The 57671-nt window shown below is 44.8% G+C and carries 47 protein-coding genes (2 of these 47 only partly in view); 31 read left to right on the top strand and 16 right to left on the bottom strand.

Features of this window, described 5'->3' with window-relative positions; translation table 11 throughout:
• From ACYTPF_RS12980 to ACYTPF_RS12945, 8 genes are all read left to right on the top strand, one after another.
• Positions 1-924, top strand: partial view of a glycosyltransferase family 4 protein gene (locus tag ACYTPF_RS12980; RefSeq protein WP_461852502.1) — the 3' portion only. It extends 165 nt beyond the left edge of the window; only the last 924 of its 1089 coding nucleotides appear in the window; the start codon falls outside the window, past its left edge; the stop codon is at positions 922-924.
• Between the two features lie 174 nt (positions 925-1098).
• Positions 1099-1695, top strand: a complete 597-nt coding sequence (locus ACYTPF_RS12975; protein WP_179984354.1) for a phosphoheptose isomerase — start codon at positions 1099-1101, stop codon at positions 1693-1695.
• 23 nt (positions 1696-1718) lie between these two features.
• Positions 1719-2294 (top strand): BON domain-containing protein, encoded by a 576-nt coding sequence (locus tag ACYTPF_RS12970; protein ID WP_179985253.1) that lies wholly within the window; start codon positions 1719-1721, stop codon positions 2292-2294.
• Positions 2278-3696: an MFS transporter gene (locus ACYTPF_RS12965; RefSeq protein ID WP_461852501.1), complete on the top strand. Its 1419-nt coding sequence runs from the start codon at positions 2278-2280 to the stop codon at positions 3694-3696. The genes ACYTPF_RS12970 and ACYTPF_RS12965 overlap by 17 nt, the downstream gene beginning before the upstream one ends.
• Before the next feature lie 125 nt (positions 3697-3821).
• The gene (locus ACYTPF_RS12960) at positions 3822-4418 is read left to right on the top strand and encodes a DUF7010 family protein (protein WP_179984355.1); all 597 of its coding nucleotides are present in this window, start codon (positions 3822-3824) and stop codon (positions 4416-4418) included.
• A gap of 27 nt (positions 4419-4445) precedes the next feature.
• Positions 4446-4775, top strand: coding sequence for a DMT family transporter (locus tag ACYTPF_RS12955; protein ID WP_179984356.1), 330 nt, complete (start codon positions 4446-4448; stop codon positions 4773-4775).
• 34 nt (positions 4776-4809) lie between these two features.
• Positions 4810-6030: a sensor histidine kinase gene (locus ACYTPF_RS12950; protein WP_461852500.1), complete on the top strand. Its 1221-nt coding sequence runs from the start codon at positions 4810-4812 to the stop codon at positions 6028-6030.
• Positions 6027-6647 (top strand): response regulator transcription factor, encoded by a 621-nt coding sequence (locus tag ACYTPF_RS12945; protein WP_461852499.1) that lies wholly within the window; start codon positions 6027-6029, stop codon positions 6645-6647. The genes ACYTPF_RS12950 and ACYTPF_RS12945 overlap by 4 nt, the downstream gene beginning before the upstream one ends.
• 7 nt (positions 6648-6654) lie before the next feature.
• On the opposite strand, the gene ACYTPF_RS12940 is transcribed toward ACYTPF_RS12945, so the two are convergent.
• From ACYTPF_RS12940 to ACYTPF_RS12930, 3 genes are all read right to left on the bottom strand, one after another.
• On the bottom strand, positions 6655-6987 hold the full coding sequence (locus tag ACYTPF_RS12940) for a hypothetical protein (RefSeq protein ID WP_461852498.1): 333 nt from the start codon (positions 6985-6987) through the stop codon (positions 6655-6657).
• 45 nt (positions 6988-7032) lie between these two features.
• Positions 7033-7308: a hypothetical protein gene (locus tag ACYTPF_RS12935; protein WP_461852497.1), complete on the bottom strand. Its 276-nt coding sequence runs from the start codon at positions 7306-7308 to the stop codon at positions 7033-7035.
• A gap of 126 nt (positions 7309-7434) precedes the next feature.
• Positions 7435-9714 (bottom strand): TonB-dependent receptor, encoded by a 2280-nt coding sequence (locus ACYTPF_RS12930; RefSeq protein ID WP_461852496.1) that lies wholly within the window; start codon positions 9712-9714, stop codon positions 7435-7437.
• 793 nt (positions 9715-10507) lie between these two features.
• On the opposite strand from ACYTPF_RS12930, the gene ACYTPF_RS12925 reads away from it, so the two are divergent.
• The 6 genes from ACYTPF_RS12925 (at position 10508) to ACYTPF_RS12900 (ending at position 19234) form a co-directional block, all read left to right on the top strand.
• Positions 10508-11170: a GntR family transcriptional regulator gene (locus tag ACYTPF_RS12925; protein ID WP_269916742.1), complete on the top strand. Its 663-nt coding sequence runs from the start codon at positions 10508-10510 to the stop codon at positions 11168-11170.
• Positions 11171-11235: 65 nt separating this feature from the next.
• Positions 11236-12111 (top strand): methylisocitrate lyase, encoded by an 876-nt coding sequence (gene prpB, locus ACYTPF_RS12920; protein WP_014950533.1) that lies wholly within the window; start codon positions 11236-11238, stop codon positions 12109-12111.
• A gap of 283 nt (positions 12112-12394) precedes the next feature.
• Entirely contained in the window at positions 12395-13519 is a 1125-nt protein-coding gene (gene prpC, locus ACYTPF_RS12915) for a bifunctional 2-methylcitrate synthase/citrate synthase (protein ID WP_461852495.1), read from the top strand.
• A gap of 18 nt (positions 13520-13537) precedes the next feature.
• Positions 13538-16129, top strand: a complete 2592-nt coding sequence (acnD, locus tag ACYTPF_RS12910; RefSeq protein ID WP_461852494.1) for a Fe/S-dependent 2-methylisocitrate dehydratase AcnD — start codon at positions 13538-13540, stop codon at positions 16127-16129.
• A gap of 546 nt (positions 16130-16675) precedes the next feature.
• The gene (gene prpF / locus ACYTPF_RS12905) at positions 16676-17857 is read left to right on the top strand and encodes a 2-methylaconitate cis-trans isomerase PrpF (protein ID WP_461852493.1); all 1182 of its coding nucleotides are present in this window, start codon (positions 16676-16678) and stop codon (positions 17855-17857) included.
• 120 nt (positions 17858-17977) lie between these two features.
• On the top strand, positions 17978-19234 hold the full coding sequence (locus tag ACYTPF_RS12900) for a response regulator (protein ID WP_461852492.1): 1257 nt from the start codon (positions 17978-17980) through the stop codon (positions 19232-19234).
• A 10-nt stretch (positions 19235-19244) separates the two neighbouring features.
• On the opposite strand, the gene ACYTPF_RS12895 is transcribed toward ACYTPF_RS12900, so the two are convergent.
• From ACYTPF_RS12895 to ACYTPF_RS12875, 5 genes are all read right to left on the bottom strand, one after another.
• Positions 19245-20822 carry a sodium:solute symporter family transporter gene (locus ACYTPF_RS12895; RefSeq protein ID WP_461852491.1) on the bottom strand — a complete coding sequence of 526 codons (1578 nt, stop codon included), beginning with the start codon at positions 20820-20822 and terminating at the stop codon, positions 19245-19247.
• A gap of 116 nt (positions 20823-20938) precedes the next feature.
• Positions 20939-22663, bottom strand: coding sequence for a PH domain-containing protein (locus ACYTPF_RS12890; protein WP_461852490.1), 1725 nt, complete (start codon positions 22661-22663; stop codon positions 20939-20941).
• Positions 22663-23217, bottom strand: a complete 555-nt coding sequence (locus ACYTPF_RS12885; RefSeq protein WP_461852548.1) for a PH domain-containing protein — start codon at positions 23215-23217, stop codon at positions 22663-22665. The genes ACYTPF_RS12890 and ACYTPF_RS12885 overlap by 1 nt, the downstream gene beginning before the upstream one ends.
• A 171-nt stretch (positions 23218-23388) precedes the next feature.
• Positions 23389-25743: an aerobic respiration two-component sensor histidine kinase ArcB gene (gene arcB / locus ACYTPF_RS12880; RefSeq protein WP_179984373.1), complete on the bottom strand. Its 2355-nt coding sequence runs from the start codon at positions 25741-25743 to the stop codon at positions 23389-23391.
• A gap of 98 nt (positions 25744-25841) precedes the next feature.
• Complete coding sequence (locus ACYTPF_RS12875; RefSeq protein ID WP_461852489.1) at positions 25842-26777, bottom strand: N-acetylmuramoyl-L-alanine amidase; 936 nt, start codon at positions 26775-26777, stop codon at positions 25842-25844.
• Positions 26778-27424: 647 nt separating this feature from the next.
• Between ACYTPF_RS12875 and gltB the strand changes: the two genes are divergently transcribed.
• From gltB to ACYTPF_RS12815, 12 genes are all read left to right on the top strand, one after another.
• Positions 27425-31891 carry a glutamate synthase large subunit gene (gene gltB, locus ACYTPF_RS12870; protein ID WP_461852488.1) on the top strand — a complete coding sequence of 1489 codons (4467 nt, stop codon included), beginning with the start codon at positions 27425-27427 and terminating at the stop codon, positions 31889-31891.
• A 13-nt stretch (positions 31892-31904) separates the two neighbouring features.
• Positions 31905-33320: an FAD-dependent oxidoreductase gene (locus ACYTPF_RS12865; RefSeq protein WP_461852487.1), complete on the top strand. Its 1416-nt coding sequence runs from the start codon at positions 31905-31907 to the stop codon at positions 33318-33320.
• Positions 33321-33516: 196 nt separating this feature from the next.
• Positions 33517-33966 carry a hypothetical protein gene (locus ACYTPF_RS12860; protein WP_461852486.1) on the top strand — a complete coding sequence of 150 codons (450 nt, stop codon included), beginning with the start codon at positions 33517-33519 and terminating at the stop codon, positions 33964-33966.
• A 207-nt stretch (positions 33967-34173) separates the two neighbouring features.
• Positions 34174-34761 carry a DUF2726 domain-containing protein gene (locus ACYTPF_RS12855; protein ID WP_461852485.1) on the top strand — a complete coding sequence of 196 codons (588 nt, stop codon included), beginning with the start codon at positions 34174-34176 and terminating at the stop codon, positions 34759-34761.
• 167 nt (positions 34762-34928) lie between these two features.
• Positions 34929-35630 (top strand): 5'-methylthioadenosine/adenosylhomocysteine nucleosidase, encoded by a 702-nt coding sequence (locus ACYTPF_RS12850; RefSeq protein WP_179984378.1) that lies wholly within the window; start codon positions 34929-34931, stop codon positions 35628-35630.
• A gap of 1 nt (position 35631) precedes the next feature.
• Positions 35632-36579: a cobalamin biosynthesis protein CobD/CbiB gene (locus ACYTPF_RS12845; RefSeq protein ID WP_461852484.1), complete on the top strand. Its 948-nt coding sequence runs from the start codon at positions 35632-35634 to the stop codon at positions 36577-36579.
• Positions 36576-37484: a cobalamin-binding protein gene (locus ACYTPF_RS12840; protein ID WP_461852483.1), complete on the top strand. Its 909-nt coding sequence runs from the start codon at positions 36576-36578 to the stop codon at positions 37482-37484. Before ACYTPF_RS12845 ends, ACYTPF_RS12840 begins: the two co-directional genes overlap by 4 nt.
• Before the next feature lie 59 nt (positions 37485-37543).
• Positions 37544-37948, top strand: coding sequence for a rhodanese-like domain-containing protein (locus ACYTPF_RS12835; RefSeq protein ID WP_179984381.1), 405 nt, complete (start codon positions 37544-37546; stop codon positions 37946-37948).
• A 120-nt stretch (positions 37949-38068) separates the two neighbouring features.
• The gene (locus tag ACYTPF_RS12830) at positions 38069-38470 is read left to right on the top strand and encodes a DUF2721 domain-containing protein (protein ID WP_071952535.1); all 402 of its coding nucleotides are present in this window, start codon (positions 38069-38071) and stop codon (positions 38468-38470) included.
• Positions 38467-39063: a GNAT family N-acetyltransferase gene (locus ACYTPF_RS12825; protein ID WP_461852482.1), complete on the top strand. Its 597-nt coding sequence runs from the start codon at positions 38467-38469 to the stop codon at positions 39061-39063. The genes ACYTPF_RS12830 and ACYTPF_RS12825 overlap by 4 nt, the downstream gene beginning before the upstream one ends.
• Positions 39064-39102: 39 nt before the next feature.
• Complete coding sequence (locus ACYTPF_RS12820; protein WP_461852481.1) at positions 39103-40461, top strand: NAD(P)/FAD-dependent oxidoreductase; 1359 nt, start codon at positions 39103-39105, stop codon at positions 40459-40461.
• A 97-nt stretch (positions 40462-40558) separates the two neighbouring features.
• The gene (locus ACYTPF_RS12815) at positions 40559-40912 is read left to right on the top strand and encodes a DUF1428 domain-containing protein (protein WP_071969533.1); all 354 of its coding nucleotides are present in this window, start codon (positions 40559-40561) and stop codon (positions 40910-40912) included.
• A 55-nt stretch (positions 40913-40967) separates the two neighbouring features.
• Here the strand turns inward: ACYTPF_RS12815 and tyrS are convergent, their stop codons facing one another.
• Entirely contained in the window at positions 40968-42167 is a 1200-nt protein-coding gene (gene tyrS / locus ACYTPF_RS12810) for a tyrosine--tRNA ligase (RefSeq protein ID WP_461852480.1), read from the bottom strand.
• 427 nt (positions 42168-42594) lie between these two features.
• Here tyrS and ACYTPF_RS12805 point away from each other — a divergent pair, with 427 nt between their 5' ends.
• Both ACYTPF_RS12805 and ACYTPF_RS12800 read left to right on the top strand, forming a co-directional pair.
• Positions 42595-43920 carry an OapA family protein gene (locus ACYTPF_RS12805; RefSeq protein WP_461852479.1) on the top strand — a complete coding sequence of 442 codons (1326 nt, stop codon included), beginning with the start codon at positions 42595-42597 and terminating at the stop codon, positions 43918-43920.
• A gap of 7 nt (positions 43921-43927) precedes the next feature.
• Positions 43928-45130, top strand: a complete 1203-nt coding sequence (locus tag ACYTPF_RS12800) for an anhydro-N-acetylmuramic acid kinase (RefSeq protein ID WP_461852478.1) — start codon at positions 43928-43930, stop codon at positions 45128-45130.
• A 52-nt stretch (positions 45131-45182) separates the two neighbouring features.
• Here the strand turns inward: ACYTPF_RS12800 and fucP are convergent, their stop codons facing one another.
• Positions 45183-46520, bottom strand: coding sequence for an L-fucose:H+ symporter permease (fucP, locus tag ACYTPF_RS12795; RefSeq protein WP_461852477.1), 1338 nt, complete (start codon positions 46518-46520; stop codon positions 45183-45185).
• Between the two features lie 502 nt (positions 46521-47022).
• Between fucP and ACYTPF_RS12790 the strand changes: the two genes are divergently transcribed.
• Both ACYTPF_RS12790 and ACYTPF_RS12785 read left to right on the top strand, forming a co-directional pair.
• On the top strand, positions 47023-48339 hold the full coding sequence (locus tag ACYTPF_RS12790; protein WP_461852547.1) for a carbohydrate porin: 1317 nt from the start codon (positions 47023-47025) through the stop codon (positions 48337-48339).
• A 211-nt stretch (positions 48340-48550) separates the two neighbouring features.
• Complete coding sequence (locus ACYTPF_RS12785) at positions 48551-49672, top strand: alkene reductase (RefSeq protein ID WP_461852476.1); 1122 nt, start codon at positions 48551-48553, stop codon at positions 49670-49672.
• Between the two features lie 222 nt (positions 49673-49894).
• Here the strand turns inward: ACYTPF_RS12785 and ACYTPF_RS12780 are convergent, their stop codons facing one another.
• Positions 49895-50341, bottom strand: a complete 447-nt coding sequence (locus ACYTPF_RS12780) for an SRPBCC family protein (RefSeq protein ID WP_461852475.1) — start codon at positions 50339-50341, stop codon at positions 49895-49897.
• Between the two features lie 201 nt (positions 50342-50542).
• Complete coding sequence (locus ACYTPF_RS12775) at positions 50543-52354, bottom strand: trans-sulfuration enzyme family protein (RefSeq protein WP_461852474.1); 1812 nt, start codon at positions 52352-52354, stop codon at positions 50543-50545.
• 155 nt (positions 52355-52509) lie between these two features.
• Between ACYTPF_RS12775 and ACYTPF_RS12770 the strand changes: the two genes are divergently transcribed.
• Positions 52510-53502 (top strand): D-2-hydroxyacid dehydrogenase, encoded by a 993-nt coding sequence (locus ACYTPF_RS12770; RefSeq protein WP_461852473.1) that lies wholly within the window; start codon positions 52510-52512, stop codon positions 53500-53502.
• Positions 53503-53670: 168 nt separating this feature from the next.
• Here ACYTPF_RS12770 and ACYTPF_RS12765 read toward each other — a convergent pair whose 3' ends face one another.
• From ACYTPF_RS12765 to ACYTPF_RS12750, 4 genes are all read right to left on the bottom strand, one after another.
• A complete protein-coding gene (locus ACYTPF_RS12765) occupies positions 53671-54243 on the bottom strand; it encodes a glutathione S-transferase family protein (protein ID WP_179984392.1) in 573 nt (190 codons plus the stop codon).
• A 201-nt stretch (positions 54244-54444) separates the two neighbouring features.
• Positions 54445-54789 (bottom strand): iron-sulfur cluster insertion protein ErpA, encoded by a 345-nt coding sequence (gene erpA, locus ACYTPF_RS12760; protein WP_025256292.1) that lies wholly within the window; start codon positions 54787-54789, stop codon positions 54445-54447.
• A 242-nt stretch (positions 54790-55031) separates the two neighbouring features.
• On the bottom strand, positions 55032-56909 hold the full coding sequence (locus ACYTPF_RS12755; protein WP_461852472.1) for a methyl-accepting chemotaxis protein: 1878 nt from the start codon (positions 56907-56909) through the stop codon (positions 55032-55034).
• A gap of 48 nt (positions 56910-56957) precedes the next feature.
• Positions 56958-57671: the 3' portion of a hypothetical protein gene (locus ACYTPF_RS12750; RefSeq protein WP_179984394.1), read on the bottom strand. It continues 69 nt past the right edge of the window; 714 of the gene's 783 nt are visible here — the last part of the coding sequence; the start codon falls outside the window, past its right edge; it ends in the stop codon at positions 56958-56960.

Here is a 57671-nt window from a genome sequence, read left to right as displayed (position 1 = left end):
TTTGTCCCGGACCCTTCGATGACAATAACATCCTGGGAAGTCGTTAAAATGTGTCGACGCCCGCTTAGTAATGGTAAGTGGCGTATTTTTCACGCACGCCGTGTTGACGAAATGATTCAGGGAGTGCTGCTGAAATACATTTTTCGTGCAAAAATAAAGCTCGTATTTAGCTCGGCAGCTCAACGAGAGCGTTCCGCTTCCACAGTATGGTTAAGTAATAGGATGGACGCAATTATTGCGATGAGTAACCGTTCCGCACAGTACTTAAATAAGCCTCCTGCCAAAATTAATCTCCACGGTGTGCAGATTGATAACTACACGCCAGCAGAAAATAAGCAAAAAGCTTGGCAGTCACTAGGTTACGGTGGAAAATACGGAATAGGAATTTTAGGTAGAGTAAGAGAGCAAAAAGGAGTTCACCTTTTTGTGGAGGCCTGCATCAAAATATTACCTAAATACCCTGATGTGAATGCGGTGGTGGTGGGCGCCATTTCTCCAAGCAACCAAGCGTTTGTAAATCAACTCAAAGAAAAGGTGTCTGAAGCAGGTTTAACTGATCGCATTATTTTCACTGGTGAGTTGCCCTTTGAACAGATTCCAAGCATATTCAGTGCATTGTCTCTAGTAAGTGCGCTTAGCTACAACGAAGGCTTTGGTTTAACCGTACCTGAAGCCATGAGCGCAGGTGCGGCTGTACTAGCAACACAAGCGGGCGCATGGGAAGATATTGTCAGACCAGGTATTGATGGATATATAGTACCTACCAGAGACCAGCAAGCTGTTACAGAAAAGATGGATTTACTTCTGTCAGATATGGACAAACTTGCAGAAATGGGCAAAGCCGGACGCGAACACATTGTAAAAAATTTCAAGGTTGAAGATGAAGCAAGAAACTTAGTCGAGTTCTTTCGCTCGCTTCAATAAATAACGCTTTGGCATTGCAGTAAAGGTTAATGCCACTTGGTATTTAATATTAATAATCCAAAGCATAAGCAAATATTTTTCAGATACTGATCATTATGTTTAGCCGTGCGTTGTAACTTATTGCTACAACCACTAAAAGAGATCAGTAGGCAGTTGAAAACAAAGAGATGACAGATGATTGAACAGATAAAATCGAACTTTACCGAGAGCATTCAGACAAAAATTGCAGCATCGGAAATATTGCCGGAATATATTGAAAAAGCGGCGTACATGATGGTTGAAGCCTTAATAAGAGGCAATAAAGTACTGAGCTGTGGTAATGGCGGTTCTGCTGGCGATGCCCAGCACTTTTCATCAGAAATGTTAAACCGCTACGAACGTGACCGTCCTAGCCTGCCTGCTATTGCGTTAAGCACAGACACGTCGACCATCACGTCTATCGCTAATGACTACAGCTACGACGAAATATTTGCCAAACAGGTACGAGCGTTAGGCCAGCCTGGCGATATCCTTTTGGCTATTTCCACTAGTGGCAATTCACGTAATGTTATCGCGGCAATGGAAGCTGCATTGTCTCGAGACATGACCATAGTTGCGCTTACCGGTAAAGACGGCGGCGAAATGGCTGGCTTTTTGAGTGAGCATGACGTCGAAATTCGCGTCCCTTCTAACCGTACCGCACGTATTCAAGAAGTGCATCTGCTAGTTATTCACAATCTATGTGAATGCATTGACGACAGCTTATTCCCTGCTGATCACGGTGACGACTAATCAAATTAACTATGAGTAGACAAATAAAAAAATTGAGCCTGCTGGGTTCTGTATTAGCCCTGATTTTAACATTACAAGGTTGCGTAGTGGCAGTCGGTGCCGCCGGAGCCATGGCGGCAAAAGTGGCTAACGATAGACGTACGGTAGGTACACAACTTGACGATCAAAATGCCGACGCAGCGGTGTCTTATCAATGGTCGAAAAGTGACGCACTTAAAGAGCAGACTAACCTTCAGGTTGATGTTTATAACGGTGTCGCTCTGCTAACTGGCCAAGCCCCCAACCAAGGGCTTATAGACGAGGCAGTTAGCCGTGCTCAAGAAGTGAGCTACATTAAAAAAATTCACAACCAAATACGCATTGGCGAACCGATAGGTGCTGGCACACAAGCCAACGACCTGTGGCTCGCGTCAAAAGTACGCACTAAGATAGTCGCTGATGAGCGCGTTCCGGCTCTTCAGATTAAAGTGGTTGTGCAAGACTCAGAGGTATTTTTAATGGGTCGATTAACTAACCTTGAAGCTACAGCAGCCGTCGATATTGCTCGTAATATTACGGGTGTAGCTCGCGTCGTTAGAGCCTTTGAAATTGTTCAATAAAGAGCTTGCCACTGCCCTTTTGGTAGCAGGGGCACTCTTTATGGAAATTCTGGACGCCACGGTAATTACAACGGCGCTCCCTGTTATTGCTGCTGACTTTAACGTGCCGGCAGCTCACCTTTCTATTGGCGTGTCGGCTTATTTGGTAGCCGTTACGCTGTTTATCCCTCTAAGCGGTTACGCTGCTGACAAATTTGGGGCTCGCACAATATTTATAGCGGCGATTTCCGTTTTTACTTTTGCCTCGGTCCTATGTGGCTTAAGTACCAGTTTATTCGAATTTACCTTATCCCGTATTCTTCAAGGTTTAGGCGGTGCTATGATGGTGCCGGTTGGAAGATTAGTAGTATTGCGGGATTTGCCCAAAGAAAAACTAGTAAAAACCGTAGCGATTATTACATGGCCCGCCTTGAGTGCACCGCTATTAGGCCCAGTACTTGGCGGCTACATAGCCACACATTTTAGCTGGCAGTGGATTTTTTATATGAATATTCCGCTGGGTATTATCGCGATCCTCGCCTCTCTTTACCTATTGCGAAACACCAAAGGTGATGTGGGCAAGTTTGATATTAAAGGCTTTTTACTTACCGGCGTAGGCTTTGCGCTTTTTATGGCTGGTATCGAGTTTCTTGCCAGTACCAGCGACAAACTTCTTCAGTCTCTTGGCGTCATTGCCGTTGGCTTAACACTCATGATTCTCGCAATACGGCATGTTAAAAAAGCCAAAAATCCCCTATTTTCATTCGACGCCATGCAGCATAAAACCTTCAGACTCTCGGTCTATGGAGGCTCTATTGTGCGAGTGGCACTTGGAAGTGCACCTTTTCTTGTGCCGCTCATGCTACAGCTAGGGCTAGGTTACTCGCCTGTAGAGGCTGGTTCCCTTTTGCTGTGGCTATTTGCAGGAAACTTGGCGATTAAGCCCGCCACCACGTGGATCATGAATACGTTTGGCTTCAAACGTGTACTTGTAGTGAACGGCGTGCTCATCGCTCTTGGTTTTGTCGCGCTAGCTATGATAAATCACACTACATCGTCGTTTACCATTGCCGCTATCTTGTTTGCTAACGGTGTGACTCGCTCAATGCACTTAACGTTAATAAATACTATTGCTTTTGCCGACGTACCGCCTAATAAAATGCGAGATGCGAATACGCTAGGCGCTATTCTAATGCAAATGAATCGCGGCCTTGGTATTACCTTATCAGCGCTTGCAATCGCTGCTGCAGCCTTAATTCTTGGACAAAGCCCCGACGCGCCAAACCTACAAACCTTCACCCTATCTATGATGTTTATGGGTGCGGTGGCGCTAGTGAGTATTTACGACAGCCTAATGCTTTCGAAAGAAGATGGTGACTCTGTGTTAAACAAGCGCAAGGCGAAAAAAGCGCGACAAAGCTAGCCCAAACCTATTATTTGTAAATCTAGTGACAAATGTCACATGCTATTGATGACGTTTGTGACTAACGCAATCTGAGATACTTTTACATACTTTACCTATCGACGTTACAACATTAGGTAAAGCACATGGAACATATATTAGACCACGCTTCTACAACTAGTATTCAAAGCTCCCCTCTTTCACTAGAACAACAGCGTGAAGACTTCAAAAAGAAAAGGTTTATTGCAATGCCGCTTGCAGGCACCCTTGTTTGGGCCTTACTTGGTATGAGCGCTCCTTTTGTATCTGAGCTCACCATAACCTGGATGCTTTATATCGGCACAGGGGCAATTTTCTATCTAGGCGCAGGTTTGTCTTATCTTACTGGTGAAAGATTCTTTGCGAAAAGCGCAGTAAAGAACAGCTTCGATCGGCTTTTCTTTGTTGGTATGTTTATGAGCCTACTGGTCTTTGCCATCGCCCTTCCGGTTGCCGCTATTGACCACACAACCGTGCCCTTGAGTATCGGCATTCTCGCTGGACTAATGTGGATGCCTCTGTCGTGGGCGATAGAACATTGGGTTGGCTATTTTCACACTATCGCAAGAACCTTCGGCATCGTTGTAGCTTGGTACCTGTTTCCCGAAGCACGAGTAGAAGCAATTTCGGCTGTCATTGTGGCTGTCTATATTGTATCGCTCATTACTCTTGAACGCCGTTTTCAAACAATCAAATCTAACTAATTTCACTTTAACAAAAAGGAACATACGATGACTTACTTACTTTTAGCGGTTGCAGTTATCACCGAAGTTACAGCTACCATGCTGCTTAAAATGTCGAACGGTTGGGAGAAATGGGCCTTTGGCTACGGCGCTATATTTTTCTATACCGTGTCAGGAATGTTGTTTGCCATGGTCCTAAAAAACATGGGAATTGGCGTTGCCTATGCAATATGGTCAGGGATGGGTATCGCGCTAATCACTGCTGCATCAGTGATATTTTGGAAACAAACTTTCGACATTTATGCCGTGCTGGGTATTATGTTAATTATCTCTGGTACCTTGCTCATTACCAGCAAGTCAGCCGTTGTATTTCAGTAAGGATGAAGTACACACAATGCGCAGCCATAACTGCATGCAAAATAACAAGGACGCAGTGCCTACAGCTCATTTAAATGAAGGCACTGCGACAATGGGTAGCTCAATAAACAATGTAGACAAAAGCGATATGGCGCCAGTCATGCCATTGCTGGGAAGTGGTAGAAAAAAGCGCTGGTCTCATGCCAGCTTGTTTTTTTCACTGTTCTTTTTTGTGCCCCTTATAATATCCCGCCCTCTTCCCACTGAGGTATGGGTAATTCAAAGCTTGGGATACCTTAGTTTTATTGTTCTATACATCAAAGCGATAAGTCAGCCTGTCAAAGCTCTACCTTCCTATTTATTATCTATGTTTTTACTGTCTGTCGCCTGCAGCTTTCAAAATCCAGGTGGCGCGACGATTATAGGTTTCATTGCATTTATCATTGGCTATTACAACTCGTTCAAAGCGGGTTTTGCGAGCATAAGCATAATGATGATCGTGCTTTTCACTCTAAACATTACTATGTTTGAAAATGCACACTTTCTCTTAGGCGCTTCAATCATTAACAGTTTGGTATTGTTTGGTTTTGGCGTTATGGAGCGTAAGGAAACCCTTCATGGCCTAAAAGAAAGCCAGCAAGCTGAAGCCTTACACGTATTATCCGCGATAGCTGAGAGAGAACGTATTGGCAGAGACTTACACGATGTTGCAGGTCACGCATTAAGCTCAATTTCGTTAAAAGCTCAACTGGCTGATAAGCTTATTAGTAAGGATAAAATTGCCGACGCGCATAGGGAAGTAAAGGCGTTGGCGCAACTATCTCAAGCATTATTAAGCGACATTCGTCAGGCAGTATCAGATATTAAACAACTTTCGCTTGGCGATGAAATAGCGAAAGATAAAGCACTGCTAGAAGAGAACGGCTTTAACGTTTCAACCACTATTGATGACGGCGCTTTGATGAAGCTGACTTCAAAGCAAGAAAGCCAGCTTGCGCTTGTAGTAAAGGAACTAACCACCAATACCTTGCGCTATTCAAAGGGAAAGACGGTATCTATTAATTTTGACCTTAACGTTAATCCGCAAACTTTGGTCATGACCTATCAAGATGACGGTGTAGTTGAGGACAGCGGCTCAATTAAGGAAGGAAACGGATTAATGGGTATAAGAGAACGTGCAGCATCTATAGATGCAGATGTGCGCATTTCATTTTACCCTTCTGTAAACATGCAGCTTATTTTGAAAAACCCATCGTCTGAAAAGGTGGCGTTATGAATGTAAAAGCGAAAACAACCATTTTAATTGTTGAAGACCAATCGCTTATTCGAGATGCCATAGCCATGCTTCTGTCACTAGAGGACGACCTAACCATCGCAGGTAAATGCAGTAATGGGCAAGAAGCGATTAAGTATTTAAGCGATCACCCTGCGCCAGACATTATACTAAGTGATATTGAAATGCCGCTGGTCTCAGGCCTAGATTTAGCCGCCCACGTGACAGAACAATGCCTTAGTAGTAAGGTAGTTTTAATGACTACATTTTCGAAACCGGGATATATTAAACGTGCATTAAGCTTAGGGGTTAAAGGTTTTATTTTAAAAGAATCTGACAGCGACTACTTGATAGATGCCATACATAAAGTATCTGCGGGGGAAAAAGTGATTTCGACGGAGCTGGCTATTATGGCCCTCGACGACAACAACCCGCTTTCGCAAAAAGAGATGGCGGCACTTAAGCTCGCTTCTGACGGACTGAAGACCCAAGACATCGCGCAATCGTTGTTTTTATCAGAAGGTACAGTAAGAAACTATCTTTCCGAAGCGATATCAAAGCTTGATGCAACGAACCGAGTCGACGCAGCTCGCATTGCGAAACAAAAAGGCTGGCTTTAGCAATAACTCAAAACCAGGTAGTAGCAACTGTCGCAGAGGTCGGTATGTTTAGCTTTTCAGACAAACCGGTAAGCACTCGCTCGGGACCGTAGATAATTCCTTGCTGCTTTGCAGTCCATATGCAAGTTAAAATGCTGGTACCTTTGCGTAATTCACACTGCCATTTAGCTGTGGTTTCAGCAAGTCGTTCATAGTCATCCTCAATTTCCCAACCTGCGTCTACATGCTCTACGATAAGTTGTTCGAATTGAGAGAACGGAATAGGCTGAATGATTACCCACTCATTTTTCTTAAACTTTCTTTCTAACCGCGATTTTTTGAAACTGGTAAAAAAACCCACGCTCCATCTCCGTATGATTGAAAAGCTTTACGTTCAAAAGCATTTCTAGTATTTCGACACCGTTCCCATAATTTGCCCTGAAGGAGTAGGACAAGAACAAGACGTTCCAACCATTTCACCGTTCGTCGTGGGGCATATGCCATACTCGCCGTTGCTACCATAGCGGCACTGGTTACCAAACTCAGCGTTGGCTGATGCAGCCCTTTCGTTGCTAGTGGCATTACCTGCTTCATCATCCGGTAGATACACAGTGTATGTGCAGCTAAAAAGTAGACTTATCGCAATAATGGTGCTTAAACGAGAAATTAATTTTAGCTTCATTGCTATTGGTCGATTATTTTTAAGACAATTTTAAAACTATGCTAATAATGAAGATAAAACAAGAAAAAATAAGCAAAAAAAAGCCAGTCATAAGACTGGCTTAATTATTATAACTTGTTGTTGATATTAGAATTCAGTTGAGAACCTAACACCAAACTCGCTCGCATCGTTACTTAAAATTTGCAGGATATAGTCACCTGTATTCAAGCGCGCGTTGTCGTAACGCTCATCGAAAATGTTGCGACCGTAAAGTGCTACGGTATACGCACCATTCGCCGGTGTGTAAGCAATGTCAAAGTTCACTAGCTCACGGCTGTCTAGCTCAGTCATGCGTTCAGGCGCTGAAGTTGGCTCGCCATACATTTCTGCACGGTACGAGTAATCAGCACGTACGCGAATTGAATCACCACCATCAAGCTCGAAGGTATATTGCGGGCCAATCGCTAGCGTAAGATCTGGAGTAAGCGGTGCAACAGGGTTGAAACCGTCTTGCTCTTCAACATCTACATCCATATAACCAATGCTGGTCATCATGCTAAAGTTGCCGTAGGTAAAAGTTGCATCGGCTTCAACACCACGAGATGTTTGTTCAACAACAAGGTTTGCAGTGTCGAAACCACCCTCGCTCACGCGACTTACTTGGTAAGGTAAGTCTTCAAACTCAGTGTTAAATACGGCAACACTGATATCGAAGTAATCGTTAACACGACCTTTAATACCCACTTCATAGTTAGTCGCAGTAATATTGTCAGACGCTGTAAAACAGTTATTTGCACGAACTGCCGCTTGCGCACCTTCGATATCATCAAAGCCACCTGCGCCAAAGAACTCACCTATCAAGCAGTAAGGGCGTGCAGGGAATTGACCTGACTGATAACCAGACTGAATAGTTGCATAACCTGTCATGCCATTTTCAAACGTGTAGTTTGTAGCTAGTTCCCACGTTACTTCATCCCAATCGTTTGAATCATAGATAGTTCCAAGTGCTGAGAATACGTTCGCAGACGCTTCTTTTTCGTCTTTGGTGTAGCGAAGACCACCAGATACACTTAGTTCGTCAGTAAGATCGTGACGTACATTTATGTATGCCGCTTTCGACGTAGTTTCCTGGTCAAGTTGTAAAAGGTTAGGTCCGCCATTGAAGTTAGAATCGTCGCCCTGACGGTTGCTACCTTCTTCATTAAAGTAGTAAAGACCTGCTACGAAGTCCGTGTACTCATTGATATACCCGTTAAGCTGAAGCTCAATTGATGTTTGATCGGCTTCACCGCGCTCAGGAAACTGGTCTAGTGAGAATGCCGTGCCGTCATCGTCAAGACCAGCCTTATACTTTGATGTGCGCTGACTTGCTACCACTTTCGCGGTGTAGTCGTCATTGATATCCCATTCAGTAGTTAATGAAAGGCCGCGTGCTTCGTTTGTTACGCCTGTAACCGCTTCAGTGCTCGTGGCATTATCATAACGGTCTGCACCAGCTGGAATCACATCTGTGTTTCTCAATGGGCCGCTTGGAATAGGGTCGCCATTACTATCTATCCCTGTGTAATAACGTCCCGTTGGCAATTCATCAATAAGCACAGTGTACGGACGAAGGCCGCCATCGCCATTGTTAGCGTCTGCAGTTAATACCATACGGAAGTCATTTGAAGGCTCCCACTTAAGTGAAACACGACCTGAAATATCTTCAGTCTCACCTACATCGTATTCAGCATTTGGCACGTTAATGAATTCGCCAAGACCATCGCGCTTGTTGAATGCCAAATTCATGTTGAACGCAAAAGTTTCTGATAAAGCATGATTAACAAAAAGGTCCGCTTTAACGCGACCGCGTGTACCAAATTCAGTATTGATTTTAGTTACATCACCTTGGTCTGGCTCTTTGGTGATAATGTTAATTGCACCACCAATAGAGTTACGACCGTACAGGGTACCTTGAGGACCACGAAGTACCTCGATACGTTCAATGTTGTTAAGGCTCCAGTTTTGACCAACTTGGCGGCCTAGGTAAACACCATCAACATAAACACTTACACCAGGGTCAGTAGTGATAAGGTGATCTTGAAGACCGATTCCACGAATAAACGGGTTAACTGACGATGTGTGCCCAGCAGAGAAACCTGTTACGTTTAGGTTTGGTACGAACTTACCAACGTCTGTTAGATCTGTTATACCTTGGTCAGCTAGCTTATCGCCGTCAAAAGCACTGATGGCAATTGGCACTTCATAAATAACTTGAGGGCGTTTTGTCGCGGTAACGGTAATGGCTTCAAACTGTTGTTCTTCAGTTGCTTCAGCCTCTTGAGCAACGGCAATGTTTGAAAGAGCTGGAACGGTCATCGCTACTGCTAGTGCGACAGGTGAAAGCTTACTGGCGAGTGTCTTAGACACGTCAGTATTGGATTTCATGGTGTAACCCCTTTTGCGTGAGTGTTAGGTATAAATTTGTTGTTATAGGCTGCTTCAAGTTCTTCTTTGGAACCTTGAAAGACTAAACTCACTGAACTAAGAGGCACACATAACCTTGTGCTAATACTGGATTACAGGCAATAAAAAAGTAAGTCGCAATAAAACATTACAAACTTACTTTCAATAAAACTCTGCTTTAAAAGTAGTAAATACTTTCCCAGTCCTCTAAAACTCAGTAGAAGAATTTAGGCTTGAAGACTGGAACGATATGTTACCGTTAGATTGCGATCTTGCAAAGTAAAATATTACACTTTTACTATAATAACATTTCAAAATTAGACTAATTGGTTAAATTGAGCATCCGAAAACAAGAACACTAAAACCCATTAAAAAAATCTAAATATCAAATAGATAATCAACTCACTCAGCTACAAAATTCACTACAAAAATTCATTTAACACCTAGACCAAACGGACAAACTTTCACCAACTTAATAGAAGTTAATTTTGCCTCTGTACAATGGCGTTCGACTTTGCAGCTTGGTCAATAGATTATCTCCGTATTTCGCTAAGCGGCATAAAGCTAACCATGCTTAGTTCAAATGATAGGGTTCATTCAGAGTTTACTCGTTTATACCTATCTACCTTGCTAAAGTCATGTCGAACACAACCTTGCAGCGTCACTATAAAACCGCCTCCTTAACCCTTTTGTCGACAATTAAACCGCATTACTGTTGAAAAACCACCTAAACAGACATATATTGTCGACATTAGTTAAACAAAGACTCATTATTGTGTTAGTAAAAAGCGAACAAGCCATCACCAATGCCGACCGCACTTTCTTTCAATTGAGGAAAGATATTGTTGAAGGCGTCATTCCCGCAGGCAGTAAGCTAAGCGAAATGGAATTGTCGACAAAGTATGAAGTTAGTCGCGCTGTTATACGTGAAGCCATAAACCGTCTAGCCACCTGTCACCTAGTAGAACGTAAAGCTAACGTAGGTGCTCGCGTGGTTGCACTGTCCCCCGAAGGCCTTATTCAGCTATACCAAGTGCGCGAAGCATTAGAGGGTATGGCCGCGCGCTTGGCTGCACGCTACATGAGCGATGAAGAAATTGCCGACATGCAGGCGTTGCTTGATAGCCACTTCGATAAAGTAAAAGACGGTCAAAGCTATTATCAAGAAGCCGGCGATGTAGACTTTCACTACAGAATTGTAACCGGCAGTAAAAACGATCATCTCATCAGCGTACTTGTAGACGGGCTTTACCATCTTGTTCGTATGTATCGCGTACAGCTCGGTATGGCTGGCCCTCGTGTTAGCACTGCGTTTGATGAGCACAGACACATCGTTAACGCCATCGCTAATCGCGACGAAGAATTAGCGGAAATGCTTATGCGTCGCCATATTCTTTATTCAAAAAACAATATTGAGAAGAAGCTTAATCATGGTTAACACCACTCAGTCTTCTTCATACTTAATCCACCTCTACCCTACTTTCAAATAAGCGAGTGATTATTATGAGTGCAGGAAAGAAATTCAGAACCGCATTAGAGAACAATAAACCGCTACAAATTGTCGGCACCATTAACGCCTATACCGCCATGATGGCAAAGGCCATTGGTCATCAAGCCATTTACCTTTCAGGCGGCGGCGTAGCCAATGCATCATACGGCCTACCTGATTTGGGTATGACGTCACTTAACGACGTAATTGCAGACGTTCAGCGCATTACCAGCGCTTGTGACCTACCGCTAATGGTGGACATCGACACGGGCTGGGGCGGCGCATTTAACATTGCTAAAACCATTCGCGATATGGAAAAAGCAGGAGCAGCAGCGGTGCATATGGAAGACCAGGTAGCCCAAAAACGGTGTGGTCACCGTCCTAACAAAGAAATTGTTAGCACAGAAGAAATGGTAGACCGCATAAAAGCTGCAGTTGACGCCAGAACTGACCCAGACTTTTTTATTATGGCGCGCACCGACGCGTTCGCACAAGAAGGTTTAGACAAAGCCATTGAACGTGCAAAAGCCTATGTTGCAGCAGGGGCTGACGGCATATTCGCCGAAGCAGTGCAAACCGAAGAACATTACCGTGCATTTGCTGAAGCGCTAGACGTTCCGATCCTTGCCAATATCACTGAGTTCGGCAAAACCGAACTATGGAACAAAGAAGAGCTTGGTGAATGGGGTGCCGACATGGTGCTTTACCCACTAAGTGCATTCCGTGCGATGAATAAAGCAGCAGAAATGGTGTACAAATCTATACTTGAAAACGGCGACCAAAAAGCCGTTGTCGACAGCATGCAAACACGCATGGAACTGTACGATTATCTTGGCTACCACGAGTACGAGCAAAAACTAGATGCTTTATTCGCCGAAGGTAAGAATTAGTAAATAGATAAATTCAGCTTGAAGTTGGCGGGCACGAAGATGCAGGGGTGAAGTACAGTTCCCTGCCCCTCCTAATGAGCGGGGACGATACACATAGCGTTACCACGCCGTAAACCCATCTATGGGGGCTCCGCCTCGGCATCCATGCCTCAAAGGGGTATCGCACTGTGCACCGCCCTGTTTTATCGGAGCCTCGAGCCGACTCTAAGCTGTAACCTACACCGTTTATTTTTGAGCAGATTTTTAAGTACCTTACAAATTATACAAGACCGGAGACAACAAGATGGCTAAACAGTTAAGTGGCGCGGGTTTACGCGGCCAAGTTGCAGGCAAAACAGCATTATCAACCGTAGGTAAATCAGGTTCTGGTTTAACGTATCGTGGCTACGACGTAAAAGACTTAGCGCAAAACTGTCAATTTGAAGAAGTGGCGTACCTTATTCTCAAGGGCAAGCTACCTAACCAGTCTGAGCTAGACGCATATAAAACTAAACTTCGCGGCATGCGCGGCCTTCCATCTGCACTTAAAGAAGTGCTAGAGCGCATTCCAAAAAATGCCCACCCAATGGACGTACTTCGCACGGGCTGTTCAATGCTGGGTAACCTTGAGATGGAAACCAGCTTCGACCAGCAGCAAGACGTGACAGACCGCATGTTGGCATGTTTCCCAAGCATCATTTGTTACTGGTACCGCTTCTCGCACGACGGCGTGCGCGTAGACGTTGAAACCGATGACGACTCAATTGGAGGTCACTTCCTTCACATGCTTCACGGCGAAAAGCCACGTGAACTTCATGAGCAAGTTATGCATGTATCGCTAATTCTATATGCAGAGCATGAATTTAACGCGTCTACTTTTACCGCTCGTGTTTGTGCATCAACCTTATCTGATATGCATTCTTGCGTGACCGGTGCTATTGGCTCACTTCGCGGCCCGCTTCACGGTGGTGCTAACGAAGCAGCCATGGAAATGATTGAAGGCTTTACCTCTGCTGATGATGCTGAAGAGAAGATGATGGGCATGCTTGAGCGCAAAGAGAAGATCATGGGCTTTGGTCACGCTATCTACTCTGAGTCTGATCCGCGTAACGAAATTATCAAGCAATGGTCTGAAAAACTGGCTGCTGATGTGGGTGACGACGTGCTTTACCCTGTGTCTGTTCGCTGTGAAGAAGTGATGTGGCGCGAGAAGAAACTTTTCTGTAACGCCGATTTCTTCCATGCCTCTGCGTATAACTTCATGGGTATCCCTACGCCATTGTTTACACCAATCTTCGTAATGTCTCGCCTAACTGGTTGGGCAGCACATGTTATGGAACAGCGCGCTGACAACCGTATTATTCGTCCGTCAGCAGAATACACAGGCGAAGAACTACGCCCAGTGCCTGCTATCAGCGAACGCGCATAAGGCTGAGGTTAAAGTTTTATGAATATTGATTACCGTAAACCGCTTCCAAACGCGGGGATCGATTTTTTCGATACCCGTGAAGCGGTAGATGCTATTGAGCCTGGCGCCTACGCCAAGCTGCCTTACACCTCACGTGTACTGGCTGAAAACTTGGTGCGCAAATGCGCACCTGAGATGCTCACCGACTCGCTAAAACAGCTGATTTATCGCAAGCGCGACTTAGACTTTCCCTGGTTTCCTGCTCGCGTAGTGTGTCACGATATCTTGGGTCAAACGGCACTTGTCGATTTAGCAGGCCTTCGCGATGCTATTGCAGCAAAAGGCGGCGACCCGGCGAAGGTTAACCCAGTAGTGCCTACTCAGCTAATTGTGGATCACTCACTCGCCGTTGAACACGCAGGTTTTGAAAAAGACGCGTTTGAGAAAAACCGTGCTATCGAAGACAGACGTAACGACGACCGTTTCCACTTTATCAACTGGACAAAAACCGCGTTCAAAAACGTTGATGTTATCCCACCGGGTAACGGCATTATGCACCAAATCAACTTGGAGCGTATGTCACCTGTTATTCAAGCCCGTGACGGCGTAGCCTTCCCAGACACACTAGTAGGCACCGACAGCCACACGCCACATGTTGATGCACTTGGTGTAATTGCCGTTGGTGTTGGCGGCCTTGAAGCGGAAAGCGTTATGCTAGGTCGTGCGTCTTACATGCGTTTGCCTGACATTGTAGGTGTTGAGCTAACGGGCAAACCAAAGCCTGGCATTACCGCAACCGACATTGTATTAGCATTAACTGAATTTTTGCGTAAAGAGCGCGTAGTCTCTGCGTATCTTGAATTCTACGGTGAAGGTGCATCACATCTAACGCTTGGCGACCGTGCTACCATTTCGAACATGACACCAGAATATGGCGCCACTGCAGCCATGTTCTATATCGACCAGCAAACTATTGATTACTTGCGCCTAACGGGGCGTGAAGAAAAGCAAATTGCATTGGTTGAACAATACGCTAAGCATACTGGCTTATGGGCAGATGACTTAGCAACTGCCGAATACGAGCGGGTGCTTACATTCGACCTTTCTGCTGTTGGCCGTAACATGGCTGGCCCTTCTAACCCACACGCACGTTTGCCTACCAGCGATTTAGAAAGTCGCGGCATTGCTGCGAAATGGGATGAAGAAGAAGGCAAAATGCCTGATGGCGCGGTTATTATCGCGGCAATCACCAGCTGTACCAATACATCTAACCCGCGTAATGTTATTGCAGCAGGTCTGCTTGCACGTAATGCCAACGCGCGTGGTTTAACCCGCAAGCCGTGGGTGAAAAGCTCACTAGCACCAGGCTCTAAGGCCGTTAAGCTGTATCTTGAAGAAGCCAACTTAATGAGCGAGCTGGAAGATTTAGGCTTTGGCGTGGTTGCCTTTGCGTGTACTACCTGTAACGGTATGAGCGGCGCGCTAGACCCTAAAATTCAGCAAGAGATCATCGACCGCGACCTTTACTCCACAGCTGTATTGTCGGGTAACCGTAACTTCGACGGCCGTATTCACCCTTACGCAAAGCAAGCATTCTTAGCATCGCCACCACTGGTTGTAGCTTACGCCATCGCCGGTACCGTGCGCTTTGATATTGAAAAAGACGTATTGGGCACCGACAAAGAAGGCAACCCAGTAACGCTTAAAGACATTTGGCCAAGCGACGAAGAAATTGACGCTATTGTAGCAAAATCGGTAAAGCCAGAGCACTTCAGAAAAGTGTACGAGCCAATGTTCGATTTAAGCGTTGACTACGGAAAAGACATCAACCCGCTTTATGACTGGCGTGAAATGAGCACCTACATTCGCCGCCCGCCCTACTGGGAAGGCGCAATGGATGCCGAACGTACTATGAAAGGAATGCGTCCGCTAGCTATTTTAGGTGACAACATTACCACCGATCACTTGTCGCCTTCAAACGCTATTCTAGCCAGCAGCGCCGCAGGTGAATACCTTCACAAAATGGGCTTGCCTGAAGAAGACTTTAACTCCTACGCTACCCACCGAGGCGATCATTTAACCGCACAGCGCGCTACTCTCGCGAATCCGAAAGTATTCAACGAAATGGTGCTGGAAAACGGTGAAGTGAAGCAAGGTTCACTGGCCCGCCTTGAGCCCGAGGGTAAAGTAGTACGCATGTGGGAAGCTATCGAGACTTACATGAACCGTAAACAACCGCTGATTATTGTAGCAGGTGCTGATTATGGTCAGGGTTCATCACGTGACTGGGCAGCTAAAGGTGTACGTCTAGCAGGCGTTGAAGTAATTGTGGCAGAAGGCTTTGAGCGTATTCACCGTACCAACCTAATTGGAATGGGCGTGTTACCGCTTGAGTTTAAACCGGGCACAACCCGTAAAACGTTAGAACTAGATGGTACAGAAACTTACGACGTTAACGGCGAACCGTCACCAGGAGCAACGCTAACGCTAGTAGTAAACCGTCAAAATGGCGAGCAGCTAGAAGTGCCCGTAACCTGTCGCTTAGATACTGCAGAAGAAGTCTCTATTTACAGCGCAGGCGGCGTATTACAGCGCTTTGCCAAGGACTTCTTAGAAGCTGAAGCTAGCTGATTGTGATAGGAAGACCTTTCAGTGGGAGGAGGTGAATCAGTTACAGGGCACGCAGTGAATACGTCCTTGTAGGCTCCCAACTCGCATCCTTGCGAGTTGAGGGCCCCGAAACTGACCCACCTCCCCCACTTAAGTTCGGCCAATATTGCATCAGTTTACTTAGCTGGGAGATAAGTTAGTCATAGGGCACGCCCTAAATACGTCCCTATAGGCTCCCAACTCGCATACTTGCGAGTTGAAGACCCTGAAACTAATCCACCTCCTCCGTAGCAAGTATCAGCTAGTTTGGTTGGAAGCTGTTTGTGATTTGAAACCCTCCAGCCGCAAGGATGCGGCTGGGGAGCGCACATGGATGTGTTCACAGCGTGTTTCAAATCACGAACAACCTTACTTCTCTCCAGATAAAATGGTTTTTAGTTTAAGAGGGCGTTGATGCACCGTTGAAACCTTCGGGGCGCATGGACGCGCCCCGAGAGCCTACAGGGATGTATTCACGGCGTGTTTCAACGGTGCATCAACGCTCTTATACCGAAGAAAGGAAAAAGCATGACAAAGTATGCGCCACAACTTCGAGTACCGGCTACCTATATGCGTGGCGGTACTAGCAAAGGTGTATTTTTTAACTTATCTGACTTGCCTGAGGCTGCACAAAAGCCGGGGCCGGCGCGCGATGCCCTGCTTCTTCGTGTTATCGGAAGCCCAGATCCATACGGTAAACAAACTGACGGTATGGGCGGTGCTACCTCGAGTACTAGCAAAACAGTGATCTTAAGCAAGAGTGAACGTGAAGGTTTTGATGTTGACTACCTGTTTGGACAAGTCGCTATCGACAAGCCTTTCGTAGACTGGAGTGGAAACTGTGGAAATCTAACCGCAGCCGTTGGCGCATTTGCTATTAGCAATGGCTTAGTTGATGAAAGTAAGATTCCGGAAAACGGCATTGCCACCGTCAACATTTGGCAGGCGAATATCAACAAAGCCATAATTGCAAAAGTACCAATGACTAATGGTGAAGTTCAAGAAACTGGCGACTTTGAGTTAGACGGAGTTACTTTCCCTGCCGCAGAAGTAGAGGTAGCTTTTGTTGACCCAGCCGACGGTGAAGGCGCTATTTTCCCCACTGGACGCTTAGTCGACACGCTTGAAGTACCGGGTTTTGGTTCACTGCAGGCGACTATGATCAATGCGGGTATTCCAACTATTTTCGTTAATGCAGAAGATGTTGGTTACACAGGTACAGAACTGCAGGATGATATAAACAGTGATGCAGAGGCGCTTTCCAAGTTCGAAGCCATTCGTGCATACGGCGCGGTTCAAATGGGACTAATTAAAGATGTAGGTGAAGCTGCAAACAGGCAGCACACACCAAAAGTCGCGTTCGTTGCACCTCCAAGAGGCTATAAATCATCAAGTGGCAAAGATATTTTAGGTTCCGACATAGACGTACTAGTACGTGCATTATCTATGGGGAAACTTCACCATGCAATGATGGGCACAGCAGCAGTAGCTATTGCCGCCGCTGCCGCCATTCCAGGAACTTTGGTGAATATTGCCGCAGGTAGTAAAGACAGAGAATCGGTTACTTTTGGGCACCCATCGGGAACACTTCGTGTAGGCGCTAAAGCTACTTTTGAAAACGACAGGTGGAAAATTGAGCAAGCGGTAATGAGCAGAAGTGCCCGTGTTTTAATGGAAGGCAATGTTCGTATTCCGTGTGAACAAAGCTGATTAACCGTACATAATATAAGACACACCTTATTTAGACATAAGTCTAAAAAGCCCTCTAACAGAGGGCTTTTTCTTTTTCAGTTAGTTATTATCAAGACTTAAGTGCCTAGAGTAGTTCACATGTATAAAGTTCTTGTAGTAGAAGACAGTTTAACTGTCCGTAAGATCGTCAATAAACTTATTGAGGATAACCCTCACTTTACCTGTGACCTATGCGAGGACTTAGCCGAAGCGCGAAGTGCTTTAGAAAGCGATAACGAATACTTAGCCGCTATTGTTGATTTAAACCTTCCAGATGCTCCCAACGGCGAAAGTGTAGAACTAGCACTTTCACACAACGTTCCAACAATCGTTCTGACCGGCAACTTTGACGAGTTCACTAGAGCTCAATTATTAGATCAAGGCGTATTGGACTACATTACAAAAGAATCTCGTTACTCCTACCTACAAGTTTCTAAATTAGTCGACCGCTTAAGAAAAAACCTAACCACAAAAGTACTTGTTGTTGAGGACTCAAAAACCAGTCGAAACCATATTTGCTCATTACTTCGCAAATTCCAGTTTCAAGTGCACGAAGCCAATGATGGCCTTGAAGCGCTTGACGTACTTGAAAATCACCGCGATATCAAAATGGTGATAGCAGATCATAGAATGCCTAACATGGATGGCTATGAGCTTGTTAAAACGATTCGACACGAAAGACGGATGCAAGACTTGGTTTTTATCGGCCTTTCAGCTACGGGTGATAGCGTACTTACCTCTAAATTTATAAAAAGCGGCGCTAATGACTTTTTGTCCAAGCCGTTTTATCACGAAGAATTTTACTGCCGCGTAATGCAAAACCTTGAATCCCAAGAAATGATTCAAACCATTCGTGACTCGGCGAACTTAGATGCATTGACCAAAGTGTATAACCGACGTTTTCTACACGAAAAAGCGGAGGAGCTTTTCGCCAATAGTACGTCTAGAAAAGACGTTATTGTATCTATGATTGACGCCGACAATTTCAAAAGCGTGAACGATACATATGGTCACAAAACCGGAGATATGTTACTGCAGGAATTCGCTGCGCTACTGAAAGATTACTTCCCTGATGACCTAATTGTGCGCTACGGTGGCGAAGAATTTACGGTGGTATCGGTGAGGCCGCCCAAGGTGTATTTATCGGCGCTTTCAGCATTTATGGATGCAGTTCGCACTACGCTGTTTACCAGTCACAAATTTAACATTACGTGCAGTATCGGTGTGAGTACTGAAGAGCACAAATGTTTAGAGTCGCAGTTAGAAAAAGCCGACGCGCGCTTATATGAAGCCAAGCACGCGGGCAAAGATCAGATTATTTTGAGGGATTCAGTGGCACGTCTAGCAGAAGCTTAAACCTCTGATGCTATTTCAGCCAACCAGGTAACAAATAGCAAAATACTACTAGCAAGCAAAAGTAACTTACCAACAGCAGAGCAATAGATTTGTCAGTAGGTACACTGGTATTGACCTCTCGGTTGGTGGTAATAGTATTAACCTCGCCGCTTGAAACAAGCACCGAAAGAACAACCGCAGGTAACACAGTTCCCAAAAATCCTGTTACGTTCCACCAAAACCAAAACACGTCATCGATAAAAAATGCGAAGGTTAGGTTGGTTGAAACACCACATAATAGGCCAAGGTTGACCTGCGTGGCGCCTACTTTTTTCGTTAAAATGCCAAGTAAAAAAACAGCCAAAACCGGGCCGAAAAAGACCGACCCCACCTTGTTAACCGCCTCTATTACCGTAGGCGCTATGTCGCCGGCATTAAGCGAGAGCAACAAAATAACTACGCCCCATATCAACCCAGCGAACTTAGCGCTGCGAAGATAGCCCTCAGGTTTATCTTGTTTTCCCTTTAACTTAAAATAATCTTCCAGTGAAACAGCCGCAAGTGAGTTAATGGCAGAACTTAACGACGACATAGCTGCAGCAAGAATAGCTACTACAAGCAACCCTATAAGGCCGTGAGGCAGGTAATTAAGAATAAACACCGGCATTAACCAGTCTGGATTATCTTTCGGAATTTGGGATAGCAATTCGGCATCATTAAATGCCAATGTTCCAATTACTAAGCCCGCCAAACAATAAAGCAGCGTAACCGGAAACCTGAATATCCCGTTAGCCAGCATCATCTTTTTTAGATCGCCTTCCGATTGCGCTGACAAGGCTCGCTGCGCTTCAGATTGATCGCACCCATAGTAAGAGGCATAAAGGATCACGCCTCCTAGCACCATGGGGAAAAAACCAAAACTATCTCCATCAAAACCAAGTGATGAGAAATTGATAGTTGATACGCGTTCACTGGGAAGGAGTTGCATAAAAGTATTCCAGCCACCCAGCGCATTTAAACCAAACGCTATACAAATTGCTGTACCCACTACAATAACCACCATTTGCACAGCGTCACCGTATACAACTGCTTTCATGCCGCCCTGTAAGGAATACAGAAGCGTAATAACACCAATCAGCAATATCGCCTGCGTAGCTGAAACTTGCATGGTTCCCTGTAAGATAATAGACAAGGCGTACACCATTATTCCGGTGGCGAACGCTCTGCTGAATTGAAATACAATGCTAATAAAGATACGCGTAGAAGTAGAGAAGCGTCGCTCAAGATAGTCGTATATACTCACTACGCCACTTCGGTACAGGGTGGGTAATACAGTGGTAGCGAGCAGCAGCATCGCCAAAGGTACAGCAAGTTCGTATGACAGCCAAATCAGGCCTCCACCCTCACGAAACCCAACAAATGCAGGTGCCGAAATAAAGCTAACGGCTGAAAGTTGCGTCGCCATGATGGACAGCAGCAGTGGCTTCCAACTTAAGCTTCTGCCTGCTAAAAAATAGTCTTTCTTTGACTGCTGCCCCCGCAGACTAAAGCCAATGATAAGTAAAGCAATGAGGTAAATCGCGATAACACTGTAATCAAGAATATCCATATAAACGCAAGGTTGTGAAACTTGATATCTACCTTTACACAAACTCGCGCTGTTTGCATAAAAAAACGGTGTATGAAAACAGCGAACAAAAAATAGCGCTATAGAAATGCCTTACGTTACATCCAAGACCTTCTGGTAGACTCCACTTCAAACAGTACACTATCTGCTAGTTTATCGACGTATCCCTCTGGTAAAAACGGTACAGTCACCGCACCTGAAGCCAGCACAAATTTTATCGTGGCAAGCTTATTACGCTTCATAAACACGCTTTGCTTAATAATCACTTGCTGTACTTTATAAGGTTCGAAACACTGATAGTCGACACCTATTCGACCTTTTCTTATGTAAATGTACTTATTATCGTAGGCTATCCCCCATCGCCACCATCTGAGTGTCAGCAAAAGCGCTACAGAGATAAAAGTAGTAACCGTGCCAATCATAATGTCTAAATGGGAAGTGACGGCTCCCAATGTGAAAAAAGCAACAACTGGCAACGTCCAAACGGCAAGTAACCAAAAGCTAATAAACCGCTTACTGATAGTTTGATAATTTTGGCCTCTCAGGTCACATCCCGCCATCACTTCTTGGCTAAGTTCGAAGGCTTCATTTTCAGTGACCGATGGCACAATGAGTTTATTTGGCGACATCAATTCTTGCATTTGCTGCCCAGCCGTAGAGTTTTGCTCAAAATACAAATTGACCCGCTTTAGTATTTTATCAAGCCAATCTTGCTTCGCCGTAATCATTTGAATGCGTGATGCTCGCATGCTTACTTCCAGCTTATTGAGTAAGCCGCTGCGCCGGATATAGCGATCACCTGATCGTGAAAGTGTGTAGCCGTAAAAGGTGAATAGCGCGCCACCAACACTCAGTAGTGCCACTAACGCCATTAGCATCATGAGAACGACAAAGGCATACAATCCAAATTGCCACCAGGCTACCGTTTGTTCACCGACCAGCTGATTTAGCTGTAAGCCCTTATCGGCTAACCACTCTGACACAACCCCAAACACATCGTCATAAAAAGGCGCGGCGGCACCCAATATGATCCACACGCGATTATTGGTGATACCGTGAATAATAATGTCTTTCACAGACCGTCGATTTAATACTTCTTCAGTTGTATGGGCGTTACTTGCAGCTTTATTACTCGTGCTTTGTATGCGTGAAGTCGAACTTCCGTCAGCCAATTCACTATCAGAAAGGTCCTCACCGGCTAGCTCATCTATATCGCCAACGTCGTGATGAGCTTTTTCATACAACACCTGTTTTTTTAGCGCTTCAGCATAGTCTTCCGGCACGGCCACTATCTTAGCTTCTTCTTTACCGCTTCCCGCCGTATCAAGAACCACCAACGCATATCCAAACGGGCGATAATAAAAAGGACGTTCTATTTTTACGTTTTGAATGCGCCACAAAGGTAAGTTGGTATAGCGGCGCTGAAACACGCCATGATGAATCTCAACGTGTTGGTTGTGCACGCGAAATTTGTACATCAAAAAGCTTATTACACCGCTGCCACTCGTAGATAAGAAAAGGATACCGGCACCGATGAGCACTTCAGGCGACAGCAGGTTATCCCAAATATTAAACGATATGGCTAAGGCGGGAATGGTGTAAATAAGTACTTGTGCCGAGGCGGTAAAATTACGAACGGTAAAATACAGAATAGAAATAAGAGAGAGGCGCTGCCACTCTCCGCCAGTCTCAACTTTTAGCTGTGGTTCTGTAATACCCGCTCCATGAGTTTGATGCGACACATCCACATTAATTTTGGCCTCACAGTCTCCTGGTCTAGCAACATCAGGCGTCTGGCTTGAAAACGATTCAGGCGCGGTCATTAGCGAGCACCAATATCTTTGTGAGCAAGTATAAATTCACGTAATTGCTCAGCCCTCTCAATACTTAGCCCGGGTATTTCAAAGGTATGCATTTCTCCGCCGGCCGAAAACACTTGAAGAGAAGCAAGACCCGCCCATCTATCGAACGGCCCGCGGTTAACTTCAACGTGCTGAACACGCAATATAGGCTGACACGAAAGCTTTCTAAAAATGAGCCCAGACTGCTTGCTGATGTCTTGCTCTCGTATTGCATAAAATATGCGAACATCAGCGAAGAAGTGGTATAGCGCCCATACGGAACCTAAAGCGACGATACCTGCAACCATATACGGATAAGATTGCAGCAGCCCTTCAGGCAGTGACCAGAAGCTTTGTAATCGTAGTGCGGTGGCAATACCTATAAGCACTAAAGCTATCAATCCAATTGAGAAAATATTTAGCGCTCGGTACTTTTTAGAAATAGGAAGTAATGCGAGCGTTTGAAGTGAGGGAATTTCCTCAACACTTAGCTGATTATTTGAAAATACGGTCTCTTGTTGTGCGCTTGTTGTCATCACATTAATTCCTTTTACCACTGTATAAATAAGATAAGCCTACCGCTTTTAAAGCGCAATTTGACTAATTGGCAACACCGCACCCAATGTTTACTCTACCGCAGTTTTTATAACAAAAAAGAGGGCAAGCCCTCTTTTTAACATTACAAATCAAAGAGCGCGTTGCAGTGACTAGTCGTCAACCTGCTGTTCGTTTAACCAATCATGCAGCGCTTTCATATCGTGCTGAACCGCCATTTGCAGTTCTTCAACCCAATCGTGCACGTTCTCCCACCAAGTTGGATGATCACCTTGTTGGATTTGATTAGCGATACGTTGTACGCGAGCTAAGCCAACAGAGCCAGCTGCACCTTTAATTTTATGAGCCTGTGAGCACACTTCAGACTTTTCATCGGCACTTAAGCTAAGCTGCAGTATTTCCATGTATTCAGGCATTTTTTCTTGGAATACTTTAACGCTAGCGCGCACCATTTCATCCCCTATGGTATCAACTAACATCTGTAACAAGTCCATATCTAAAATGTTACTTAATATTTTATTAGGTTCAGGGCGCTCTACTTCGCCGTCTACCTCTAACGGGGCAGGTGGCGCATGGAACAGCTCGTTGAACACTTCAATAACCCGAGACTTCTTAATTGGCTTTGCGATTACATCGTCCATCCCGTTTTCTAAGTATTCATCGCGTTTTTTAATTACGTTTGCCGTTAGCGCCACAATAGGCGTTTGCATGACCAAGTCTTCTTCAATTAAGGTACTTGCCACGTCGAACCCTGTCATATCAGGCAGCTGAATATCTAACAAAATTAGGTCGTACTGCGTCTCTCGAGCTTTATCGATAGCTTCTTGCCCTGTCATCGCCACATCGACTTTCTGTCCAAGCTTTTCAAGCAAGGCTTTGGCAACCATCACGTTTAGCTCAATATCTTCTACCAACAAGATATTAAGCCCCGTCACTTGAAGCTGAGCAACCTTCATTGGACTATTAGAGATTTGGACCGGCAGCACAATTTCAAAGCGAGTGCCTTTACCTACGTTACTAGTTACGTGAATTTCACCTTTCATCAAATCGACCATTTGCTTACAAATAGCCAAACCGATACCTGTGCCTGTCGCCGACTGGTGATCGGGGTGATCAACCTGGTAATACATAGCAAAAATCTTATCGATTTCACTTTCAGGAATACCCACACCGGTATCTTCAATAATAAAGGTAACGTAAGCTTTATCACCATCAGGTTTAGTTGATGATACTGATAAACTCACGTGCCCCTTTTGTGTGAACTTCACTGCGTTGAATAAGATATTCCACAAAATTTGGCGAAGACGGGTACCGTCAATTTCCACTAAACGCGGTAGTGGCTCATTAATAGTCGTCTTCAGTTCAAGCTGTTTATCTGCTGCTAGCAGTCGAATAATACTGCTTAATTCTTCTGTGAAATCTTTTAGCGAAATCGTTTTAAGGCTTAGCTCTAGTTTATCTCTGTCTAATTTGTCGAGGTCAATAATATCGTTGAAGATGTTACCTAATGTAATAGCACTAGCGTAAATCGTACTAACCCAGCTAAATTGCTCATCGCTCAGCTCGGTATCACGTAGCATGCGGCTTAAGCCTACAATACCGTTTAATGGGGTACGAAGTTCATGACTGATGGTCGCTATAAAGCGCGTCTTATCTGTGCTTGCTTTCGCTGCAGCATTTTCAGCTTGTTTACGCTCTGTCATATCTCGACCGAATGACAGCAGACCCAAACGATTACCTTCTTTGTCGAAGAAAGGCACGCGTTTCATTTCGAAGTAACGACGACGTCCGTCAGCAAAGCGAAGCCACAGTTCTTCTGTAATACTCGCATTGGTTTCCAATACTTCGTGATCGCTTGCTACAATTTGGCGGGCTAGCTCTTCTTCGTATACATCTTTTGGCGTCAACCCAAGCAGCTCTTGCTCGGTTTTGCCCGTCATTAACTCGGCAATGCGGTTGCAGCCCGCAAACCTACCCTCTTCATTGCGGTAGTAAATTAAGTCGGGCGACGCATCAATAATAGAGCGCAATAGCGTAGATAAACGACGCGCTTGGGCTTCTTGCTCAGATTTATCCTGAATTTCTTTCTCTAAATCTTTGAAAAGCGCTTCCCGCTCTTCTTGTGCCTGCTTACGTTGCTCAATTTCGTGGTTGAGTTGACGAATATTGCTCTGTAGTTCTCGGTTAAGAAATACATCTTCTTCACGTAAGCTTTCTAATTGGCTAACGACTTCTTTTAAGTTAGTACGGGAATTCTCTAGCTGCTTTATTAGCTCACTAAAGAAATAGAGCACCCATGGAGCCGATAACATGGTAAGAATAACAGCGCTTATAAAATCATCTGGCTGTACTTGGCTCCCCATACTAACGCGTATCACATAGGAACCGCCTAGCGTGAACACAAGCGAAAGAACAACAAACAAAATACTGAGTTTGAGAGTGCCAAAACGCTGAACAAATTGAGCAAAGCGGATTGCCCAAGAATCGTTTGGTGAATCTGAATGCATGTACGTCTAATCTAGTCTTATTTTGCCTGTATCCTATCAGGCTTTACCCACTTCGGGAATGCGGTTTGTTGAAGCAAAGCGATGACACCACTTTACGTTCACGATTTAAACGGCGACTTTTCCGTAACTTCGTGAATAAACGCAGTGTTAACCCACCCCACTTTAGTAAAAGATACTTTTGCCCAATCGCCCTGTTTCTCGAGTACTTTTAATATTTCTCCTTTATTTAAGCCATTATCAATAGTGGGAAATGAAGCACCAGGCCCTTTTCTAACATTAAGTGTATTTGCACTCACATTCGCAATTTTCTTTATAGGGCTAGTTATATCACGTCGAAATTGGTCGTGGGCTTCACGCTGCGAACTAGTGTCTTTTGAGTCGGTTACGCACTCGTTACTGCCGGAGTGGAATGAGAGTTCTTTAAACTTTTGTAAGGGAAAAGCGGGGCCGGGATCTACTTTGCGCGAAGGCGAAATCTCTTCATGCCCTACAATGGTAGAAATCTGGTAGTGCTCACACAGTGCTTTACACAAAGCGAGGGTTCGCGCAATTTGAATCTCAGAATACTTGTGCCAATAGCCAGTGGCATGCTGGTTTTCCCTTTTAGCTTCGAATACTTCGCTTTTTTCGAACACTTTGCCAAACCAACTCTCATAAGTGCCATCGCTTCTTTCTTTAAGCTGGCCTGCATTATCTAGTTCAATACCTATTGAATATTGGTTTAATCCACTACGCCCTTGGAAGTGGCTCTCGCCTGCGTGCCATGCAATCTTATTGGTTGGCAGCATTTGTACGATATTACCATTGCGTCCCACGGCGAAATGAGCAGACACGCCGCTATCTGGCCTGGTTAATACATTAACTGACGACGCTAGACTACTGCCTGCGGTGAAGTGTATGACGATAGTGTCAGGAAAGCCCTGCTTAAAAAGCCCTGAGGTATTGGGTGAAGGCGTAAAACTCACGCCTTCGCCGGTTATTATATGGTCGTTAATAATAAAGGTGCTGTTAGGGCTTGCCTGTAATGCTGTCATTCGATAGTCCTCACTGACTTGGTAGCATGTGCTTTCAGTGAATTTTTATTCTCTAACTAACGCTAATGCGCTCGTGAAAATTACACGAATGTCCTATCAAGTGAGGCACAACCTTACATACGAATAATTTTTAACCAATATAGCAAACTACTTATATGAGTGGAACCATAACTTTACGATTTAATAAAAATACAGACAAAAGGCATTTGACAACATAAATCAACAACCTTAAAGCATAATTATTCACTTTAAAAAAGCGAATGAGAACCAATACCATTTGCCACGTTGAAACTTATCATTTTTATCTGCTGATAACATTTTTGTTACAAACCTAAAAGACACACTATAAGTAAATGAATTCAATACATTTATTTGTATTTATGCCAATTCTCTATAAACCTTAAATTTTTAGCGTTTGATTTTATTTTTCAATGTGGGTATTTTGTACGGCCCGCACAGCAATAATGCATAAAAATGCGGAAACGACTGGAATCCTCTAATAATAAATAACGACAAGAAAGGCGCATGCCGCGAGCAATACCGCTCGCTGGTTTAAAAGACGTCTAATAATGTTGTGATACGCAAACCTAGGCGCATCTACACGCAACGCATACCTTGCCCAGTCAAAAGGTTGAAGGAGTTAAGAGATGAGTTTATATAATCCCAATGATTCCCGGGACAACTGTGGGTTTGGCTTAATCGCTCACACTCATGGGGAAGCCAGTCACGAATTGGTAACTACTGCTATACACGGTCTTGACCGTATGCAGCATCGTGGCGGTATCGCCGCCGACGGGAAAACCGGTGACGGCTGTGGTTTATTACTGCAGAAACCGGATGCGTTCTTCCATGCAATCGCCGAAGAAAATGGCTGGAAACTCAGCAAAAAATACGGCGTGGGCATGATTTTCTTAAGTCAGGACCCGGTACTTGCGCAGACTGCGCGTGAAGTACTTAATGAAGAACTTGAAAAAGAAACACTTTCAGTAGTGGGTTGGCGCGAAGTGCCTGTCGACCGCTCAGTACTGGGTGAATTAGCGCTTACAGGCGTTCCACAAATCGAACAGGTTTTTGTGAACGCTCCAGCGGGCTGGAGAAAACGCGACCTAGAGCGTCGTTTGTATATGATCCGTCGCCGTGCTGAAAAGCGACTAGAAGCAGATCCAGATTTTTACGTAGCATGCTTGTCAGGCTTAGTAACGATCTATAAAGGCTTGGTAATGCCAAAAGATTTACCCGCCTTTTATCACGATCTTGCCGATGAGCGTATGCAAAGCGCTATCTGCGTTTTCCACCAACGCTTTTCAACGAATACTTTACCACGCTGGCCTCTAGCCCAACCTTTCCGTTTCCTTGCGCATAATGGTGAAATTAACACTATTAAAGGTAACCGCGACTGGGCGATGGCACGTGCCGCTAAGTTTTCAACGCCGCTTATCCCCGACCTTAAAGACGCTGCACCTTTTGTAAATACTGAAGGCTCAGACTCATCGTCATTGGATAACATGCTAGAGCTATTCTTAGCCGGTGGTATGGATTTATTCCGTGCTATGCGTTTGCTTGTTCCACCTGCATATCAAAATAACAAAACCATGGATGATGACCTTCGTGCATTTTACGAGTTTAACTCGATGCACATGGAACCATGGGATGGCCCTGCCGGCATCGTATTAACGAATGGCCGTCATGTTGCCTGTAACCTAGATAGAAATGGCCTACGCCCAGCTCGCTACGTTATTACCAAAAATGGGTTTATTACTCTTGCCTCAGAAGTGGGTATTTGGGACTACGAGCAAGCTGACGTTATTGAAAAAGGCCGTGTAGGTCCAGGTGAAATGCTTGCTGTAGATACTTACACGGGCAAAATCTGGCGTTCTACGGAAATTGATGACGACTTGAAAGCGCGTCATCCATATAAAGAGTGGCTAGAAAAACACATTCGTCGTTTGACCCCTATCGAGCAGCTTGATGCCTCGCTAATTGGCAAACGCGTGTTTGACGATGATGCCATGGCGGTATATCACAAGCTACACGCCTACAGCTACGAAGAAATCCAGCAAGTGGTTAAAGTGCTTGCAAAAGACGGTCAAGAAGCCGTTGGTTCAATGGGTGACGACACGCCAATGGCGGTTATGTCATCGCGCCAGCGTACCGTTTACGATTACTTCCGTCAGCAGTTTGCGCAGGTTACTAACCCGCCTATCGACCCGTTACGTGAAAACCACGTTATGTCGTTGGCAACCTGTATTGGCCGCGAGCAGAACGTCTTTAGCGAAACTTCTGGTTACGCTGACCGCGTGTTGTTCGACTCGCCTATATTAATGTATACCGATCTTAAGCAGCTACGTGAATTTAACCCTGACAACTATTATTCAGAGGTTGTAGAGCTTCAATACGCACCGCAAGAAGGCTTGAAGAAAGCCATTGAACGCGTGTGCAACGAAGTGGAAATGCTAGTTAAGAATAAACGTGCTGCATTTGTTATTCTGTCTGACAGAAACATTAAACAAAACCGTTTGGTTATCCCAGCAGCAATGGCGGTGGGTGCGGTACAGCGCCGTCTTGTTGAAAAGTCATTGCGCTGTGACGCGAACGTTGTTGTTGAAACAGCAAGTGCCCGCGATCCGCATCACTTTGCGGTCCTTATCGGCTTAGGTGCCACTGCGGTTTACCCATTCCTAGCCTACGAAACTATCGAGCAGCTTTGCGAAAAAGGTGAGCTGGATATTTCTCCTATGCAGGCCACGTTGAACTACCGTAAGGGTATCAACAAAGGCTTGTATAAGATCATGTCTAAGATGGGTATAAGCACAGTTGCAAGCTACCGTAGCTCTAAGCTGTTTGAAGCGGTGGGCGTAAACAATGAAGTAATGAACCTTTGCTTTAAAGGTGTGACTTCACGCATTCAAGGTGCGGGCTTTGATGATTTCCATCAGGACCTTGTGAACCTTAACCGAATTGCTTGGCTTAAACGCAAATCTGTAGACCATGGCGGTTTACTTAAATACGTTCACGGTGGCGAATATCACGCCTATAACCCAGACGTGGTCAGCACGCTTCAAAAAGCGGTGGTGTCGGGTAACTACGACGATTACCAGCAATACGCCAAGCTTGTTAACGAGCGTGCGCCTGCGCACATTCGCGACTTGCTAGCTATTAATCCTAATTGCGACCCTATTGATATTAGCGAAGTTGAAGCACCGGAAAACTTATTCCCACGCTTTGATACTGCGGCGATGTCAATTGGTGCACTAAGCCCGGAAGCGCACGAAGCACTGGCGATAGCCATGAACCGCCTGGGCGGACAATCTAACTCAGGGGAAGGTGGTGAACACCCTTCTCGCTTTGGTACTGAAAAGAATTCTAAAATTAAGCAGGTTGCGTCAGGTCGCTTCGGTGTAACACCTCACTATTTGGTTAACGCTAACGTTATCCAGATTAAAGTAGCGCAAGGAGCTAAACCGGGTGAAGGTGGTCAGCTACCTGGTGATAAAGTGAATAAGTACATCGCACAACTTCGTTTCTCTGTGCCAGGTGTAACCCTTATTTCACCACCACCGCACCACGATATCTATTCAATTGAAGATTTGGCTCAGCTAATTTTTGATTTGAAGCAGGTTAATCCAACGGCACTTATATCGGTTAAGCTGGTATCCGAGCCGGGTGTAGGTACGATCGCAACAGGTGTAGCAAAAGCTTATGCCGATCTTATTACCGTTTCAGGCTACGACGGCGGTACAGGAGCAAGCCCATTAACGTCTGTTAAGTATGCAGGTAGTCCGTTCGAACTGGGCTTGTCTGAAACGCAACAAGCACTTATTGAAAACGGCTTGCGTCATAAAGTACGCGTTCAAACCGACGGTGGTTTGAAGACCGGTCTTGATGTAGTTAAGGCAGGTATTTTAGGCGCAGAAAGCTTTGGTTTTGGTACAGGTCCAATGGTAGCGCTTGGTTGTAAATACCTACGTATTTGCCACCTAAACAACTGTGCGACCGGTGTAGCAACGCAAGATCAAAAGCTGCGTGACGATCACTTTATTGGCTTACCTGACATGGTGATGAACTACTTTAAATTTATCGCTCAGGAAGTACGTGAAATCATGGCATCTATGGGTGTTGCTAAGTTCGACGACTTAGTTGGCCGCACAGAGCTACTTAAAGTACTAGACGGCATTACTGCTAAACAGAATCGCTTGGACCTGTCGCCACTACTTGCGCAGCCTAAAGCGGGCGACCATACGCGCTTATTCTGCTCACAAACGACTAACGCGCCTGTCGATAAAGGTGAATTGAACGCGCAGATGCTTAAAGACGGGCAGCAAGCGGTTGTTGACGGTAAACCTATTACCCTTAAATATTCAATCCGCAATACGGATCGCTCTGTCGGCGCTCTGCTATCAGGTGAAATTGCTAAACATCACGGTAATCACGACTTTGAAGATACACCTATTAAGGTTGAACTTACCGGTACAGCGGGCCAGAGCTTTGGCGTATGGAACGCTGGTGGCCTACATATGCACCTTGAAGGCGATGCCAACGATTACGTAGGTAAAGGGATGACTGGCGGTAAGCTTGTTATCCACCCGCCGCGCGATATCTCGTATGACGCCCACGATAGCGCCATTATGGGTAACACCTGCCTTTACGGCGCAACAGGCGGTAAATTGCTTGCTGCTGGCCGCGCTGGTGAACGTTTTGGCGTACGTAACTCAGGTGCTATCGCAGTAGTGGAAGGCATTGGCGATAACGGCTGTGAATATATGACTGGCGGTATTATTGCCGTACTTGGTCCGGTTGGCGTGAACTTCGGCGCAGGTATGACAGGTGGTTTTGCTTATCTTATGGATGATGGCGACGACCTTGATAACCGTGTAAACGCCGAGCTTGTTGATGTTATGCCTATTGAAGACAAAGCGATTCTTGCTGAGCACTTACGTGGCTTAATTAATCAGCATTACGAAGAAACAGGAAGCGAGCACTCGTTGTCACTGCTTACTGATTTCGCCGCAACGCTGAAACGCTTTAAGCTTATTAAGCCAAAAACCAGTGATGTGAAAAACTTGCTTGGTCACATCAGTCGTTCAAGTGCTGAATTACGCATTCAGGCTCAGTAGGAGGATTTAGTTTATGGCAAAGAACGTATATCAATTTGTCGATGTTGAACGTATCGATCCGCCTAAAAAGCCGATCATGGTACGTAAACAAGAGTTCGCGGAAATCTATCAGCCGCTGAGCCAATCTCAAACCGAAGGCCAAGCGGATCGCTGCTTGGACTGCGGTAACCCGTATTGTGAATGGAAGTGCCCCGTGCACAACTACATTCCTCAGTGGTTAAGCTTGGCAAATGAGGGCCGTATTCTAGAAGCAGCGGAACTTTCTCATAAAACCAACAGCCTGCCGGAAGTATGTGGTCGCGTATGTCCACAAGACAGACTTTGCGAAGGAGCGTGCACGCTGAATGACGATTTTGGTGCGGTAACTATCGGTAGTATTGAAAAGTACATTACTGATACCGCATTCAAAATGGGCTGGCGCCCAGATATGTCTGACGTGGTATGGACCGACAAAAAAGTGGCAATTGTAGGTGCAGGTCCTGCAGGTCTGGCATGTGCTGATATTCTAGTTCGTAACGGCGTTAAACCTGTTGTTTACGATAAATACGAAGAAATTGGTGGCCTGTTAACATTCGGGATCCCGTCTTTCAAGCTAGAGAAAGATGTTATCAAGTTACGCCGCCAAATCTTTACCGAGATGGGTGTTGAGTTCGTACTTAACACTGAGATTGGTAAAGACATACAGTTCCAGGACTTAATCGATAAGTACGACGCCGTTTTCTTAGGCATGGGTACGTACAAGTCAATGCAAGGCGGCTTTGACAACGAACACGTTGAAGGCGTATATGATGCACTTCCTTTCCTTATAGCCAACACCAATCGCGTAATGGGTCTTGAAAAAGATCCTGCTGATTTTGTTGACATGAAAGGCAAGCGTGTTGTTGTGCTAGGTGGTGGTGATACCACCATGGACTGTGTACGCACCTCAATTCGTCAAGAAGCTGCAAAAGTAACCTGTGCATATCGTCGTGACGAAGAAAGTATGCCTGGTTCACGCCGCGAAGTGGTTAACGCTAAAGAAGAGGGCGTTGAGTTTAAATTCAACCTACAGCCTCTTGATATAGCCGTTGATGAAAACGGAAAAGCCTGTGGCGTTAAGTTCGTTAAAACCGAAATGGGGCCGCCAGATGTAAATGGTCGTCGCCGTCCTGTTGAAGTAGAAGGTTCAGAGCACGTACTAGAAGCTGACGCGGTAATTATCGCCTTCGGCTTCCAGCCCAGCCCTGCGCCATGGTTTGCTGACTTCGGCATTATGCTTGATGAAAAAGGTCGCGTACGTGCCCCTTCTGCGGGTAAGTTTGCCTTCCAAACTTCACATCCACAAGTTTTTGCTGGTGGTGATATGGTGCGTGGTAGTGACCTAGTTGTTACCGCTATCGACGAAGGCCGTAAGGCTGCCGAAGGTATCATGGATTATATTGGCGTTTAACCTTCGCGAATATTCTCTGTTATTAAAAGCTCGATAGCCTCGCTATCGAGCTTTTTTGTTTTACACGTCCCAGAAGATACGAAAAGCTCTTCTTACATACCTTAATAGACCAAGGTTTAGTTGAAGCAAAAGAATAACGCCTCTAGTATCGTAAAAATAAATAAAGAATATCGCCCACTGGATGAAGAACCTACCTATGAAGCACGTAAACACTTGGACATTTTCACTTTGTTTAGCATTAGCCTCAGCCGCTGGAAGTGCCTGTTTTGCAGACACCCTTTCCGTAGATTCTTCGTTGAAAGCCCAAATTAATGAGAAAAAAAATAACCAGGATGCGATGCCGTCTTTAAGCCAACCTACTATTGTGTCGTGCCCAGCCGAGTTTCAGCAGGTGAAAATCTCTGATGATGCAAGACAGTGCCAAGCCTTTGAAAAAGACACGTCAGCTGTGATGGTTTACCACTCACCACGCACGCCTAACGAAATACTCGGCGTTTATGAAACAGCCCATCCATCGTTAAAGTCTCATTCCCCTGTTAGGGGCCGTACTCTGCTTTCATCAGAAGATAAAACAATAAGAGTCATAATAAGCCCTGATAACGCGGGCTCTCAAGTCGATATTCTGGTCACCTCAAAAACCCACTAGAAACTAGGTTAAGTTTGCTAGCGAAATAGTTCATGTTGGCACCCGCTTTGCAATTTCATCAATAACTACTTCATGACAGCAGTAAGCGTCATTTTTATGACGCCTATGCCGTAAACAAAGTTCATGCCGCTAAACTATATACTGGGCTAGGCTGACCTTCAGTTACTCGTGTCATGACTTTTTCTATTGATATTTGCGAGGGTTACGATGGAATTGGCAATTATTTTAATGATGTTACTTATAGTCGTTGCACTAGGTGCCATAAAGTTGTCAGACGGTGGAGTGGCATTTCCATTTAGGCGAAAAGCACAACTGTTCACTCCGGTAGAGCATACTTTTTTAAACCTTATTGAACAGGCCATGGGTCGAGAGTTTAGAATAGTGTGCCGCGTACGCCTTAATGACCTGGTATCAGTACGTCAATCAGCCAACAAGAAGACAGCAAGCCAAGCACTTAGCAGAGCATCTAGCAGACAACTCGACTTTGTACTGGTCGATAAACAAGATATGAGCCCTGTTATGGCTATCGATTTGGTTCACAGCCAAGGGAAAGAAGGCTATAAAACGCAAAAAGATTGGTTTGTAACGGGCGCTTTAGATGCTGCAGGCCTTCCGCACGCTAGGATTAAAGTTAAATCTGGCTACACGGTTGACGATATTCGCGAGTGCTTAGAAAACAAACTTATTCCTTATCGTCGTTTACAAAATAAAATGGCACAGTTACCTACGCACAACCCAGAACCACCCAAGCGCCCTACCCGTCCAGTACGTTCAAGCAGACCAGCTGCTGCCTGATAGGGTTAATTTAAGCTTCCCCTAGCCTTTGTTACTTTACTGTTTTCTTACTCTCAAATAGCGGTAACAAAGGCATTTTTCTGTCAGTTTCTCTATTTTCCTTATACAATTAGTGCATTCAACAGCGTATTCACGCGTTAAATTCCCTCAACACCGTCGGTAGAGTTATGAACAAAATTGGTATTTTAGGCGCAATGGATGAAGAAGTTGCGCTACTTAAAGCATCGCTTTGGAATGTAAAAGAGACAAAGTGGAAACACCTTACATTTTATGAAGGCACACTTAACGACATGGAAGTGGTGTTAGTTAAGTGCGGCATTGGTAAAGTGGCAGCTGCTATCGCTACCACTGTATTGATTGAACAGTACGCTCCTGATGCTGTCGTGAATACAGGCTCTGCTGGTGGTTTCGACAAAAATTTGAATATTGGTGACTTAGTTATTGCAAGTCACGTTATTCACCACGACGCCGATTTAACTCATTTTGGTTACAAGCTTGGTCAATGTGCAGGTATGCCTGAAGATTTTCGCTGTGATACCGCATTAATGGAAACAGCGCGTAGTGCAGCTGCAGAGATTTCCTCATTGCAATCGACAACGGGCTTGATTTGCACCGGTGATGCTTTTATCGGGAGCGATGAAGCTGTGGCGGAATTACGTGAAAACTTCCCCGATATGAAAGCGGTGGAAATGGAAGGCGCAGCTATCGGTCAAACCTGTCATATGCTTGATACACCGTTTCTTGTGATTCGCTCGTTATCAGATATTGCTGGAAAAACATCGTCAGTAAGCTTCAAAGAATATTTAGACACTGCTGCTAAGCATTCTGCACAGCTAGTTATGGCAATGATCAAGGCCCTCGCAAAATAATATGACAGAGGTAATTAGCGACCCGCAATATCAGTCGCTATTGGTACTTTGGCTGGCTATTGCCGTAGATGCCTTGTGGCGTTGGCCCCAAAGTACTCACCCCCTAACACTTATGCGCTACCTCGTTTTGCAAATGGGGCGTAAGGTAGTGCCATCACGAGACTTCGGTCCATCTCAGCACTACATTTCGGGTTCGTTAGCCGCACTAGTCTTACTTGCGCCTTTAGTAGTTTGTATCACCATTTTAGTATATATGGCCCAGTACCCCGTTTTCTTTGAAGCCATTATTCTTGTCGTGCTGCTCGATTTTGGCTACCAGCGTCAGCAGTATAAAAAAGTGCTGGCAAGTGTTGGCAGAAACAAAAAGTCTCTCGCACGAGAAATGGTTCAGACCATTACCGCACGTCAATGTAACTCTCTGACAGATATTGGTATTGCTAAAGCAGCGATTGAGTCGCTTTGGCTTAAATTTCTTTACCTGTATTGCGGCGTTATTTTTTACTTTGTGGTTGCAGGGCCAATAGGTGCACTGATCTATCGGTTACTTTTGCTTACATCGTGGCAATGGCACTACCGCACGCCTGGTATGGCACTCTTTGCCAAACCTGTTCGTAAACTGGTTTATTTACTTTCCCTTCCACCCGCTGCTATTGGTGGCCTTATAACTTTGTTAATTAGCCATCCCGTAAAAGGCATTAGCGCTATAAAACGCTCACCAGTAAAAGATAAAACGTCACTACTTCTGGCACTCATGGGTGGTGTGTTAGATGTAAAATTGGGTGGACCAGCAATTTATGCCAATAAGAAAATTCGATATGCCCGCGTAGGAGGCGTAAATGACGTTAAGTATTCCCACATGTTAAAAGCTAAAAGCACGGTTACATTAGCTATGATAGCAACTAGTGCACTTGCATCATTAACCCTGTTAGCTATGGCCGTTGCGCTATGAAAACATTACGCGTACTAAGCGCTTTTTCCTTTTTACTGCTGTGCTCAACGCCTATTTTCACGCATGCTAACACAGCAGAAGAGCCTACCCCTGAGCTAAAAAAAGTAACCAACGAAGATCAACTTTCTTCTAACGATTTAACAGCACATTCAAAGGCGAATACTACTGACTTAAAAATAATTAGCCTTGCTCCACACCTTACAGAATGGGCATTTAGTTTAGGTTTAGGTTCAAACCTTGTAGGTGTAAGCGACTACAGTGACTATCCAGAAGCTGCCAAGAATATTCAACGCATAGCCGATTTTCAAGGTGCTGATATTGCGGCAATAGTGGCGTTAGAACCAGATTTAATACTTGCTTGGGATGGAGGTAACAAACCTCAGGATATACATAAACTTTCTTCAATGGGGCTTAATGTATTTACCAGCAAGGTCGGAAATATCACAGATATTGCTGGTGAAATAAAAAGGCTTGGCGCACTTACTAACACGCAAAAAAAAGCCACCCAACTCACCAATGACTTTCTTAGCGAGTTAAAAAACCTAAGACTAAAATACGATAACGAGCCACGCAAACAGGTGTTCTACTATTCATGGACGGCGCCACTTATTACTATTGGCCCCCATGCCTGGGGAAATAAACTATTAAATGTTTGCGGGGCTCAAACGCTATTTCACGATAGCCCGATAGATTACCCTCAAGTAGCGGTTAAAGACGTGCTAGTTCGCCAACCTCATGCACTCATTGCCGCCTCCAAGAGTTCACACGAAGAGCTAGAAGTATTCTGGCGCGCTCATCGCGGGTTTCTTGATGCACCGCTTATTGTGGTCGACCCGGATGTCACTAGCCGCTTTTCACTACGATTAATAAATGAACTAAAATCATTATGTGAAGGTATTAAATAAAACGCATAAGCGTTATACTTAAGTCTAAAATATCAGTAAGAAGGTAAGAGCATCTTTTCATGCGGATTGTTGTTGCGGGTTTTCTAGTTGTTGTTAGTGTTGCATTATTTGTTTCGCTTCAGTGCACAGCGAAAGCGACGGCGCAAGCTTCTGTTGCCGCTTCTCCTTATCTTATTGAACGGGTCGCTAACAACGACTGGCTGCTTATTGATGTTCGCTCACCTAAAGAGTTTGCCGATGGTCATATTCCTGGCGCGGTAAATATGCCCCACGAGAACATCAATGAATATCTTAGTGAGTTGGAAGACCATAAAAACAAACCTATCATTATTTACTGCCGTTCTGGCAGAAGAGCTAAACTCGCCATGAAAGTGTTAGAAGAACTCGACTTCTCTGAAGTCATGCATTTAGAAGGCGACATGTTAGGCTGGAGCGCAGCAGGCATGACAGTAGACAGAATGTAGCCTAGCAGCTTGCCCCTAGAAACTCCGCAATGTTCTATAAACCAAGCGCTTAGCTGATAACTGTGTGTAACTCATCCCCTGTGATACACTTCTTTTATTCGACGATTGCATGAAACACCTATGAAAATAGATATTGCTACTCCGGCTATGTTATTTCCGGCAATTTCTTTATTGCTTCTAGCCTATACCAATCGCTTTTTAACCCTCGCGACCATCATCCGAAACTTTTCAAAAGAAGAGAAAGATGACAACACTCAAGCGCAAATAAAAAACCTTCGGTTGCGCATTCAACTGATTAAGCGTATGCAGATAGCCGGGGTGGGCAGCTTTTTTCTTTGTGTGGTCTCAATGTTGGCCATTTATCTCACCTATCAACAAGTGGGAAACTGGGTTTTCGCGGCAAGTTTAGTGTCACTACTGTATTCATTGTGGATGTCGGTAAGAGAGATTTTGATTTCTGTAGAAGCCTTAGATGTTCACCTTGATGGGATGAAAAATGCCCCTCATAAAGAAAAAACATGATGCCAACCACTCACATGAATCATTTAGTTCAAAGCGATATAACTTACGAGCAGTTAGCGCCTGAATTTTTTCAAGGCGTGATTTCTCTTGGTAATTACGTACATGGTGACAACTACCTCACTAACGAGTTGCTAGCTGACTACTATGCTAAAAGCTTTATTGGCGACATTAATGCTAGTTGGGTAGCACTATACAAAAATAAGGTAGTGGGTTTCAGGCTGACCTTTGCACATACTCAATGGAAAACAGATGAATGGTGCAGCCCTTCTTTGTGGCCGGTAGATTCAAATACAGTGTGCTATTTCAAATGCAATACCGTAGACCCCGCTATGCAGGGTTGTGGAATTGGCAGTATGCTATTAAGCAAGTCAATAGAATGTGCGAAAGCGCAAGGTGCAGAAGCGGGTTTAGCGCATATTTGGTTAGCAAGCCCGGGCAATAGTGCATTTAAATACTTCACCAAAAATGGTGGCCAATTGATAAAGAAACACGCCAACAAATGGCGTTACGCTTCTATTCACGAGGGCTATGATTGCCCAGTTTGTGAGGGCTACTGTGAATGCGAAGGTGCGGAAATGCTACTACAATTCTAATGCCCAACTTGACCTAAAAGCTCACAGCCATATTATTCTATGACCTACGATCCTCTTATTTCCCGCGGCGTTTCATCAATGCTTCCCGCGCCCAAAAGCTACTGGCATGCTACGCATAAGGTGCCAACACTGCCGCCTTTAAACAAGAAGGTAAATACCGAATACCTAGTTATCGGGGGTGGCTATACCGGCTTGTCTGCTGCAATTACGCTTGCTCAAGCTAAGCAGGACGTTACGCTACTTGACGCAAACTCACTTGGATTTGGCTGTGCAGGGCGCAATGGCGGTTTTATCCTTTCGGGAAGCGGTAGACTGTCATTAAGCGCTATAGAAGATAAATGGGGTCATACAATCGCCACGGGCATGCAGGCCGAGTTTGACGGTGCCGTAGATTTGCTTAAAAAGCGTATTACAGACTTTGATATGCAGGTCGGTTTAGTAGAAGGGCCTTATTTAAAATTGGCCCATAACGTCAAGCAAGCCGAGCAACTATACGCCACTGCTAATCGTCTAGCATCAAAGTTCAATGTACCAAGCACTCCCCTCTCTTCAAAAGACGTTGCCGCCCGTTTTGGTATAAACGGGGCTTACGGTGGTGTTGAACTTGAAGGTGCATGTTTACACCCTTTAAAGCTGGCAAGCGAATATGCAAGAGTAGCTAAAGAACTTGGCGCCACGCTTTTTTACGACTCTCCTGCCATTCGCATCGAAAAGCAAAAAACAGGGTTTCTTGTCACCACGCCAAGCGGCTCAGTATTAGCTAAGCATATACTCATTGCTACTAACGCCTATACTCCCAAACGCTTTCACGACAGCGTAGACAATAAGCAATTCCCAGTACAGTCGAGCATTTTTGTTACCGCTCCTTTAAATAAGGAACAACGCGCTTCGACCGGGTTGACCACCCCCATGAGCTTTATGGATACGCGGATGATGAAGTATTACTACCGTGTGCTGCCAGATGGTCGATTGTTATTTGGCGGTCGTGGGGCAGTAAAAGGCAAAGATGCAGATAACACTTCAGAGAAAAAGCGCTTATACCGCGCTATGGTAAAAAGCTTCCCTTCACTTATCGGTATAGCCATGGATTATTTTTGGAGTGGTTGGGTGAGCGTCTCGCTGGATAGCATGCCACGTATATTCGTAAACAGTGAAGCGAGCAGTAATAACGCAAACCGTTCTGCTTATTCTATCGGTTATGCTATGGGCTATTGTGGTTCAGGGGTTTCCTTTGCCGCCTTTGCCGGTCAGCGCCTCGCTCAACGAATGATGGGCGCAAGCGACGTCGATTTATCTCTTCCAATTTATCAATCGCCACTTAAAACATACCCGTTTCCCAAGGCGAGAAGGCTAGCGCTGCACGGTTTATATCAGTGGGCTAAAATCGCAGAGCGTTAATCTTAGTCAGTTTTTACAGAAGTCTACTGTATTCACCATTGCGCACTGTCCATTATTTAGGCTATGTTAGTATTCTAATCACTGACGGAGCCACCTCATGTCATACATCGATGCCTTTGCCGTAGCCGTTCCCACAGAAAATAAAGCCTTATACATTGAGCACGCCAAACTCGCTGGCGATATTTTTAAAGAGTATGGTGCCACTAAAATTCTTGAAGCTTGGGGTGACGATGTACCCGATGGTGAGATAACCTCTTTTCCTTTAGCGGTAAAAGCCAAAGAAAATGAAACCGTGGTGTTTTCCATTGCGTTTTGGCCATCAAAAGAAGTGCGTGATACCGCATGGCAAAAAGTGATGGAAGACCCCAGAATGCAGGAAAGCGAAAACCCCATGCCGTTTGACGGTAAGCGCCTTATCTATGGCGGCTTCGTTCCTATGTTGGAATTGTAGGCAAAAAAAAGCCCGCTTAAATAAGCGGGCTTTCCAATACTAGCTTAGTGAAGCGTTAAGCTAACGTGATACGGGCAAATTTGCGCTTACCTACTTGGTAAACGTTTTCACCTTTTTCAGTAATTACTAGACGGGTGTCTTCTACTTTGTCACCGTTTATTTTAACTGCGCCTTGTTTGATCATGCGCATGGCATCTGACGTTGAACCAACAAGCCTTGCTTCTTTTAATAAATTGCCGATAGCAATTCCTTCTTCGCCTAGCGCTATTTCAAGCTCTGGCATGTCATCAGGGATAGCATTTTTCTGGAAGCGCTGAATAAAGTCTTGGTGCGCGCCTTCAGCGGCAGCATCGTCGTGGAAACGAGCGATAATTTCTTTTGCCAACATGATTTTGATATCACGCGGATTTTCACCGCCTTCAACGCGGGCCTTAAGCTCTGCTATCTCTTCTAACGGACGGAAGCTGATAAGGTCGTAGTAACGCCACATCAAGTCATCAGAGATAGACATCACTTTACCAAACATATCGTTTGGCGCGTCTGTGATACCAATGTAGTTGTTCAAAGACTTTGACATCTTTTGAACGCCGTCTAAACCTTCAAGTAACGGAACCATCACAATTGACTGTTGCTTTTGTCCCTGCTCTTTTTGAAGCTCACGACCCATTAGCAGGTTAAAGCGCTGGTCAGTACCGCCTAGTTCAACATCTGACTCAAGGGCTACAGAGTCCCAACCTTGCACCAACGGATAAAGGAATTCGTGGATAGCGATAGGCTGACCGTTGTTGTAGCGCTTTTTAAAATCATCGCGCTCTAGCATACGAGCCACGGTTTGGCTTGCAGCAAGCTTGATCATGCCCGCCGCACCAAGACCGTCCATCCATTCTGAGTTAAAACGAATTTCTGTTTTATCTTCATCTAGGATCTTGAACACTTGTTCTTGATACGTTTTAGCGTTTTCTAATACCTGTTCTTTACTTAAAGGCTTGCGTGTGACATTTTTACCTGTAGGATCACCAATTAGGCCAGTAAAATCACCAATAAGAAAAACAACTTTATGGCCTAGTTGCTGGAATGTACGCAACTTGTTGATCAACACAGTGTGACCAAGATGTAGATCAGGCGCAGTTGGATCAAAACCCGCTTTAATGGTTAGGGTTTTGCCGGATTTTAGTTTTTCAATTAAATCCTCTTCGGGGAGTATTTCATCGACGCCCCGTTTAATCTCAGCTAGCGCTGTTTGCCAATCTTTCATTTGTTAATCACACTCTACATAACAGTACATTCAATATTGGCGGGCATTTTACGCGTACAACGGAACCATTAAAAGCTTTGCGCGTCAAAAAACGGATTACAAACAGTCATGTTGTTAAACCCAACAGCTTTGAACGCGAAATTAGTGTATTGAATAAAGCTGAACTGAATGTGAGGGGAGAGGGCTTTCGCAAACACGCGGTAAACCCATCCATGGGCACTCCGCCACCGCTTCCCTGCGGTGGAGGGTTTGCTCCTGCCCTTCCCCTCACATTCAGAGATATTTAGATAGCGCATTATGTTATTGCGAGTTTAAGAGCTATTGGGTGTAACAATTTGCGCTAACAAAAAAATGAGAAAAGTTGCATTTTTAAGCAACGTATGTGAAATAGTGTTGTGCACATAACATTTCTCAGGTGGGCTGTAGTATGAGAAAGAAATTAGACGCTTCTAAAGCGCTACATTTATATAAAAATTTACCTAAGCAACATAGAACCGGCATTGCTATCGCAAGCTTGTTTCTTGGCGGGCTTATCCTTTTGCCGTCGGAGTCTGTAGAGGCTAGCCGTCATCAAGAGGCACATATCTTAGACGCAGGTGTCCGCTACCCTGTAGATCTTAACATTACACCGTCAACCGACGTTTTTTCGAATGAAGAAGAGTCTACTTGGCAAACGTATAAAGTGCGAAGTGGCGATACCCTAGCAAAGCTGTTTAAGCGTGCAGGGTTCACATCGCGCGATGTTTACAACGTGACTCAGGCTGGTGAACTAACAAAAACACTTGTTACTTTATTGCCTGGTGACGAATTATCGTTTAGAGCGAACAAAGACGGTAGCTTCGGCGAATTAAAGTACAAGCTATCTTCAACGGAAACTCTTTTCGTTCGTCCGGATTCGACTGACGAGAACAGCAGTCTTGTCGCTGAATTAGAAAAACGCGATGTAGATATTCGCTACAACTTTGCGCAAGGTGAAATTCACTCAAGCTTTTGGAATGCCGCGAGAGATGCTGGGCTTACCAGCAACCAAATAATGAATTTGGCAGGTATTTTCGGCTGGGACATAGATTTCGCAATGGAAATACGCTCTGGCGATACGTTCAACGTTGTTTTTGAAGAGCAATACATTGATGGGGAGTTCGTGGGCTACGGCGATATCGTAGCAGCGGAGTTTACTAACCAGGGCGAACAGTTTAGTGCGATCCTTCACGAGGATGGTACTTACTACACCCCGGAAGGTCGGAGTATGCGCAAGAGCTTTTTGCGCGCGCCAGTTAATTTCAGATACGTCAGCTCTAATTTCACTAAAGCACGTTTTCACCCTGTACAAAAACGCTGGAAAGCGCACCGAGGTACCGACTACGTAGCAGCCGTTGGTACACCGATTATGGCCGCCGGCGATGGAAAAGTTATCAAAGCAGGCTATGATAAATATAATGGTCATCATGTATTTATCCAGCACGGCGAGAAATACACCACTAAGTACCTTCACTTTAAAAAACGTGCGGTCAAAGTGGGCGACATCGTTAAACAGGGCCAAACGGTAGGTTACCTTGGAAGTTCTGGCATGGTGACAGGTGCACATCTTCACTATGAATTTTTGGTAGACGGCGTGCATAGAAATCCACGCACTGTAGAGCTGCCAAAAGCTTTACCAATAGCAAAGGAAGAGCGAGAGAGATTTATGGAAATTGCAAAACTTCGTCAGCAGCAACTCAATAACAACAAACGTATTATGCTCGCGATGAAATAGTTGCGCTATGGCAAAATATATTGGCTTGATGTCAGGTACAAGCATGGACGGCGTTGACGCCGTTCTATGCGACATCACTGCAACAACATGCGAAACGCTTTCAGCACATACAATCCCCTACCCTAGCGAACTACTTCACGCGCTTAATGATTTATGTAATGAAGGCCCTGACGAGCTCAATACGCTTGGCATTGCAGATAGACTCGTTGCTGAAGCCTTTTCAGAAGTTACTTTAGCGTTACTTGATAAAAACAATCTTGAAGCGTCAGATATCACTGCCATTGGCTCCCATGGTCAAACAGTGCGTCACTACCCCAACTCTGATGTGATGTCTGCCCATTTTTCCAGCCCTTCTATCCGGGGCTTCACTTGTCAGATTGGCGACCCTAACACTATCGCCGTGCTTACCGGCATTGATGTTATCGCCGATTTTAGGCGTAAAGATATTGCGTTGGGCGGACAAGGTGCGCCGCTGGTGCCCGCTTTTCACAATGCGGTCTTCTCCACTGAAAATAAACATCGAGCGCTAGTAAATATTGGCGGCATCGCAAACATTTCATTGCTTGCGCCAAAGCAAGATAAAATACCACCTAGAGGGTTTGATACCGGGCCAGGTAACACCTTGATGGACCAATGGATAAGCCTGCACTTAAATGAAAGTTTCGACAAAGACGGGAAATGGGCCGCGGCAGGGCAATGCCATAACGGCTTACTAGGCAGGTTTTTATTAGATAATTACTTTTCTTTACCCGCGCCTAAGAGTACAGGTAGAGAGCATTTCAATATTGATTGGTTAAGCAACGCCCTTGCTGATTACTTTCCCTCTAGTGCAGACCTGCAAAGCGAAGAAGAAAACAACAATTTAGCTCCAGAAGATGTTCAAGCCACTTTGCTAACACTCACCGGCAGCACTATCGCTCAAGAAATCATTAAACACCTACCTAAAATAAGTGATGCCAAGTTACAAAGCGAAGTGATTGTGTGCGGCGGCGGCGCGTTCAATAAAGCGTTAATGTCTTATTTGAACAACGCTTTGAGCGACTATGCCGTAGCAGACAGTTATGCGCTGGGCATACATCCACAGCACGTAGAAGGCGCCGCGTTTGCCTGGTTTGCGTATGCATTTTTAAATGACATTCCGGGTAATGTGCCCGAGGTCACGGGGGCATCCAGGTCTACAGTACTTGGGGCACTATTTAAAAAAGCATAAAAAAGGCCCCTGATGCAATCAAGGGCCCTTTAATATCATTTCCTCAGAAGTATTACTTAGCGATTTCCATTTCCATATCTTTTAATGCGCTCGCATCAATATCTTCCTGAGGTTTAACGCTGCTCTTTTTTGCGCGCATGTCGAAATAACCGTATCCACCTACAAGCAGGAAGCAAATGGCTGGTACAACATAAGATACGACCACCCCTGCGCTATCAATAATTGCAGCTTGGAAAAGTGGCATAATGGCTCCCCCAAGGATAGCCATTACAAGGCCAGCTGCACCTAGCTTTGTGTCTTCCCCCAACCCTTCTAGCGCAATACCATAAATAGTCGGGAACATTAGCGACAAACAAGCAGAAATTGAAACCAGTGCGATTACACCTGCTAAATTAGGAGACTGTGTCATGAAGATACATAGTGCCATGGCAACCATCGACATAATCATTAATAGCTTAGCAGGATAGAGATACTGCATTGCCCACGTCATTACAAAGCGTGAGATTAAGAATACGATCATGCTGTATTGTAATATTTCACCACCACTCACTTCGTTGCCACCCGTCGCTTTCATTGCATATTGGATGGTGAAGGTCCATACGCACGTTTGTGCTCCAACATTAAAAAACTGAGCCAATACGCCAAACCGATAATGCCTATTGGCTACTAACCGCTTTAGCGAAGCGCCCAACTTAACGTCTTCTACACTAGACTCAACCGATTCTTGAATTGGCGCTTTGATTAGGAATATTGCGACCCAAACCAAAACTAGTACACATGCCATACCTACATAAGGAAGCATTACCGCGTCAAGTTCTGCCCCTATCACGTTTTTAAGCTCGCTTACTGACATGGCAGCACGCTCTTGCGCAGTTGCCTGATTCAGGTTTGGCAATATAAGCGTTGCAGCCAAAAACACACCTAAATTAGTACCAACAGGGTTAAATGCTTGAGCTAAATTTAAACGGCGCGTCGCGCTCTTTTGATTTCCCATCGCCATGACGTAAGGGTTCGCCGACGTTTCAAGAATGGATAAGCCACCGGCTAGTACAAAAAGTGCGGCTAAGAAAAAGCCGTAAGTCATGGTTTGACTGGCTGGATAAAACAGAAATGCCCCAGCAGCGGCACAACCCAAACCAGTCAATACACCTGTTTTATAAGAAAAGCGCTTGTTAATAAAAGCAGCAGGAATGGCTAAGCAAAAATACGCACCATAATAGGCAAATTGAACCAGTGCCGATTGCAAAGACGACATAGTAAATATTTTACTAAATACCTTTACTAAAGGGTCTGTCATGTTCGCAGCTACACCCCATGCAGCAAAGCAAATCGTTAACAATATAAAGGGAATCAATGTGTCTTTGGAAACCAAAGGGGCGTTGTTTTTCATAAGAACGGCCTTTCGCTTGTAAAATATTAGTTAACCAATTTAAGCATCACCCTCTAACGCTGTCAATAAATCAATTTAATTTATTTATTTTAACTTTCGTTAAAAATTAGACTTTATGCGTAGAAAGTCGGAAAAAGAAAAATATACGTTCATCTTTTAAGTCACGATTAAAAACAAAAAACCGCATTATTTTCATCAAGTTATAAACACCAAGAGATTTAAAAATGAACTTTTCTTGTAGCCAAAAGCTTTGAAGCCGCGTGACACTTTAATTAATAAAAAATACACAATTTCGCAAAAAATGTTAAATAAACAAGGTTGATTTAACTTGAAAGGTTAGTTAGATTTCGTTCAAAACAAACTTATGTTAATTCGTTGTAACGTTAGCTAGCGCTGATTTATTTAGTTTCGACAGAACGTTAGTAACAAATGCGTAGATGTCATCAGTCACACGCCCGTAACAAGCTGCGGTTGATAAACAATTTTGATTGAGAGAATAATGATGAAAATACCTACAGTTATCCGTTGCCTTTCTGGATGTAAGACAGGCTTGCAAACAGCGCTCCTCGCAAGCTCCGCCATTGTTGCCGCCACTGCGTCAGCATCACAAAGTAAGTTTCAGGACGCGTTTGACTTTCAAGCAAGTTATACGGGTGAGTCAGCCACCAATATTGACGGTGGTGAACGCAGAGGCAGTGCCTATGCTGGTCAGCTCTTTGTAGGTGGGGAATTAGATTTGAATACGCTAGCGGGCTGGAAAGACACCAAAATCCATATTGCCATGACAAACCGACACGGCAAAAACTTAGCCGAGCACTACATTGGGAACAGTACGTCCGTACAAGAAATCTTTGGCGGACAAAATACCCGTCTTGCACGGTTTACGATCTCTTCCTCGTTTTTAGATGGCGATTTAGAACTGGAAGGTGGCCGCACAGTAGCGAATATCAGTTTTTTAGGATCTGAACTTTGTCAGTACTTTCAAACCAATGCTGCTTGTGGGAACCCAACCTTTGTATTTAGAACCAGTAACTTTACTTGGTGGCCGGTTTCGAGTTGGGGTGGCCATGCGAAATACTGGCTTTCGCAAAAAACATACTTTCATACCGGCGTCTATGAAGATAACACCAGTCATCAAGACTTAGGCGATCACGGCTTCGATTGGGCGACTAATGAGGCTACAGGTGTTGTTGTGCCCTTCACTCTGGGGTATCAAACTTCGTGGGACAATGACGACCTTCCAAGACGCTATGAAATTGGCGGTTGGTACGACGGCGCAGACTACACCGACCCTGTCTTTGATGAGGAGGGCAACTATGCGGCGCAGTCAGGCAATGATTACGCCGTTAGAAACGGTCGCTCAGGTATATTCGCACGTTTTGAACAAACCGTTACTCGTCCTAACCCACTAACGAAAGAAGGGTTAACACTATTCGGTGCAGTGCTAACCGGTACATCGGGCGAGCTGATTGAAGACTACTACATAAAAGCGGGCTTTGTATTACGAGGCACACTGGCCTCACGCCCTAACGATACCATTGGCTTCGTATTTACCCGTCAACAGTACAGTGACGAAGCGCTAGAAGATCAGCGTATATTAAGAAGTATAAACGGCGGGGTTGGTACACCAGCAAGCAGCCAAACCATGTTAGAGCTAAGTTATGGTTATCAACTCAACGACCACGTAAGGATTCAGCCGAACGTTCACTACATTATCAACCCCGACCAATTCGCACAGCGCGACAGAGCCTTGGCACTTGATGATGCGATTGTTCTGGGCCTAAGGTTCGACGTAAACCTGGCGGCTTTGATACTTTAAATCTCCCTGCAATACACTTCATAGCGCCTTCGGGCGCTTTTTTTCAAACCGATGCCATTCCCTGCCGTTGTGTTTAATTAGTTTCAAGGGCAACTTTCTACAAATCCAACTTCTCGCTATCTCTGTATTCACTACTATCTCATAGCGTTTTGAGCACAAATACGCCTAGCGCTTCAACATCAATCTATTCTTCGTTGAATAAGGAATACGAATGACAGACTCAGTACTTTTCAGCTCGTTCGATTGGGCAGGTAATACGTTACAAAACCGCATGGTATTGGCACCAATGACAAGAGGAAGGGCAGGCGCCGATCGCATACCCAATAAAATTATGGGCGATCACTATGTTCAGCGTGCAGATGCAGGGCTTATTATCACTGAAGCAACGACCATATCAGAAGAAGGCATTGGTTGGGTTGATACCCCTGGAATTTACACTGACGAGATGGTTGAAGGCTGGCGTTCTATTGTAAACCGCGTTCATGAAGCGGGTGGAAAAATCGTACTTCAACTCTGGCACACCGGGCGCGCATCTCACAGCGACTTTCACAACGGTAATTTACCTCTTTCAGCATCTGCTATAAAAATTGAAGGCGATGAGATTCACACGCCTAAGGGCAAAAAGCCTTACGAAGTACCGAAAGCAATGACGTTTGACGATATTAAGCGCACCGTAGATGACTACAAGAATGCCGCTATAAACGCTAAGGCGGCAGGGTTTGACGGTGTGGAAGTTCATGCGGCAAATGGCTATCTTATTAACCAATTCTTAGATAGCCGCAGCAACCAGCGTCACGATAATTATGGTGGTAGTGTAGACAACCGATATCGCTTCTTAAGCGAGGTAATGGACGCAGTACTGAGCGTATGGGAAAAAGAGCATGTCGGTGTAAGGTTATCGCCAAATGGCGCATTTAACGACATGGGCGCTGACGACTTTCGAGAAACCTTTACTTATGTGGCGCAGCAGCTAAATAAGCTAGAGATAGGCTATTTACACGTAATGGATGGCCTAGCATTCGGCTTTCATGAACGTGGTGAAGCCATGACGTTAGCAGAATTCAGGGCCCTTTTTGACGGTATGTTAATGGGTAACTGCGGCTATACAAAAGAAGAAGCGGAACAGCGCTTATCTGACGGTGATGGTGACATGATTGCTTTTGGAAGACCTTGGATCACAAACCCAGATCTACCTACTCGCTTTAAGCACGACTACCCACTGGCATCATTTGATGATCCGTCGGCATGGTACGGAGGCGGTGAAGAAGGCTATAACGACTTTGACACATACCGGGAAAAAAGCGGAAAAGATGCGATGACATCGCTGACCTAAACGGGCTATGGGCAGAGCAAACCGCTCTGCCCTTGTCTAGCGCCAACTGAACTCTTATCAAACAGTGGGAATCAAACACTGTGCTCCATGTATTCGCGTCGCTCTTGGTACTACGCCCCAACCAGGCCTAAACTTTGCCTATCCCTATACCTAACCCTTTGCCTAACCCTATTGCCTAACTTGTTCCTAACTTGCAAAAAGCTGGTGAAAGCAGAGGTGTGGTTAATTAAACGATTTTTTTCTAGCGGCTAAAACAGCAAGTTTTTCCAAGCACGACATCCACGCGAAGTTGTGCTGATCACACTCTTGCTTGTTTAGAAAGCCCTGTTGGATAAGAACTAGTCTTACGTTGTCTTCTTCAGTTTTTTCGAAGTGAATATCTACGGATGTCATCACCGATTCTTCCATATCATCTTCCCACGCCCAAGAGAACGATAACTGTTCGTTGGCTAAAATTTTCACGTATTCACCGGTCAATGACATTTCAATGCCACTTGGATCCATCATCTTTATACGATAGTGACCGCCTTCTTTGAAATCACTCATAATCTGTGTGACTGAACAATCGCCTGGTGCAAACCACTCTGAAAGATACTCAGGCTCGTGAAATGCTGCAAAAATAAAGGGCAATGATGCATCTAGCGTTACATCAATTTTAAACTCGTGCATAAAGCCGCCTTAGTTATTTTGTGAAGGTAAGGGTCTTAGTGTCTTTTTACTTTATAGCAAAGAAACTCGCTAATCATCGCTATTAAACTTTGCCACAAATAAAAAATCCCGAGCCCGCGTAAGGAAAGGCCCGGGAGAAGGAGAACATCCTCAATATGTTTTATCGACAGTTCAAGACAATTTCTTAAACTAAAAGTGCGCCTATCCTCCTTTCATCAAAGAATCCATACTGGCCTTGCTGCCAAAATGCTGTGAGCTTACTCTCTCACTTACTGATAAATACAAGTTATCTATGTCTGCGTTTGCCATAAACTTCTCACAAAAACCAGGCGCATGTGGCTCGATAAAATGCTTGGCGGCCAGCATAAAGTGAGCAATAAGTTGCTTAACATTGTCTGTACCCATTGCAATACGCATAGTCGTCAATTCTATTCCGGCTTTTTTCTGTTCGTCGCCACTGAGTTCTGAATGAGACGTTAACGCTGGGCACAAAACAATCGTATTGTTTTGACCTATGCTTACTTGGTGGCTAAAGGCCGGCTCTAGGGCATCGAAAAAGCGCACAAACACGTCGCGAGGTAAATTCGCGGGCGCCATATCTACGGTGAATAAGGTACAAGGCCAGCCGTGCGTATGCTGTTTCTCACGCAAACCTGCATTGCTGTGTTCAGGCAACGCATGACAGTTAACGCGAATTTGGTCGTGGGCATTTAGAAATGAGGTGAAAACTTGAGTGTTGATAACCTTAGTCATCATGCGCTGTTCCAAGGTCTTCATACCGTTCAATACATCAAACGCCTTTTCAGAATCTAGGAATGCACCTTTAATGTAATACACATCCCAGAACATGGTTTCAGACCAGTCCACGCCGTTTACTGAGCTGCCTTTTGGCTGGAACATGCGATGCCCCTCGCCTATCACAACACCCGCCGTGGTCGCACCACTACCACACAAATCTTTGGTATAGCTGTGAATTACATAATCGGGTCGTGCAGCTTTGTTTTTATGCTGTAGCGGTTGGTGCAACACAGGCGTAGCCAGCGTAGAGTCCAACATAACTAACGCATTTTGTGCGTGTGCTAACTCACATATTCCGGGTACGTCCAGTACGTAACCATGTGGGTTACATGGAGACTCTAAATACACATGCATTCTTGCGCCATTGTTTAAGCGTGAGACATGCTCGGCCTTTGTTTGCTGCATAAATGACGCAAAGCTTTGCGCGTCATAACCATCAAACCATGCAATTTGAATATCCATGCGGTTGCTGCGAGCAAAGTAGTCATGAAGCAGCTGATACACCCCACCATATACATTTCTAGAAACAATGAGCACATCGCCATGACTCAGCACGTTCGATAAACAGGCATCAATTGCCGCCATGCCCGAATTGAAATTCCAAGCCAAGTATTCAGCTGCGTAAGGGCCCGCTTCCATATCTACAATTGCGTTAGCAAGGGAGATGTTGGTAGGGTTCAATAATCGCGAATAAATTTGATGGGTGAACTCTTTTCCTTGAAAAGCATCGTCTACCCATTCAGTACAGGCATACACATAGGTTGCAGTTCTTACGACCACTGGCGTTGCTGAAAAAAGTGCTGTGACGTTGTCGAATAGCGGATAGTGCCCTTGTGAGCCGTTGCCGCTCGACAAGCTTTGGTATGTGGCTCTAAACGGGTTTTGCAGCGTATCTAATATTTTAGCAATTTGAAAAGACAAAAACTTTTTAGCATTGAAATAGGCAAGCCTGTCTTCTTTATCAAGTTCTTGCAACGTGTTACTAGTAATATCCCAAAGCTGCATAACGCTGGCCTGAGCGCCGTACAAGTGATGAGCCGTATTGGCGAGTGCCTTGCCATAGTCGCTTTGTGCACTTATGCCGAAGTGTGAAAGTTGCTCTTCCACTAGAGCCTGTGATGTTTCGGCTTGGGTCGTGTTACGCTTAGGTGATAGCACTTTTGCGTGCGTTACATCAACATCTATTGAATTTTGGAATTTATTTTCTGACTGCATAGCGATTCCGTTGCAATTTAACTTCAGGTGCAAATACATAACACCGACATTGTTTACAAAAATGTAAAACTTAAATCACATTTTTAGAACAACAAGCTTAACGATAATGCATTCAGGCAGAGGAAAGAAAAGTTTACTTTAGGAGTGTTAGGCCAATGACAGCAAGGAGTTCGAAGGTGATTGAACTTACTATTTTAAGCAATGAAGCTAACGATATTGCAGACGCACTTCGAGAAAAAATAGCAAATAACGATAGCTTTATCGGGGCAGATGGCTGCCCACTTATAACGCTTAAACAAATAACTACGCGATCAGAAGATGTAGATACCAAAACCGTCAGCGTGATGCTCACAGACCCTGATCTAGCTTCTAATATCATTCACAGCTGTACTGCGCTTACTTGGTGTCAATCAACGTGGGCGGGCAATGCCCCACTGTTGAACGCGAATAAAACAAACTACACGCTTACTGGATTAAAAGGAATTTTCGGTAAATTAATGCGGGAATACGTTTTTGCTTACTTACTTGCGCATGCTAGAAATACAAAAGCATTTGAGCAAAATCAGCGAGCCGTCCAGCCGAAGTGGGAGGCATCAAAACGGGTACCTTTAAATGGCCAAACGCTGGGTATAGTCGGACTTGGCAGTATCGGGCAAGCACTTATACCAGTTGCTCACGCCTTTGGTATGCAGGTTGTAGGTCTAACGAGAAGCGGGAATGAAGTGGAAGGCGCTAATGCTGTCTATACTCCTGATGACATTGAAGGGTTTGCCAATGCATGTGACCACGTAGTGAATTTAATGCCAGATACCCCCACGACACAAAACTTACTATCTCACGGCTTTTTCAACGCTCTTAAACCTCATAGTGTGTTCATTAACGCTGGCCGAGGTAGTGCCGTTGACGATGATGCTCTTATACAGGCTTTAAACAGCGGTGCGTTAGCTCATGCGGTTTTAGATGTGTTTCGAAGCGAGCCCCTCGACCCCGCTCACCCGTATTGGCAGCACCCTAATATTTCGGTGACTGCTCACACGGCCGCAGAATCTCAACCAAGCGATGTGGCAGATGTATTTTTAGACAATGCGCTGCACTATATCAAAGGCGAACCGCTTAAATACCAGTTTGATTTTGATAAGGGCTATTAATTGTTTAACAGCCCTTATTTTTGCAGCCTTTTCTATAGCAGCCCTTTCTTTAGCAAAGTCGAAAACTTGGTTGGGCTTAAATATAGAGTGTTAATTCTTAGTTAGGACACCACTACCTATTTATACCTAATTTACCTATATTTACCTGGCCATGATATCTGACTAAATCTAACTACGCGGGTCAGTTGCGGTTACTTCAATTCTGTCATGGTGCTTTTCATGGAACGCTAATAATTGTGGGTAGTCTTTCATGCTATGTAATTCGCGGAAAAGCACCCAGTCGATCATGCTATACAAACAGATTTCCGGGTAAGTCCATCCACTAAAGCCACCCGCATCTAGTTGTTCTGACAACGCATCCAATACTGCTTCAATCCGCTCATTTTGAAGTCGGTAATACATTTTATCTTCGCTGATATCAAAATCTGAACGCTTTAGAAGCATAAGCTGAACAAAGGAATCGTTAGCGGCGTCAATTAACGTTAGCTGATTCTCTTCTTCCCAACTTAACCCATCATGATCAAGCTTATCGGCAAGATAATTATAGATAATCCGAGAATCGAAAATCATTTGCCCATCATCTTCAAGGCAAGGTACTTTTAAAGTTGGGTTGCGCGAAGCTAGCAGTTCGCGATCTTCACCTGAAAAGATTTGAAGATTTAAAAATTCGTGTTCTGTAGACGCTAATACAATGCGAATGCGGCGTACATAGGGAGACGTGGTAGAGCCATATAATTTCATAAACGCTGTCCTAAACTATGGTCGTTTGTTGAAATCAGTGTAGCCAGAATTTGAAATTAAAAGGAAGTATTGTAAGCAGAACAACCGACAGGCATACAAAATGATGCGATGTATGCCTATCGCTTCAACTGCAAATGGTTAAAAATGCAGACTTTAACGTTTAAAGCGCACGGCGTTTAGCTTGTCTTTAAACGAAGTTACTTAAACGCTAAAGCTTGCGCCACAGCCACAGGTAGTCGTGGCATTAGGGTTTTGAACTAAAAAGCGTGACCCTTCCAGGCCATCCACGTAATCAACAATACCACCTACTAGATATTGTAGGCTCATTGGGTCGACAACCATGGTCACTGTGTCTTTTTCAATAGTCATATCGCCTTCGTTCACCTTCTCATCGAATGTGAAACCATATTGAAAGCCTGAACAACCACCACCTGTTACGTATACACGTAATTTCAAATCAGGATTTTCTTCTTCTGAAACAAGGGCTTTCACTTTCGCTGCTGCAGCGTCTGAAAACTCAATCGGCAACGCCGTTTCTACAGACATACCCACCTCTACAATAATCTCGTGCTAGCGCACTTTCTGCTTGCCCGCAATTATCTAATACTTGCGGATAGTTAGCAATTATTGGGGCAAAACTTAACGAATCAACCTCAGCCTTGAGCCAGGAGGTAAAAATTGGGCCAAGAGATAACAATCAAACCATGTGATAAAAATTGAGCCACGTGACAGCATCTAAACCATCTAGTAGGCATTGCACTATAAACAACGACTGTGGCTAACCCGCCTTAAAGCGTAAATCTACTGATAGTTTTATCCAGCGCTTTCGCCTCATCATCTAGCTCATTTACCAAGCTATAGCTTCTTTCCATACTGCGAGAGGTTTCTTCTGCCGTTTGCGAAATGACGGAAATATTTTCGCTGATCTCGCCGGTAGCCGCAGATTGCTCCCGTGTTGCTGAGGCTACATGGGTATTGGCTTCGGTTAGCTTACTCACCTCTGCCGATATATTAGACAGCGCCTGCACGCACGTGGATAAGAACTCAGACGTGGCTTGCGTACTTTCGTTACCCCGCAGAATATCCGCTACTGTGTCTGACGTGCGCTTATTTAGTTCATCCATAAGCTGGCTGATTTCTGTCGTAGACTCGTTTGTTCTACTTGCAAGGTTTCTAACCTCGTCGGCTACTACGGCAAAGCCTCGCCCCTGCTCTCCTGCTCGTGCCGCTTCAATCGCTGCATTTAACGCAAGTAGATTAGTCTGCTCAGAAATGCCTCTAATCTCATCCAAAATAGACGAAATAGAATTAATACTGCTAGAGAGCTCGTTAACTGAGTTTACCGACTTTGTCATAACACCGCTAAGCTCACTCATGTTTTGCATAGCCTTGTCTATCGTGTTAGCACTAGCACTGACATTTTCTTCGGTCGTATTTGCTACTTCAGATGCACCCTGAGCACTGTTTGATATTTCACGTACGGTTAGGTCCATCTCTTCAATAGCTGCGGCTACCGAGTTTGTGCTGTCAGTTTGTCTTGAAGAGTAACTTTGAGAAAGCTCTATTTGTTCATAAACTTGTGCAGCTATGCCCTTAACGTGCTCTGCACTATCCGAAACTTGGAGGAACATGGCGTGAAGCTTCTCTAAAAATAAATCTATTTGAGCGGATAAAGCGCCCACCTCGTTATCTTCATTGATATTCAAGCGAGCTGTAAGGTCGCCATCTCGTTCGTTCAATGAAGTAACAGCGGCGGTAATAGTATCAATAGGTGCAAATATCTTGTTCGACAAGAATCTCATTCCCACCAAACCTAGCGCTATGATAACAAGAGCAATGAGTATGTTAGTTAAAACAGCGGTGTTAATGGCACCGTAAAGCTCATCTGTTGGAACTTCTGTAACCAAATACCAATCCAAGGAATTCAGTTTCACTGCAAGACGTGTTACATCATTGCCAGACACTTCTAGTTCACTGGGATTGTTCACAAATGCACTTGCATTCAATTTTTCGCCACGCTTCGACATATCTGGGTGCAAAGCAATATTACCGGCGTCGTCAACTAGATAAACAATGCCACTCTCAGCAACTTTATATGAGGCTATCAGCTTAGACATGGCATCTAACGATAAACCCACGCCTGCCAGCGCTACGCGCTCACCTTCAATTTTTATCGCATAATTAATAAACGCCGAAGCAACACCGTTCGATTTGTCGATATCGATAGCTATTTCAAAAGGCTGGCTACTATTAATAAAGGTTTGAAACCACGTGTCGCCTTGAGGTGTGATCTGGCGATCTATACCTTCATGGGTATAGTAATTATTAGAGTTTCCCGACACAACGTAAGCGCTAATAGCATTACTTTCTCGCTTTATTTCAGCAAGGTGGCTAGTAAGTACGTTGACGCCTTCTGAAGGCTCACCATTTTGCATCCAACGCTTTATGTACATATTGTTAGCCAATGAACGGCTTGGGAGTATAGTACTCTGCAAATCTAATTCAACAGCATTCTTAACCTCTTCAAGGGCGGTAGGTAGGTCTGATGTCTCTACCTTATTAGTAAGAAAGCTTAAAATAGACGTTGCAAATACGGCCGTGGTAATAACCACAGGTACAATAAGCGCGGAAATTAACGCAATGAAAAGCAGACGCTTTAATTGCATATTTATTTACTCCAAATTAATTAAATAACTATCAACACTAAGTGTGGCTTAAAAACGCCATACTGCCAGCGCTTGAACAACGCTGTCTTCTTCTTGCGTTCCTAGCTTGTTGTTCCAATACTGATACTCTACTCCAAGGAACAATCTATCCTTCACATTGAAGAAAGCCTGACCAGCGTCCCATCGCGCTTGGATTTGCGCCAACACCCACGACTCGACTACAGCGCCAGGTATTTCAGACGTTCTTTCATCGATGTACTCTGCATGTCCTTCTATATAAAATTGTTGTGAAGAAAGACTTAGGGGGTACCGCCAAGCAATATCGACCATCCAGCTGTCGTCTTCTTTAGGTGCTCCACCAGCACTGAGCCCCTCGCTATCATCTAAATACGCGGTGACAAGTACATTCAAAAACTGGAAGCCTTCAACGTCGAGATGAAGTTGAATGCCTGGCAGATATTTTAAAACGTCTGACTCTGGCGCCATATTTACGCCCATGACAAAACTGATATCGCTTAGAACGCCGCTGTAATTAGCATTAAATAGAGCTTTAGAGCTGAAAGTGGGGTACCACTCTGCATATAGTTCATCACCGGCGGACGTGCTTGAATAGTCAGCAAAAAAGAAGTTTCCGCCATACTCCCACCCGCTGGCGTGCTGGAATGTAAAAATTGTCGTAGTAAGTTCAGTACCCGACGCCTCGGCAAAAGGCTGATTGAGCTTCCCGTGCTGGATATGGAGCTCGTTTTCACTCCATGTGGC

It is taken from the genome of Alteromonas sp. HB246098, assembly GCF_054890645.1.
The sequence above is the reverse complement of the archived record's forward strand: the minus strand, read 5'-3'. Positions and strand labels throughout refer to the sequence as shown.

Coding starts and splice junctions, on each gene's coding strand:
- ACYTPF_RS12975 (WP_179984354.1), top strand. CDS start 1,099: ATGATTGAACAGATAAAATCGAACTTTACCGAGAGCATTCAGACAAAA.
- ACYTPF_RS12960 (WP_179984355.1), top strand. CDS start 3,822: ATGGAACATATATTAGACCACGCTTCTACAACTAGTATTCAAAGCTCC.
- ACYTPF_RS12955 (WP_179984356.1), top strand. CDS start 4,446: ATGACTTACTTACTTTTAGCGGTTGCAGTTATCACCGAAGTTACAGCT.
- ACYTPF_RS12950 (WP_461852500.1), top strand. CDS start 4,810: ATGCAAAATAACAAGGACGCAGTGCCTACAGCTCATTTAAATGAAGGC.
- ACYTPF_RS12945 (WP_461852499.1), top strand. CDS start 6,027: ATGAATGTAAAAGCGAAAACAACCATTTTAATTGTTGAAGACCAATCG.
- ACYTPF_RS12935 (WP_461852497.1), bottom strand. CDS start 7,308: ATGAAGCTAAAATTAATTTCTCGTTTAAGCACCATTATTGCGATAAGT.
- ACYTPF_RS12930 (WP_461852496.1), bottom strand. CDS start 9,714: ATGAAATCCAATACTGACGTGTCTAAGACACTCGCCAGTAAGCTTTCA.
- prpB (WP_014950533.1), top strand. CDS start 11,236: ATGAGTGCAGGAAAGAAATTCAGAACCGCATTAGAGAACAATAAACCG.
- prpC (WP_461852495.1), top strand. CDS start 12,395: ATGGCTAAACAGTTAAGTGGCGCGGGTTTACGCGGCCAAGTTGCAGGC.
- acnD (WP_461852494.1), top strand. CDS start 13,538: ATGAATATTGATTACCGTAAACCGCTTCCAAACGCGGGGATCGATTTT.
- prpF (WP_461852493.1), top strand. CDS start 16,676: ATGACAAAGTATGCGCCACAACTTCGAGTACCGGCTACCTATATGCGT.
- ACYTPF_RS12900 (WP_461852492.1), top strand. CDS start 17,978: ATGTATAAAGTTCTTGTAGTAGAAGACAGTTTAACTGTCCGTAAGATC.
- ACYTPF_RS12895 (WP_461852491.1), bottom strand. CDS start 20,822: ATGGATATTCTTGATTACAGTGTTATCGCGATTTACCTCATTGCTTTA.
- ACYTPF_RS12890 (WP_461852490.1), bottom strand. CDS start 22,663: ATGACCGCGCCTGAATCGTTTTCAAGCCAGACGCCTGATGTTGCTAGA.
- ACYTPF_RS12885 (WP_461852548.1), bottom strand. CDS start 23,217: ATGACAACAAGCGCACAACAAGAGACCGTATTTTCAAATAATCAGCTA.
- arcB (WP_179984373.1), bottom strand. CDS start 25,743: ATGCATTCAGATTCACCAAACGATTCTTGGGCAATCCGCTTTGCTCAA.
- ACYTPF_RS12875 (WP_461852489.1), bottom strand. CDS start 26,777: ATGACAGCATTACAGGCAAGCCCTAACAGCACCTTTATTATTAACGAC.
- gltB (WP_461852488.1), top strand. CDS start 27,425: ATGAGTTTATATAATCCCAATGATTCCCGGGACAACTGTGGGTTTGGC.
- ACYTPF_RS12865 (WP_461852487.1), top strand. CDS start 31,905: ATGGCAAAGAACGTATATCAATTTGTCGATGTTGAACGTATCGATCCG.
- ACYTPF_RS12860 (WP_461852486.1), top strand. CDS start 33,517: ATGAAGCACGTAAACACTTGGACATTTTCACTTTGTTTAGCATTAGCC.
- ACYTPF_RS12855 (WP_461852485.1), top strand. CDS start 34,174: ATGGAATTGGCAATTATTTTAATGATGTTACTTATAGTCGTTGCACTA.
- ACYTPF_RS12850 (WP_179984378.1), top strand. CDS start 34,929: ATGAACAAAATTGGTATTTTAGGCGCAATGGATGAAGAAGTTGCGCTA.
- ACYTPF_RS12845 (WP_461852484.1), top strand. CDS start 35,632: ATGACAGAGGTAATTAGCGACCCGCAATATCAGTCGCTATTGGTACTT.
- ACYTPF_RS12840 (WP_461852483.1), top strand. CDS start 36,576: ATGAAAACATTACGCGTACTAAGCGCTTTTTCCTTTTTACTGCTGTGC.
- ACYTPF_RS12835 (WP_179984381.1), top strand. CDS start 37,544: ATGCGGATTGTTGTTGCGGGTTTTCTAGTTGTTGTTAGTGTTGCATTA.
- ACYTPF_RS12830 (WP_071952535.1), top strand. CDS start 38,069: ATGAAAATAGATATTGCTACTCCGGCTATGTTATTTCCGGCAATTTCT.
- ACYTPF_RS12825 (WP_461852482.1), top strand. CDS start 38,467: ATGATGCCAACCACTCACATGAATCATTTAGTTCAAAGCGATATAACT.
- ACYTPF_RS12820 (WP_461852481.1), top strand. CDS start 39,103: ATGACCTACGATCCTCTTATTTCCCGCGGCGTTTCATCAATGCTTCCC.
- ACYTPF_RS12815 (WP_071969533.1), top strand. CDS start 40,559: ATGTCATACATCGATGCCTTTGCCGTAGCCGTTCCCACAGAAAATAAA.
- tyrS (WP_461852480.1), bottom strand. CDS start 42,167: ATGAAAGATTGGCAAACAGCGCTAGCTGAGATTAAACGGGGCGTCGAT.
- ACYTPF_RS12805 (WP_461852479.1), top strand. CDS start 42,595: ATGAGAAAGAAATTAGACGCTTCTAAAGCGCTACATTTATATAAAAAT.
- ACYTPF_RS12800 (WP_461852478.1), top strand. CDS start 43,928: ATGGCAAAATATATTGGCTTGATGTCAGGTACAAGCATGGACGGCGTT.
- fucP (WP_461852477.1), bottom strand. CDS start 46,520: ATGAAAAACAACGCCCCTTTGGTTTCCAAAGACACATTGATTCCCTTT.
- ACYTPF_RS12790 (WP_461852547.1), top strand. CDS start 47,023: ATGAAAATACCTACAGTTATCCGTTGCCTTTCTGGATGTAAGACAGGC.
- ACYTPF_RS12785 (WP_461852476.1), top strand. CDS start 48,551: ATGACAGACTCAGTACTTTTCAGCTCGTTCGATTGGGCAGGTAATACG.
- ACYTPF_RS12780 (WP_461852475.1), bottom strand. CDS start 50,341: ATGCACGAGTTTAAAATTGATGTAACGCTAGATGCATCATTGCCCTTT.
- ACYTPF_RS12775 (WP_461852474.1), bottom strand. CDS start 52,354: ATGCAGTCAGAAAATAAATTCCAAAATTCAATAGATGTTGATGTAACG.
- ACYTPF_RS12770 (WP_461852473.1), top strand. CDS start 52,510: ATGACAGCAAGGAGTTCGAAGGTGATTGAACTTACTATTTTAAGCAAT.
- ACYTPF_RS12765 (WP_179984392.1), bottom strand. CDS start 54,243: ATGAAATTATATGGCTCTACCACGTCTCCCTATGTACGCCGCATTCGC.
- erpA (WP_025256292.1), bottom strand. CDS start 54,789: ATGTCTGTAGAAACGGCGTTGCCGATTGAGTTTTCAGACGCTGCAGCA.
- ACYTPF_RS12755 (WP_461852472.1), bottom strand. CDS start 56,909: ATGCAATTAAAGCGTCTGCTTTTCATTGCGTTAATTTCCGCGCTTATT.